Genomic DNA, 57,488 nt, shown 5'->3' with positions numbered 1-57,488 from the left:
GCTCAGGGGTAGCTCCAGGTTTTCCTTGGTAGCTGCCGCGAGCACGAAGTTGAGGTCCTTCAGCTGGTTTTGGGCGCTGCCGCCACCTGTGAAGTCGCCGTCAATCCATCTGTGCCCTTTTTGGCGCAGCACCTCGGAGTCGGCCAGCCCACCCCGGAGCAGTTCAAGCATCACCGATGGATCCAGTCCCCCGCCACGCGCCAAAAGCATGGCTTCGGAAACTGCCGTGACCGTGCCGGCCACCACGATCTGGTTGCAGGCTTTGGCGAGTGCGCCCGAACCTCCCGGGCCCATATGCCTGATGGTGCTGCCCATGAACTGGAACGCCGGGGTGACCGCGTGAAGTGCGTCCTCGTCCCCGCCCACCATGATGCTCAGGGTGCCGTTTTCGGCGCCCACGGTGCCGCCACTGACGGGGGCGTCCAGGACTCGGACGCCGTGTTCGCGAAGCATTCGTTCGCCAAAAGCCGCCACTGCCCCCGGCGAAACCGTCCCGTGCACCACGAGTATCGGCCGGGCAATGCCCCTGGCTGTCCATCCGGCTATTAGGCCATCTTCTCCGGGAAGCAACGATTCGACGTGGCTTAGGTCCGGCAACGCGGTGAGAACGATGTCGGCGGCCGCCTCAAAAGGTGAAGCCGCAACGCTGGCGCCCAGGCCCTCCAAGGCTTCGGCCTTGGAAGCAGTCCGGTTCCAGACTGTCAGCTCGCCGTAGCCCTTCAGCAGCCGGCGCGCCATGGGTTCCCCCATCGGCCCTAATCCCATCAGGGCAAGGGCTGGGTGGTCATGCTCAGGCATTGGGAATCCTGTAGCGATTAGGGCATACAGGACCGGCAATGTAGCTGCTGACGGTTTTCCGGCTGGGGGAACACATGGTTTTCCTATTTCTGTGACGGTTTGGGATAGCGAACTGAGGGCAGGCGTTACTGGTTGGTCAGGAGATCAGACGGCCACAGGATGAGCTGCGGGAAGACGGCCAGCATGACGATGGCAACCACCATGACCACGTAGAGCGGCACAGCGGCCTTCACGATCTTCTCCATCGGCAGCCCGCTGACATAGGACGCCGCGAACAGGCAGACGCCGACAGGCGGCGTGACCAGGCCAACGGCAAGGGCAGCAACGAGGAAGACGACGAAGTGGATGGGGTCCACACCGGAAGACACGGCCGCAGGCATGAGCACTGGTGTGCAGAGCAGGATGGCTGCGACTTTGTCCATCACGGTTCCGATGAGGATCAGGATCAGGCCGATCAGTAGCATGACGATGGTGGGGTTGGTGCTGATGCTCAGCAGCCAGCTGCTGACCTTTGCCGGCAGCCCGTCAATGGTGAAGATGTAAGAAGCGACGCCGGCGATCATGGCGATGAGCAGGATGGTGCCGGTGGTGAGGCCGGCGTCCACGATCATTTTGGGCATCTGGCGCCACTTCATGTCCCGGTAGACGTAGATGCCGACCAGCAGGCTGTAGAAGACGGCGACGGCGGCCGCCTCCGTGGGCGTGACGAGTCCGCTGAACATGCCCACCAGGATGATCACCGGGCCGCCCATGGCCGGGATTCCCCCGAGGACGATCCTAAGGCCCTTCTTGAAAGGCGTCTTTGAGACCTCGCCGTAACCATGGCGTGCCGATAGGAAGAAATTCACAAGCATCAGGACGATGATCAGGACAATGGACGGTCCAAATCCTCCCGCGAGTGCCGCGCCTACCGAGACGTTCGCGGTCGAGGCGGCGATGATCATGAGGATGCTCGGCGGTATCAGTGAGGACAGGGTAGCGGTGACCATGGTCATCGCTGCCGCATAGGGCCTCGGGTACTTATGGTCAGTCATGGCCTTGATCTCGATCTTGCCAAGGCTGACAATGTCGGCAACCGAGGAACCGGAGATGCCGCCGAAGATCGCGCTAGATGCGATGTTCACTTGGCCCAGGCCGCCACGGAAGCGGCCGAAGATGACCTCGGCGCCACGGAAGATGCGGTCCGAGATACCTCCTCCGGCCATGAGGTTGCCGGCCAGGACGAACAAGGGGACAGCAACCAGGAGGAAGCTGTTCATGGAGCTCATCATGGACTGCGGCAACAGGTCGAGGGGGATGTCGAAGATCAGGAGCGTGGCGATGACGCCAATGCCGAGTGAGACTGAGAGCGGAACGCCCAGCAGCAGCAGGAGGAGGAAAATGCCCAGCAGGGTCAGGCTCATGCGATCATCTCTCCTTCGAGGATCCTCTTACGCATATACGGGGAGAAGTAGACGGTGGTGATATGGGCGACGATGGCGAGTGCCGCACTGATCACAAGGGGCAGGGTTACCAGGAACATCTTCAGTCCCAGGGCGGGACTGGACTCTCCGGCGGCATACTGTTGCAGCATCAGTTCCACCGTCTTGTAGAGCAGGACACTGAAGAACACGGTCCCGCAGATGGCGTAGAGATGCATGCTGACGTGTTTGAGCCAGGCTGGTCCCCACGCCACCGCGAAGTTCACCCGCGGGTGCACGGCGGCCCGGAAGCCTGCTGCCATCCCCAGGAAGGTGGTGTCCATGAACAGGAAACGGGTCATTTCCTCGGTCCATGGCAGCGAGGCTCCCATCTGCCGGCTGACCATCTGGGCAGCAAGGCTGAGCAGCATCGCGGTGATTCCGACGAAGAGGAGAGCATCCACGGCCTTCCAGATCAGACCATGAGGTTCCGAGACTTCGTTTACCGGAACCACCTTGATGCTATGTTCGGCCGCCTGGTGCTCGGCCCCCCGGGTTGGGGTTCCATCATCATGCACTGAGCTCGTCTTCTCCACTGGACCCGTCACCTTAGCGTCCGAGGAATTCAAGGCTTGACTGGACGAATTCCTTGCCGACCTTGCCCTCAAGCTCGGGGTAGACCTTCTGCGCTGCCGCCTGGAACTTTTCCCTGGCTTCGGGCGTCAGCTCGTTGATCTTCACGCCTTCGCCCTTCAGCTTCTCGAGGGTTTTGGCGGCTTCGTCGGTGTCGTACTTCGTCTTGAAGTCAGCGGTGTCGTCTGCAGCTTCCTGCAGGACCTTCCGGGTGTCCTCATCGAAGGAGTCCCACTTCTTCTTGCTGAACCCGAGGACGAAGGCGTCGGAGATGTGGCTCGTCAGGGAGAGGTAGTCCTGGACTTCGAAGAACTTGTTGTTGACTGGAACTTCCAGGGGGTTTTCCTGGCCGTCGATAGTACCAAGCTGCAGGGCAGTGTAAACCTCTTTGAAGTCCATCGGCGTCGGGTTGGCGCCCAGTGAGCCAAAGAACTTAACCCAGAGGTCATTCTGCGGTACGCGGAGCTTCAGGTCCTTGAAGTCCTCGGGCTGGGTGATGGGACGCAACGAGTTGGTGGTGTGGCGCGGAGTACGGGTCAGCATGGACACGCCCTTGATGCCCAGCTTGTCCAGTGAGCCCAGCAGTTCCTTGCCCGGCTCTCCTTCGAGGTACTTGGTGACCTCCTCCGTGTCCTTGAAGAGGTAGGGAAGGCTGATGGCATTCATCTTCGGTTCGAAGGATGCGTACACCGAGGTGGACATGATGGTCGAGTCCAGCGTGCCGTTTCCAAGCAGGTTGACGGCGGCGTTCTGGTCCCCGCCGAAGAGGGTGCCGTCGGGGAACGTCTCGACCTTGACCTTGCCGTCGCTCAGCTCGGCGACCTTGTCGGCGAAGTGCTTTGCGCTGACGCCCATGGAAGAGGTTGCGGGGTCTCCGAGGCCGAGGCGGACGGTGGTGCTGGCCGCGCCGGCGCCACCGGCCCCGCCCCCGCCGCAACCGGTGAGGGCAGTAGTAACGGTGAGTGCAACGGCCACAGCTACGGTGGCCAGGATGCGCTTTGGCATCTGATTCTCCTTTGAATACGTGCTGGTTCCTGGCCTATACGGACAGGGGTACTGATGCTTTGACGGCGGTGGTTAAGCGTCCTGGGCTATGGATATTTCGAGTAGGGCCGCTCTTGCTGCTTTCTCGTCCCGATTGCCCAGTGCGTTGCAGACGCGGCCTACAGAACAGGGTGGAAGATTGCGGCTTCAGTGGAACCGGTACACTTTTTTACCACAGGGGGGCGCGGGCTGTAAACCGTTGAGAAGCGGATAGCAGCTTGTTACTTCGAGAACTGCAGCCGGGCGACGCTGGACCGTTCGACCAGTTCGGCGGCTACGCGTATGACGTTGGGTTTTCCCGACGTCTTGCCCTGTGTGTTGGACAAAGCGAGCTGCACTGAGTGCCGGGCGAGCAAATCAATGGGTTGCCTGACGATTGTGAGGGCCGGGGTCATGAGTTCGGTCCAGGGTGAATCGTCGAAGACGATGACGGACAGGGTGCGAGGGATGTCGATCCCGGCGTGGGAGAGGCGCCGCAGAACTTCGGTTACCTGGGCGGTATTTGCCACCACCAAAGCGGTGGGCGGCTCCTCGATATTGAGCAGCGCGGACGCGGCGTCTCCCCCCGCCGGACCGCGGAACGCGGCGTGCCGGATGAGGAGCTCATCCTGCTCCAGGCCCGCTGCTTCCAGGGCTTGCCGGTAGCCCGCGATCCGGTCCCTTCCTGTAGTGGAGGCAGCCGGCCCGGAGATGATCCCGATGCGGCGGTGCCCGTGGGCGGCGAGCAGCGCCGTTGCGGACCGGGCGGACTCAAAGTTGTCAATGCTGACAACGTCTACTTCGGGGAGCGAAGGTATGGATCGGTCGACAAAAACCACCTCAGTGCCCAGGTCCTGGAGCTGCTTCCAGATTGCCAGGTTGTTGCCGGTGGGGGTCGCGATAATCCCGCTGACCCTGCGTTCGATCAGTGTCGCCAGACGCTCTGACTCCAGCTGGTCATCCTCCTGCGTGGTCATCAGCAGCACCTGGATTCCGCGGGCGTGCGCTTCCTGCACTACCTGGTCGGCGAGCCGGGCGAAAAAGGGGTTGGAGACATCGGCGAGCAGCAGCCCCAGCGTAGTAGGCGGGCCATACTTGAGCTCCCTGGCTGCCGTGCGGGGGTGGTAGCCCAGGTTCTTCATGACGTCGTTCACCCTGCTGCGGGTAGCTGCAGCGACTGGACCTGACCCCGGGTTCAGCACCCGGGAGACGACTGCAACGGACACCCCGGCCGCCTGGGCAACATCGCGGATGGTCGGTTGTTTTTGCACGCCTACTCCTTTGTCTGGCACTTCCTGGACATCTGGAACCTTTTTCAGCCTAGGGCTTGACCTTGGGCCTGCCCCTGTGACATAAAAGTGTACCGGTTCCACTTATTTTACCTTAGTTCGGTTGCGCTTGGTCTGCAGCCTCACTACCAATGGCGAAGAGCCGCACGGTGAAAAGTAGAGCCCCACAAGCTGCGGCTGATCCCAGACCAGCCTGCAAACCTTCCGGAACAGCGCCGTCTCCCTTGAAAGGCAACCCATGAATCTGCACCATCTCCTGACCCAGCGCGAAGCCGACGGAAAGCCCATCCGGGTCGGCCTGATCGGCGCCGGACGCTACGGGACCATGTACCTGGCCCAGGCAAACAACATCCCGGGCATCCACGTCGTCGCCATCGCAGACATCAACGTCAAGCGCGCTGAAGGTGCTTTCGATCTCGTTGGATGGCCCAAAGAGCAGATCGCCCCCGACATAGCAACCGCCCTGAGGGACCGCTCCACGGCGATCGTGGCCAACGCGGACGAGCTTTTCGACGTCGACATCGACATCATCGTCGAAGCCACCGGCAACCCCATCGTTGGTGTGAAGCATGCACTGCGTGCCATCGAAACCAAAAAGCACATCATCATGGTCACGGTTGAAGCCGATGCCTTGGCAGGGCCCGCCCTGGCCAAGCGGGCAGAAGCCGCCGGCGTTGTCTACTCCATGGCCTACGGCGACCAGCCGGCCCTCATCATGGAACTCGTCGACTGGGCCCGCACCAGCGGATTCGACGTCGTCTGCGCCGGCAAGGGCGCCAAATTTCTCGAGCACTACCACGAGATGAACCCCGACAACGTGTGGGAGAACTGGGAATTCTCCAAGGAGCTCACCGACTCCGGGCAGCTGAACCCCAACATGCACACCTCCTTCCGCGACGGCACCAAGGCCGCCATCGAAATGGCCGCCGTCGCCAACGGGGCAGGACTGGTCCCCTCTGACACCGGGCTGACCTTCACGCCCGGAGACGTTGAGGAAATCGCCTCAATCTGCCGCCCCGCCGACGTCGGAGGAGCCCTCGCACACGAAGGGACCGTCGACGTCATGTCCAGTGTCAAGCGCGACGGCACCTGGATCCCCCACAACACCCAGGAAGGCGTTTTCGTCGTCGTGAAGGCAACGAACGCCTACGTCTCCGGCTGCTTCAATGAATACCCCTGGCATCCGGACCCCACCGGCCAGTACGCCGCCCTGTACCGCCCGTACCACTACGTCGGCCTTGAGCTGAACGTATCCATCGCCAACGCCGTCCTCCGCGGAATCCCCACGGGTTCACCCATCGGGTTCTTCGGCGACGTTGTCGCCACCGCCAAGAAGGACCTCAAAGCCGGTGAATTCCTCGACGGCGAAGGCGGATACACCGTGTGGGGCCAACTCGTTTCCGCGAAGCACTCCGTCACTACCGGTGCACTGCCGGTCGCACTGGCCCACCACGTGGAACTGCGCAATGACGTAGCCAAGGGCGGGATCGTCCGCTGGGAAGACGTCATCATGGACGACTCGCTCGCCCAGGCCCTCGAACTGCGCCGCGAAACCGAGGCCCTTGCCTTTGAAGCGGTTCCGGCACCCTGATCCACCGGCGCTCATTCCTCTGGGCTGCCGGAGCCACTGAAAGCCCGGCCCCTGGAAACCTCGCCGCTCTCAGCTGAATCCAAGTAAAACCCTGCGGATGTTCGCGCGGACCGACGTGCTATTACCGCCGGTCCGCGCCGCGGCCCCCAGGACCCTCTCACGCCCTCACGGCACCCGTAACACTAGGAGAACCTCACGATGACCATCGTCGTCACTGCAGCTTTTAGCCCTAAGGAAGGCGCCTTCGACAAGGTCGTCGCCGCCCTCTCCCCCGCAATCAGCGAAGTGCACCAGGAACCCGGCTGCCTGCTCTACGCGATCCATGAAGCCCCCAACAACCAGATCCTCATGATTGAGAAATGGGAATCAGCTGCGCTGCTGGACGCCCATGGCGAAGGTGAACCGGTCAAACGCCTGAACGCCTCCCTCGAAGGCCTGCTGGAAAGGCCTGTCGTAGTGACCCGGATGGTTCCGATCCCCGCAGGAACAGCACAGCAGGGAGCGCTGTAGTGCATAGCCCTCTTGTCGTCATGGGCGTGTGTGGTGCAGGCAAGACTGCGGTCGGCGCTGCCCTGGCAGCCCGGCTCGGAGCCACCTTCATGGACGCTGACGACCTGCACCCCTTGCCGAACGTCGAAAAAATGACAGCTGGCATACCGCTCACCGATGAAGACAGATGGCCCTGGCTTCGCCTGGTCGGCGCAGAACTCGCGGCCGAACACCCCCACGGGATCGTGGTTGCCTGTTCAGCACTCAAACGCGCCTACCGTGACGCTATTCGCGCAGCCGCTCCCTCCACCAGGTTCATCCTGTTGAGCGCGGACCCCACAGTGTTGGAAAAACGGCTGGTCCAACGACCGGGCCATTTCATGCCTACATCCCTTCTCGCCTCACAACTGGAAACCCTCGAGCCGCTCGAAGCAAACGAGGCAGGAATAACCCTGACTTCTGAGGCAGGCATTGAAGAAACAATGGAGCGCATCTTGGCAGACTTGGTGCCGGCGCAGTAGCTGTCACCCCTGCGGCCGGCAACTGCACCGCAACCCGACCAGCAAGAGAAAACCGTTCGCCCGGCTGTTGCTGGGCGCCGGGCTCCTCCTGCTCCGCAAGCGCAGGATCTCCTAGCCTGGTAACTCGCCCCTGCTCCTGCCACAGGAGCAGGGGCGAGTTTGCCCGTTCGTGTAACAAGTGACCGGACGGCGGAAGTTTCTTGAACCTCGCCGTCTGGTTCTCGCCACGACGGGAGGCTCGGCGGCTTAGCCAGCGGGGAAACTGACGGCGACGGTGGTTCCGCCTCCCGGAGATTCTGAAAGGGTGAGCTCGCCACCGTGGGCTTTCGCGATAGTGCTGCATGTGGCCAGGCCCAGGCCTGTGCCTGCACCGTCGCCTTCGCGCTGGAGCCGCACCAAGGGTTCCAGGACTTTCGCCCGGTCTTCCGGGGCGATGCCCTTGCCGTTGTCCGCCACGAAGATAGTGGCCCCGTGGTAGTTGGCGGTTCCGCTGATACGGATGTGCAGTTCCCGGTGGGAGCTGCGGTAGTTCATCGCGTTGGACAGCAGGTTCTGCAGCAACGTGCGCAGCTGCCCCCGGTCGGCGTATACGGTCAGATCCTGCACGTCCACCATGTTCTGGTCGGATATGCCAAGGTCCAGCATCACTTCGTTGGCCACCGTCTGGACGTTTAGGTAGGCAGGCTGAATTTTGCCGCCAACACGGGAGTAGTTCAGGACGTCGCTGAGCATGGCGAGCATACGGCGCCCGGACGCGCCGACCTTGTCCAAATCGTCTGCGGCACCGGGGACAGCGCGGATTTCGGGATCGTCCTGCAGCATTTCCAGGTAGCCCAGCATTGTGGTCAACGGGGTGCGCAGGTCGTGGCTGACACGTCCGGCGAACCCGGCGAGCCGGGCGTTGCTTTCCTCCAGCTCAAGGTATGCCCGGTCGAGCTGGGCCGTCCGGTGCTGCAGCTCCAAAAGCTCCACTACCTGTTTAGCGAGGACCTCCAACATGTCCACCTGCCCAGGGCTAAGTTCCTGGGCAGCTTCGGAAAAGACACACAACGTCCCCGGCACAAACCCGGACTCCGTTTCCAGGGGAACCGCGGCGTAGAAACGGACCCTGCCGATCTCACCGGTAACAAACGGGCTGTCCGCAAACCGGGGATCCCGTGAGGCGTCTGGAACTACCGTCTTTTCCCGGGACAGGAAAACTTTGGCGCACATGGAATCCTCACGGGAGCACACCCCGGGGTCCACTCCCCAGGCCCCGATCTGGTGCTGGTGACCTGCACTGATGATGTTCACGACACCGAACGGTGCACCGCACAACTGGGTGGCCAACCGGACCAGGTTCTGCAGCGCATCCATCACGGCTGCGTTGGGCAGCAATGGTGAGTCAAGGGACGGGTCGAGCCCGTACTCCAGCAGTTCAAGGTCACGGCTGATGTCGTTGCTGAAAGCCAGTCGTCCTGCTGCACCTGTCATTAAGAATCCCCCGGCCCGTTCCGATACTCTCGCGATCATATCCGCACGCGTAGAGCTGGCATCAAACCTGAAATTGCAGTCGGAACACAGCCAACCTGCATGCACTGCCGCTGCGCTTCTTCCCTTCACGGAGCGAGGCAACGAATGGCTTCCCCAACTATCTCCGGAGACGGCTCTTAATGTCTGATCCTGCAACGCTTTCCTTCGCGCTGACATACACAGGAACGCTGGCAGTGGCTGCTTCAATCGCCTGGATTTTGACCCTTCCCGTCTACACGCTGATCCGGCGCGCAGACAAGTGACTCCAGGCTTCTGACCTACCCGGGCAATAGGGCTGCGATGGCAGGCGGCAGGCCGGGGCACTGCTGGGCATTGCTGCAGTCGTTCAGGCACCAGGCTGCTGGCCATGTTCACCGAATACAGCCTGCAGAAAAGTCCTCGCATCTCTGCCTTCGCCACCATAGGGATGAGCGCTGGCATTACCTCCAACCTTCCGCCCGCTGCCGTGTCACCAAAGCTCGTTTATAAAGCCGTATTTGCGGGCCTCTCTGCCGGTGCTGATGACTGTCGGGGCAAACCCTTTCGGCGGCAGGGGGCTCCAGGGCTGTATCGGGGGTTGCCGGGGATAGTCGGTCGGCTACTGTGTCATCCGGTAGCCCACGCCGCGTACGGTTTCGATCCAGCGTGGGTGGTTGGAGCTGTCGCCCAGCCTTTTGCGGAGGTTGCCGATGTGGACTTCCACAGCACGCTCCTCACCGGCGCTGACCAGGGAACCGGTATTGAAGGGCTCGTTGCGCAGCCGGCGCACCAGGTCCGCCTTGGTTTGAACCGTCCGCCCGCTTTCCATCAGGAACAGCAGCAGGTCGAACTGGGTGCGGGTAAGGTCTACTGGCACAGCGTTGATGGCTGCCAGACGGGAACCCTCGTGAAGGGTCAAATCTTTGTGAACGAAGTCGTAGGAGCCCGCCTCCGGCACCACGTACTGTTCGGCTTCCGAGGGTTGGATCGGGGCAGGGGTTGGGGCTCGCCTGGAGGAACGTTGTTGGTGTGCGGACCCTACGATGCGGCCTGGGGATGGTGCCCGTTCTGCGGGAGCGATGATCATGGTCCGTGGCCGACGGAGCATGGCGGCAATCCGGGCTCGAAGCTCCCGGGGTCGGAATGGTTTGGTGAGGTAGTCATCGGCCCCGGCCTCGAAGCCCATCAGGGCGTCTGCCTCATCCACGCGGCCCGTGACAATGATGAGGTAGGCGTCCGTGAACGTTCGGATCCGCCGCGATGCTTCTATGCCGTCAAAGTCTGGCAGGCCAACGTCCATGGTGATGATGTCCGGTTTGTGGGCCCGGACTGCTTCGACTCCGTCGCTGCCTGAAGATGTTGAATAAACAGCGAACCCGGACTGCTGCAGCACCTCTGTCAGGGTCGACCTGATATCGTCGTCGTCCTCGACCACCACGGCAATACCGCGCTCCACCATGCATCACCCGCATCTTTTATTTATGTGTACATATCTCATTCGGCGACATTGGCCGGACGGATGGCTTTTCCTTCGGCGCAGCGGAATGCATTATCGAGCCTACCGAATGGGTTGAGCAGAAATTGCCGCCTTTCGTGCACATTGAGCGGGCCTTGAGGTTTGGAAAAATATTGAGCATATCCTGAGGTTTTTTCGGGTGAATACATTTCTGCCTGGACCTATTGCTTTAGGCAGTGGCAGTGGACGAAGATCAAGCTGTGCTCAATGGGGGCGCATGATTGCTCGCTGGGAGCAATACGATAAGGGGCGTTGCATGACTTATTCCCGCTTTGTTGTCTTCCATCCCTTTCGCCGGGCAAAGCCACTGGTCCTCACGGCAGTGATCGCCGTCGCCATGCTGGCCAGTGTGCCGGCGGTCCAGGCAGCCGATACCACCCCTCTTGATCCCAATCCCGGCCCTGCCGGGAGTTTCAGCTGGAAGGGGTTCAACTGGGAAAAACGCTTCTGGGGCGGGGCGCCAATGTACAACAAGGCTTTCGATGCCGCCAACGTCAGCAATCCCGATGCCAACGGACACATCACGATGAACCTGACCAACCCAACGGGTGAGGCCCCGGCCGGGGCAGAATTCCAGTCCACCCGGCAGGGGTTCGGCTACGGGACCTACAGCACCACAATCGAAAAGGACTTGACTACCCTGCAGAAGGAAGTAGTTTGGGGCTGCCTCTTCACATACGACCCCTTGGCTGCGCCCGGGTACAACGAAATTGACCTTTGCGAGGCGTCCGCGTGGGGCGGCGGCGCCGCTTACGGGGAGTCCTGGCCAGTCACGCAGGCCCACGGTTATTGGTTTGACGCCACCAAAGCCCCAGGGGAAGGCAACAACACCATTGTTTTCGACGTAACCTCAAACCCGATCTCCACCCACCGGATGGTCTGGGAGCCCGGCCGGCTCACGTTCGAGACTTTTTCCGGAGAAGGGTTCGCCGGGACGCTGTTGAAGCGCACTGTTCTGGAAGGTGCCACCGTTCCGGTTCCCGCGAAGGAACAGATCCACTTCAACCTTTGGGTTACCGGCGGAGGCGGCGGTGATCCGGCCCACGTAAAGCCCGAAAGTGTGGTTATCAGAGACTTTTCCTTCGTGCCTGCAGCCGGGACAGCCACCCCGGTACCTGCATCGTTCATCAAACTGAGCGCTACTACTACCAAAGCCAAATCCATGAGCACCACTACGCTCAAGTGGTCCGGCGCCACGGGCACCAACGTGACGGTCTGGGTCAACGGCACGCGCCGATCCGTTCCCAACACAGGCAGCTACATCAACACTGTAAAAGGTGGAAGCACTATCTCCTACAAGATCTGTGACACGGCTGGGTGCTCAAATGTGGTCACCGTCGTGACGTGACGGCAGCCGGTCAGTGGGGCAGCAAAGCAGAAACGCAGGGCCTGAACCGGCCCTGCGTTCCTTGTGTTACCGGGCATTCTTTTCTGCGACGGTAGTCAGGACTTGGCGCCCCGCACGGGAATGATCCGCTTGACGGCAAGGCCAAGCGCCAGGAGCGCAAACGCGGCGAGGGCGAACCAAAACAGATCACCGGCGCCGGTCATTGCAAGGGTGCCGGAGCCGGCCCCGGCTGCCGCTGGAATTGCAGGGTTGTTGTACATCGGTTTTCTACCAGGCTTTCTTTCTATTGAAGACTGCATCTGCGTACGCCTTCGCGTGGACCACCTGCAGGAACAGGTCGATCACCAGCTCGTACATGGTTGCGGCGGCGAGCATGTACTTCCATCCTCGGTGCCGCACGGTCACCACCCGTTCGATCACGAAGACACCGGTCACGGCAAGCCAGAAGGGCTGAATCTGCAGCCCTTGCCCCGTGGCCAGTGCAACCGCCATCGTGCTCAGATAAGCCAGAGTCACCACAACGCCCACAACCGTCAGCGCCTGCCGGCCCCAATAAGGTCTGGTGACCGCTGTCCAGCCGTATTGAACGCAGTTCTCCACGGCGCCGCGCTTCCACCGCAGCCGCTGGGCCCACAATTCCCGCCATGTCGGCATGACCTCGGTGACAAGTGTGCAGTCCGCTGGCGACTTGATCCTGTACTTCAGCGTCAACAAGGCGAACGAGAGCTCGTTATCCTCGGTCAGGACAGAGGTGTCGTAGACTCCACCGCGGCCATTGCCCGGCGGCAGGGTTCCATCCAGTCGTGCCGTCACGATATCCCGCAGTGTCCGCGCCCGGAACAGCGCGGCAGTTCCGGTGACAACAAGACACTTTCCGTGCAGCCGCCGCACGTCCCTCGCATAACGCGCATACTCATTGCGCTGCAAGTGGCCTACAAAACCACCGCCACGGCCGCCACGAAAAACACCACCGACGGCTCCCAGCCGCGAGTCCGCCTTCAGATGGGCAGCCGAACGCTCAAGAAAGTCCCGTGAAAGCTGAGAGTCGGCGTCTTGAACCAGGAACATGTCCTCCGGAGCCGCCTCAGACAGCACGTCCGCCAACACAAAGTTAAGGGCTCCCGCCTTTTTATCGGTGTTACCCACTGTTCGAACCACCTCGGCGCCCGCTGCCAGGGCGATCGTTTCCGTAGCATCGGTGCAATTATCGGCAACCACAATCACACGGTCAGGAGTAATTGTCTGGGACCGGAGAGAACTTAAAGTATCGCCAATCCCCACAGCCTCATTGTGAGCCGGAATTATGACCGTGATCACTGTTCAAACCCGACAACGGTGCCGTATTGGCGCCACCGGCTAGTATGCTGCAGCGCAGCAATTCTCTCCATAATGCCCCCGCAAATTCACTAAGTCCTATTGACTTTGAGTGTTTCAACGGGAACTCAAATGACCAGCAGAGAAGCGGCAACAAAACGACAAGCTTCAATCAAGACCACCGCATTCCCCTGAGGCTCAACGGACCGTAAAGCGGCACGCAAGATCAACGCAAGAAGCACACAGCTGAAGCCTCGAAATTCTGCTTGGCTCAGTCGGTCAAGGCGGACCGGATGTAATCGACGGACCGCCAGAGGACTTTTAGGTCTAAACAGCAGGGATCTTTGCCTTCACTAAGGTCCATATGGTCAGCGGCGGTCAGATCGACGTCAGTCCCTGATATCAGGAGATAGCCGCCGCTAATGCAAGCGATTTCCCTGGTCCGCGTGCGTGCAACCAGAGGGCCCTATTCTGACGCCACGCCGATCGTTGCTTCGAGTTTCGCGTGCCAGGTGAGGCTGGCCGATCGGCGGCCGCAAGTGGCCCCGCGCTGTCTGCCAGGCCGTCGAATGCGGCTCTTCGGCGAGGCGATCTCCGAGAACCTGGACGGGTGCTACGGCTTGCTCTTTGTCGGCGCCAATGCCGACGCCTCAGCCGGCAAGCGGCGCCGCAGCACTTTACGGGATCAACCCCGATACGCCCTGTTAGCCTATCTACCGCCCGGTAGGATGGTCAGCGTCGTCCGGATGAGGGTGGCGTAATTGGGGGAGAAGTAATGAAAGTTCCAGTCAGGCGTGGGCTCGGCAGAAAAATCACGACGGCGGCTGCCGCACTTGTGCTGCTGTCCGGCATCAGCGGCTGCAGCCTGTTCCCGTCTCCGCCGCCTCTGCCGGATATAGCTCCGGCGACGCCTGTGTCGGTGCTTCCGCCGGAGTGCCCCTTCGTTGGCCAGAACGACCTAACGCCGGTCCGGATCCCCCTGGGTACCCCGCGCGAGACGATCGGCAGTGTCCTGAACGCTTACAGCGGCTGGTTCAACGCCGGTTCCGAGTTGATCGCCGCCTGGAGTCCAGGCACGGCCGTTCCTGAGAGCTGTGTTGAGCGGCTCGCCGCAAGGAACGCGGAGGCCTACTCGGCCACCCTGTTCACCACGCACAGCGACGTGGCCTGGCAGCAATACTTCACCTCTGTAAAGGTGATGAACCAGCAGAACCTGACATTGGTCCGCTCTGCCGAGCCGGAGGGCAGCGGGCGGGGGAAGTTCGAACTGTTGCAGGAGATCGATTCGAGCGCCACAGACAGCGGAACGTTCGTGAAGTTCGATGCCGTCTACCGCCCCGTAGTGGCCGGCCAGGGCAATTGGGAAGACCTGGACAAGCCGACCCGCTGGTACGTGGAACTGGTCCCGGCGGGAGAGTTCCTGGTCATCAACTACATCGAGACCAAACCCGCCGCCGGTTAGCCGGCACCGTCCAGTACGAAGCACGTGGAGAACTTTCCTGGCAGCCGCTGTACATGTCGGGTGCAGAACGTGCCGCTCGGTACCTTCCTAGGTCCAAACAGTGGGGATCTTGGCCATTACCAAGGTTCGTTTATCGGCAGCGGCTGTCGGATCGACGTCGGCCCCCGATATCAGGAGATAGTTCCCGCTAATGAGAGTGATTTCCCTGGTCCGCGCCGCCTCTAACCAGCGGACAGTTTCCTCGTCCTTTGAGTCGAAACGCTCGGACCACGCCAGATTGTCATCGAACCACACTGAAACACGGCCGTCAGCAGAGGCACGGCACAGCACGCTGCCATCGGCTGGTTGAGCCTTCAAGGCGATGTCCGAATAGTCGCTGTTGCACGCCCGCCTGAACCCACGCCTCAACATATCCTCTGTAAGAGAATTAGGCGCTGACTGCCCGGCCATGTCACTCCCAGACGTTCGGGATGAAGTGGCCAAGGCAAGGAACGCGTACCACAGTGTCCCGAACGATCCGGCTATCCCAACGGTCAGCCGGGACCCGAGGTATTCACCTGACATCAGCAAATCTCCCACAAACATTCCCCCGACGAAACCACGACGTGACCGCCGTGGATCAGCCTAGTCAACCTCACCGCACGCCTGGGCGAAGGCCATGCTCCCCCACGCTCCGCTCGAGGAAAGCTGCTGCCGGCGCTCGACTCTGAGAACGGCAAGGTCGGCGATGAGCTGGCGTACTTCACGTTCACGACGACGAAGCGCAGCTGGAGATGCTGTAGGGGGATTGCTTGGAAAAGCGGGAAGGGACACCCCGCCTGTGGCCGGTGAAGCCGAACCGAGGTCCCTGAACTCCAGCGGATCAAAAAAGAATCACTCGTTCCATTACAGGGCCCCGCAGCCGCGACTGCGTATTCGGTCCCGGTCAACATGATCAAGGCCAGTCCGCGCTTACGAAGTGAACGGAATGTGGAAGAGTCAGCAGGGCATCGCCGGTCCAGTCAGTTGCCCCGTACCCTGTTTCCGCCGGTGCCGGAAGGACCATCTGCTGCAAGGCCGCATGTTCTTTATCAACCAAAAGTGCGTCAGCTTTTACCAAGAAGTCCCCCTCGACGAGCTTGTCTCACCAGAGTAAGAAGCATTGACCGGCGATGGAAGTGAATAATCCAATCGCCGGAGTAATTGCGTGAATCTTGAGCATCCCTTGTGGTTGAGGGCATCTTGGCAGTGCCCACGGCAACCTGCGTTAGGCAAAGCTCGGCGATCGGGACATTCAGTGAAACCCGTTTCTTATCCATTCGGTTTACATTTGGTGAACGGATTTAGAGAAAGCATGGGAGATACAGGTGACGGCGTCTGTTGGGTCGGGTAAAAGTGAAGTGTTCTTGGACGAACACGGGATTCTTCAGCTGACATGGGCGCGCAACGCCGCCATCGGAACCAGCGATGCTGAGGCAGCCATACATGTGGTCAATGAGCTGTGCGGACAAGCTAAACGTCCACTGCTGGTAGACATGGCCACCACGTCCCGGGTGAGTCGCGGGGCACGTGCTGCCTTTGCCCGGCCCTGCCAGGCATCACACGTTGCGCTACTAGGCGCTTCACCCGTAGATAAAGTCATCGCCAACTTCGTTTTGGCCGTGAACAAGACATCGCGTACCAAACGCTTTTTCACGTCACGAACAGAAGCCACCGAGTGGCTCATGAGTGCCACTGCCTGACCTGACTCCCTCTGCCAGGACACTTCAGAGGACTGCTGCCCAATAAACCGTCGGAGGTTGGCCTAAGCGCCCGGGCGGCGAGGTCTTCAAGGCAAATTCCAGGCAAGGCCGAAGCACCAGAACCTTGGGGTCACCGGTGCAAACTCGCCCATGGCCAACCTTATGCTCTCCGTAATGGCCGCCTTTGCCGAATTCGAACGCTCCCTCATCAGGGAACGCCAACGGATGGAACTGCCCCAACCAAGCAGCGCGGCGCGTATCAGGGGCGGAACCCTGACGCCGGAACGGGCAGACGAGCTAGTCCAGCGGGCCAGCAGCGGCATTTTAAAACGTCATTGCCCGCGATTACGGGATTAGCAGGGAGACGGTCTACCAGTACCTGCGCGAATCCAGGCCAGCCGGGAACACTCTCCCCCGCCGAGCCTCCCCTCTTGCCGTAGTTTACTGAATATCCGTTATCGGCAATCGAAAATGGCCGCGTGAGCGTCTTCCGAAAGGATCTGAAGTTGTTCAGCCAGAGGGATCTAAGGGCCCAATTTCCTTCTTGTTACTGGAGACGATGGATTCGATCGATCTGGGAGCAGTTATAGGATCGGCATGGCGGTGGAGAACCTTCCAAGCTCCGTCTTCCAGGTGGAAAATCGTTGTCACCCTGAGGGCTATCGGTACCAGCTCGTCGGACCCAACGATCTTCACCCGCGTCCGTTCAAGTTCAACGACGTAGGCGAGTTCGGTTCCGACAAACTCTGAGATCCGCTCGAACCGGGTTGGCTCGCCCTCGCGGAAATGGGAAATCGCATGGTCCATCGTTTTCTCGACGTTTTCCCAGCCCCTAACAGGCGGGCCGAGCGGATTGGCTAGCGTGACGTCATCCCGCCTGGAAATCAGCTCTTTCATTGGTGCGGAGTTACCGGAGACCACGGCGTCAAGGGCGCGATGGTACTGCTTCAGGATCAGTTCGACTGCCCCTGACATTGTCCCTCCAATATCCGGCTAGGCCATTTCGCCGAGCGGCGACCGCCTCTGCGGCCATAGTGGCACCGCGGTCCCGGGAAGTCCAGCGGCTTTCCTTGGCCCAACATATGGCTGGTTATCGGTGTTACGACATTGGGCTGGGGAGTAGCTTTTGGAGCAAGGAAACCTCCTCGCCGCTCACAGAGAGGAACAGCCGGCGGGACCTCCGGCTGTTCCTGTCTCTGTTGTAACTCTTAGTGGTGCTGGAGCCTTAAGGGCGCTGCTTGGTCATCCTTTCGGTGTGACGTGGAGGCGGTCGAAGGAGACCTGTATGCCGTCCTTGTTCAGGACCACCACGTCGTCGCGGCCGTTCTGGACATCTGTCGGAAGGATGAATTCGACGGTGTCATCGGTGGTAGGGAAGATCCAGCCGATGCGGTAGCTGTGCTTGTTGAGGTAGATGTAGTACCACTGCCCGTACTTGAGGCCGTGCAAAACGACTTTTTGTCCGTTGCGGTACTTGTCGCTGGTTCCCAAGTCGGATGGTACGGTTTGCCCGTCGAGTTCCTGAATGGTCAGGGCGGGATCTGTTTCAGGCTGTGCGGGCTGGACGTTCAGATCTGTCCCGCCGCCGGTCACGGTAGTTGTGGCTTCCCTGGATCCGTTGGTTCCGGTGGCCTGAAACGTCACGGTGCCAAGCCTGCCCGCGGCGATGTCCGCAGCTGTCAGGACGTGGTCGCGGGTGGCCGTGATGCTGTCGCCAGCAGTTAGGCGCTCTTGGCTGATGCCGGCCGCCGGGGCGCTGATACCGGTCAGCAGGACGTTGCCGGCGTTACCGAGGGTGTAGGTGTACGTGACGGTGTCCCCTGCGGAGGCGTACTTGTCGCCGTCGGTGTCTTTCCATTCGGCGGCAACGGTGCCTTCAAGTTTTGCGTCGCGGACCTTCAGGTCCACTTCGCCGCCGTCCACCGCGTACGTGCGGGTGGTTTGGCCGGTGGCGCTGACTTCCCAAGTGGTGTTGGGGACGAAGAAGCCCTGCTCGGCTTCGTCGGCAGTGACGGTGTGGCGGGGCGTGGCGCAGGTGTAGGCCTGTCCGGCCGGCAGGGCGCTGTAGCGGCAGTTACCGGGCCCATCGGGGACGAACGGGCTGAAGTTCCCGGCCGTGGGAACGACCTTTTCTGTTAACGGGCTGGTGTTGGTGACATCGAACTTGTAGGGGAACGCCTCGCCCGCAACGTACGGCTGGACGGCCAGGTCCCGGCCGCTGTCATTGCGGCTGCCCTTGATGTCTGCGGAGAGCAACCCGTCCCGCAGCGCCACGGCAGGGCCGGTGAACGCCACTGCTTTGGTGAGCGTGGGCGTCGCGCTGGCTGTCACGGAGAACACGGCTTCGGGGAGGAAGTAGCCCCGGGTCATGTCTTCTCCCGTGATGGTGTGCTTGGCGGTGGTGCACGTGTAGCTGGCACCGGCAGCCAGATTGTTGTACCGGCAGTTCGGGGCGGTCGGGGGCAGGAAGCCGGCGTCAAAGGAGCCGGAGACCGGTACCGAGTTCGCGATGACGTTCGCGGTGCTTCTGACGTTGAACGTGTAGGTCAGCACGTCGCCGGCTTTGTAGGGGTTGGCTGCGACGTCGCGCGCAGGTGCGGATCCCGTGATGTTCAAGCCCACCTGGGGCGCGACCGGCACCGTAGCGGTGAAGGTGTACTGGGATACGCGGCGGTCCCCCGTGGTGAAGGCGGCGTTAAGGTCTTGCGGGCCGCTGGCGTTGGCCGGTGCGGTGAGGGCCACGTTTACGGTGACCGAGGCGCCGGGTGCGACGTCGGGCACCGGCACCGTGGTGGCGGACCAGCCCGTTGGCGTGTAGACGGTTGCGGTGGCGCCGGACAGCGTCCCGGCTTCCTGGTTGGTTACTGTCACGGGCACTTGTTGGGTGGCGCCAGGTGAGGTGGTGACGGCGGGTACGGACAGCGGGGCGCAGGCGTAGTTGAGCCAGGCGTCGTCGAACGCCGCGAACTGCATGTTGTCGGTGTAGTTGGCCTCATACAGGACGCCGAATTTGCCGTCTTCCAGCCGGGTCACTGTGGAGTAGGCGGAAAAGCCGGGGCGGATGGTCCGCACACCGGGCCAGGTGGCGCCGTCGTCACAGGAAATCCGGGCAGAGACGTTTTCCCGGGCTGTCTTTGAGTTCGAGTTGGTGAAGATGAGCTTCTTCGCTTCGGCGGATCCTTGGGCGGCGGACGGGTACATCCGGGCAATGGCGCCGTTGTTGGCCGGGTCCGGCAGCTCGATGTCCCGGGTAACCGGGCCATAGGTGGCACCGCCGTCGGTGGAGTACGCGATCTTTCGGTAGCCCTGGTTGGCGTTGTCCCGCGAGTTCAGCAGCACCCGCCCGTCGGAGAGTTCCACGGTTTTGTTTTCGTCCATCCGGTCGCCCACGTTGGCGCCCTTGTGCCACGTTGCACCATGGTCATCGGAGTAGACGCTGTAGGCCTGGATCCTGTTGGTGCCGTCCGCCTGGCGGATGTCCCCTGCGTACTGCTGAATCAGCCGGCCCTTGTGTGGGCCGTATTTGAGCTGGATGCCTTCACCTGAGGAGGCGAAGTTGGAGCGGACATCACCGGCCACCGGGTTGGTTTTGCTGGTGCCGGGCTTGGTGACGTCAGTGATGAGCCGGGGTTGGCTCCAGGTGAGGCCACCGTCCGTGGATTCAATGACGGCGGACGAAATAACGTTACGGTCGGCATCGTTGTTGCCGAACTGGCTTCCGCCGAAACCCTGGTCCTTGGAGTAGACGAAGACGGCGAAGACCTTGCCGGTCTCGGCGTCGTGAATGTAGGACGGGTCGCTGTAGCCGTACTTCGGGCCGGCCGCATCAGCCACGTGCCCGGCAGCGATAACCTGCACCGGGCCCCAGGTCTGGCCGCCGTCGGTGCTGCGCCGCTGGACAATGGAGTTGGGGTTAGGGGCGTCGGCGGCGCTGCCGGGCCTGCCGTCCCACGCGGCCAAGACCACCCCGTTGCCCAGGTACGTCAGGGCTGGGATGCGGTAAAAGAAGTTGTCCGCTGTCCTATCCGCTGCCAGGTTTACTTCCTGGAAAGATCCGGGAGAGGCGGTTGGACTGTTGGACGGGATGGGGGCCGCCTGGGCGGCAATCCCGCTTCCGGCCAGCAGAGCCAGCGCCAGCACACCGGCTCCCGCTGCCCGGCCCATCGACCGTTGTCGCTTGCATCTTGTCATATCTCGCAAATCCATTGCCCTTTCTGGACGCCGCTGCGCGGCCCTACATGGAGACGTCGGCGCAGGTCATGGAGCATTCCCGTTGCTCCTTCTACATACGACGTCCTACAAACCATAGGGTGTCCGTTGTCACAAAGCCATAGCTGGCTACACTAAAGATGTGACATCCTATGTACCGGGTTCGCTTGTGCCCGCCCACCCGTCCATCCAGCAGGTCCTGGCCGTTCGGGGGTACGGCGGCTACCGGCAGTACCGCATTCCCGCCTTGGCGGTCACCGTTCAAGGGACGCTGCTGGCGGCATACGACGGGCGGCCAAACCTTGATGATCTGCCCAGCCCCATCGATCTGCTGGTCCGCCGGAGCGTGGACAACGGGAAGTCCTGGGGTCCCCAGCAGGTGGTGCGTACCGGGTCGGGTTTAGATGGGTATGGGGATCCAAGCCTGTTGGTGGATGCCGAAACGGGTCGGATCTTCCTCTTCCACGCCGCGGGCACACGGGCCGGCTTTTTTGAATCCACTACCGGGCTGGACCCGGACGATGAGTTACTTCAGCACTGCGATCTCAGCTTTTCCGACGACGACGGTGTGACCTGGCAGCACCGGCGTATCACGGACCAGTTGAAGGGCAGCAGTTCCGCCCGGGAGGTTACCGGCATTTTCGCGTCCGCGGGGCACGGCATTCAGATCCACACCGGACCGTACCGGGGCCGTCTCGTCCAGCAGTTCGTTGTTCTCCGCGGCGACAGGATCATGGCGGCCTCGGCCTACAGCGACGACCACGGAGACAACTGGACCCTGGGAGAACTTATTGATGCGGCGCCCGGAGGCACTGGCCCCAATGAGAACAAGGTGGCCGCGCTGGCTGACGGTCGACTCCTCCTGCACAGCCGCGCCACTCCACGCCGGCTTGCCGCGTTCTCGAACGCCGGCGGCCACAGCTGGAGCTCCTTGGTTCCCGTCGGGGACCTGCCGGACCCGAGCGACAACGGCTCCCTTGCCCGCTTCGACGGACAGCCCGGGCTCAACCTGGCCTCTGTAGCAACGGACCAGTGGCTGCTGGCGACCAACAACCACGACACCAACCTGCGCCGGAACACCGTATTGAGCCTCTCTCCCGACAATGGGGCGACATGGCCGGCGAAGCTTGTCCTGTGTGCGGGGAGTTCCGCGTATTCGACGGCGACGCGCCTGCCCGACGGCAATATCGGCGTGCTGTACGAGCGCCAGGGCTACCGGGAGATCGTTTTTGTCTCCGTCCCTCCGGGTCAGTTGACCGATCAGCTTGCCGCGCGGACACCGGCGGCAGCGGGTGATGGAGCGCCTCCGGCCGGCCCGGGCCTTTCCTTTGACATGGAGTTGCGCTCCATCACGCCGGGCCTGCCCGAAGTGTGGCAGGACGCCGGGGAATCCCATGTTTTGGCTACGGACGGGAGCGGCTGGGGCGCCGGGACCTGGAAGGAGATCGGTCAGGGCTATTCACCGGACCAGGTCCAGGTCCTTGGCACCCGCGAGGCGCAGGACCTGAACTACGGTCCTGTCGTACCAGGGTACAAAGCCGGGGACATCATCGCCTTCACCGGGCGGGCAAGGAACGACGGGACCGAGGGCGCTTACGGGGTGCGGTTGACCGGCCCGGGCTCCGACGCTTTCCCCGCAACCGACCTTTCCCCGGGTGAGCAGACACTTTACTTCACCCCTGCCTACACAGTCACCGAAGAGGACGCAGAGCAACCGACATTCGACGTCATCTACACGGTCGAGGCACTGCAGAACCGATCCCGTCACCAATGGTCCCGGGCCTTCCGCTTCGACGTCGCCACCGGAGAGGTCAGCGTCGAGGATACGTCCTCAACATAACTGGACGAGGGATGGCCAAACCGGGCGGGCAGAGGCTGCGGTGACAGAGCTCCGGCAGCGCCGGCCGCCGGTGCTTATTCGATCAGGTCGCACATCTGCTGCAGCCGGGCGACACGCTCCTCGGCAGACAGCCCGTGCTTGGGAAGCCCAATCTTAAAGCCGGTCAGGGAAACCGGGCCGGCCGCGTGGAGGCAGCGCTGGATTTCGCCGGCGTTCAGCAGCGAGCTCGGCGGGGCGCCGGGCACCTCGACGGCGGGAAGATGGGCGTCAACCCAGGGGTAACCAAATTCGGTTTCGATGGGTGAGCAGCCGGAGAACATCAGTCCGGCCAGGGTGCCGGCTTCCCGGGCCTGGGACAGGTGTTCCACGGCAGTGCCAGGGTTCTCCGTTTCAATGACGGACCGGGCCCAGTTCACGACGATTCCCGTATGGTCCCACCCCTGCTCCCGGAGGGAGGCGATGACATCCACTTCCTCGTTGAAGGTCAGGAACCCCTTTTCCGGCTTGCTTCCGGGACGGGGGGCATCGCAATGCTCGATCAGCAGACGAGTATTGCCCCAATCCCAGCCGAGCAGTTCCTTGAAGGACTCCTCGAGGGCCTTGGCGGAGGATGACCGTGGAGGGGCGGAGTGCACTTCCACTGCCTCCACAGGGTGCCCTTCCCCCGCTAGTTGAAGGACATAATCCCGCAGTCCCGACACAAACTCCAGCGCCTGCAACCGGCCGTGGCTGTCGGTGGAGGCCAGGCCGAAGGTCTTGTCCTGGCCCAGGCGTTGCATGGTGCCGGGAATGGCGGTCACCACCGCGGACCAGTTGCCCGGCGCCCCGACTGGCCAGGGACTGCCGCCGGTCTGTCTGTAAGGGAGCTCCAGCCCCCGGATGGACCGAACACGTCCGAGCCCTTGGTAAAACTCCTGCTGCTGCGGCGCTTCCGGCACGGCGGGATACGCACCCACAATCAGGGACATGTCGAACTCCTTTGACGACGGCTGGCGAAGGCACATACCGGGGGATGGAACCGTGGCACCAAGCTGGCGCTTCCTCAGCGCCCCTTGGCGAAGAACCGGCACTTGACCCCCGGCTGTGATGGGACTTACAGTTTTACCACGAGCTCGGATGTCCTACATCCGATAAACCTTCTGGAATGGCGAGGCTTTTATGAACATCTCCTCCAAGAACCTGCCGCTGGTCAAAGATGCCAGCCGCCGGAACTTCCTCAAACTGACTGGCGCCATGGGTGTCGCCGCAGCATTCACCACCACCCTTGCTGCCTGCGGCGGCCCGGCCACCACGACTTCCGGCGCTACGACGAACACCTCGCCGATCAACAAGGACCTCACTATCGAGGCCGGCATCTCCTATGCCCTTTCCACCGGCTTCGACCCGATCTCCTCCTCCGGCGCCACTCCCATGGCGGCGAACCTGCATATCTTCGAGGGCCTGATCGAGCTTCACCCGGCTACCCGTGAGCCGTACAACGCCTTGGCCGCCGCGGACCCGAAGATGGTCAATGACACCACCTACCAGGTGGCCATCCGCGACGGCGCCGTCTTCCACGACGGCACCCCGGTGACCGCCGAGGACGTTGTCTTCTCCTTCACCCGGGTGATGGACCCGGCCAATAAGTCGCTGTTCTCGCAGTTCATCCCGTTCATCCAGGACGTCAAGGCGCTGGATGCCAAGACCGTCGAGTTCAGCCTCAAGTACGCGTTCCCCGGTTTCGGACCCCGCATCTCCGTGGTCAAGGTCGTTCCCAAGGCCCTGACCAACTTCCCGGCCGGCTCTGAACAGCTGAAGTCCTTCGACGCAAAGCCTGTCGGCACCGGCCCCTACAAGCTCATCTCCGCCGTCAAGGATGACAAGATCATCTTCGAGGCCAACGACGCCTACACCGGCCCGATGCCTGCCCTGGCCAAGGGCATGACGTGGCTGCTGCTCTCCGATGCCGCGGCCCGCGTCACCGCCATGCAGTCCGGCCGCGTCCAGGCCATCGAGGATGTCCCCTATCTCGACATGGAGGGCCTGAAGTCCAAGGCCACCGTTGAATCCGTACAGTCCTTCGGGCTGCTCTTCATGATGTTCAACTGCAACGCAGCACCCTTTAACAACAAGCTGGTCCGCCAGGCCCTGCATTACGGCCTGGACAAGGACTCCATCATCAAGAAGGCCCTCTTCGGCAACGCCAAACCGGCCAGCTCCTACTTCCAGGAGGGCCACCCGGATTACGTCAAGGCCAAGAACGTCTACGGCTACGATGCGAAGAAGGCCGAGGAACTGCTCAAGGAAGCCGGCGTCACCAGCCTGGAGTTCGAACTGCTCACCACGGACACGGCCTGGGTCAAGGACGTGGCACCGCTGATGCTTGAATCCTGGAACAAAATCCCGGGCGTGAAAGTGACCCTGAAGAATCTCCAGTCCGGTGCCCTGTACACAGACCGCGTAGCCAAGGGTGACTACACCGTGGTCGCAGCACCCGGTGACCCGTCGGTGTTCGGCAACGACGCAGACCTGCTGCTGAGCTGGTTCTACGCCGGCGACACCTGGATGAAGAACCGTGCCTTCTGGGGCGAAACACCCGAACGTGCCCAGCTCGTGGACCTGATGTCCAAGGCCGGCCAGGCCTCGAAGGACGACGCCAAGAAGCTCACCGGCGAAATCGTGGACCTGGTCTCCGACGAGGTCCCGCTGTACCCGCTGTTCCACCGCCAGCTTCCCAGCGCCTGGGATTCCGAAAAGCTCAGCGGCTTCAAGCCCCTGCCCACCACCGGAGTTTCCTTCGTTGGTGTGGGCCGCACCTCCTAGCCCTAGCAACCGGAGAATACATTGACCACGATATTGCGCCTGCTGGGCCGACGGCTCGCTGCCTTGCCGCTGATGATCCTGGGCATCACACTGCTCGTGTTCCTCGTCCTGCAGGCCGCCCCCGGCGACCAGGCAAGCAGCGCCCTGGGCGAAGGGGCAAGCGAGGAAGCAAAAGAGCAGTACCGCCAGGCCAACGGCCTGAACGATCCGATCCTGCTCCAGTACGTCCGCTTCCTTGGTAGGCTCCTGCAGTTCGACCTGGGTGTCACCACTCCCCCGGCCAAGTCCGTGGCCAGCATGATCGGCTCGGCTTTTCCGCTCACCCTGCAGCTGACGTTCCTGGGCGTGATCATCGCCGTGGTGGTCTCCCTGGTCTTTGGCATCATGGGCGCCCTGTACCGGGACAAGTGGCAGGACCAGCTGGTCCGTGTATTCTCCATCGCCGCGGTGGCGACGCCGTCGTTCTGGCTGGGCATCCTGCTGATCCAGTGGTTCGCCCTGGGGTCTAATCCGCTGTTCCCCTCTGGCGGTATCGCCACTCCCGAGTCGGGCTTCGGCGGCTGGCTCAACTCGATGGCGCTGCCCGCCCTTGCCCTCGGCATCCCGGTCTCAGCCTCCCTCATCCGGGTGGTCCGCACCTCCATGGTGGAGGAGCTGGACCGGGACTACGTCCGGACTGCCATCGGCAACGGCGTCCCCTACCGCGAAGTGGTCTCCAAAAACGTGCTCCGCAACGCCCTGGTCACCCCGGTGACCGTGCTGGGGCTGCGGATCGGCTACCTGCTCGGCGGCGCCGTCGTGATTGAAATGATCTTTGCCCTGCCCGGAATGGGCCAGTTGATCCTCAACGGCATCACCAACCTGGACGTCAACCTGGTGCAGGGCGTGGTCCTCACCATCTCCGTGACCTTTGTCCTGGTGAATATCGCTGTGGACCTTCTCTACCTGCTCATCAACCCCCGAATCAGGACCGTGTGACCATGCGCAGCAAACTCGCTGAACGTCTGAGCGCCCCGGGACTCCGCTTCAAGGCCCTGCCCTGGAGTTCCCGCCTGGCCCTCGCCTTCCTCGTGGTGATCGCCACTGCCGCCATCTTCGCTCCGGTCCTGGCACCACACGACCCGCTAGAAACGTTTATTCCGGCCACGCCTCCGGGGGCCGAGCACTTCTTCGGCACCGACAGGCTGGGCCGGGATATCTTCTCCCGCCTGCTCTACGGATCGCAGTCCTCCCTCCTGATCGGCCTCGGCGCAGTCGGGCTGGCCGTATTGGTGGGCGCATTCCTGGGCTCGCTCTCTGCGACATCGAGCAAAGCCGTCAACGAACTCATTATGCGGGTCATGGATATCCTGATGGCCTTCCCCGGGATCGCCCTGGCGGCCGTCCTGCTGGCGGCCTTCGGAAACTCGGTGCCCACCATCATCATTGCGATCGCCATCATCTACACCCCGCAACTCGCCCGGGTTGTCCGCGCCAATGTCCTGGCCCAGTACGGCGAAGACTACGTCCGGGCAGAGCGCGTCATCGGCGCCGGCCGCTTCTACATCCTGACCAAGCACATCGTCCGCAACACCGCGGCCCCGGTCCTGGTCTTCGCCACCGTCATGGTTGCCGACGCCATCATCCTGGAAGCGTCACTGTCCTTCCTGGGCGCCGGCGTCCAGGACCCCGCACCTTCCTGGGGCAACATCATCTCCTACGGCCGTAACCTGGTCCTGTCCGGCGGCTGGTGGGCCACCACCTTCGCCGGCCTCACCATCCTGCTCACCGTGCTGGCGCTGAACATCCTCGCCGAAGGCCTCACCGACGCCATGGTCAACCCCAAACTGCGCAAGGCCCCCGTGGTGAAAGACGACGACGGATCGGCAGCTGCCGTTGCCGGCGCAGCCGTGGACACCGAAGTTGCAACCTCTGTTGCCCAACCATCGGTCATCGAAGAGCACGAGCTCGACGGCGTCCGTACCGCTTCCGGGGGAATCTTCGACGAGGAGAACTACAACAGGTCCGCGCTACTCACGGACGTGAAGGTGGCCGCGGCCAACCCGCACCTCCTGCTCGACCGCGAGCTAGAACTGTTGGCAGCCGTAGAAGCCACCCGGACGGACCGTTTGCCGCAGGTCCCCGCAGACGCAAGGACAGTCCTGGAAGTGAATAACCTTTCCATCCGGTTCCCCGGCAGGTTTGGTGACACCGCCATCGTGGACAACGTCTCCTTTAGTGTCCGTGAGGGCGAGACCATGGGCCTGGTGGGCGAATCCGGCTGCGGCAAGTCCATCACCTCCCTCGCCGTGATGGGCCTGTTGCCCAAGACGGCACGGATCAGCGGCTCCATCAAGTTCGACGGCAAGGAACTGCTGGACCCGCAAACCAGCCACAGCAATCCCAAGGCCTACCAAGGGCTCCGCGGGGAACAGATCGCCATGGTCTATCAAGACGCGCTCAGCTCGCTGAACCCGTCCATGAAGATCAAGGACCAGATGACCCAGCTGACCCGCCGCGGCGGGCGAAAGACCCCTGCCGAGCTGCTGGAAATGGTCAAACTCGACCCGGTACGCACCCTGGCCAGCTACCCCCACGAGCTCTCCGGCGGCCAGCGCCAGCGCGTCCTCATCGCCATGGCACTCTCCCGTTCCCCCAAGATCGTGGTGGCAGATGAGCCAACCACCGCCCTGGACGTCACCGTCCAGAAACAGGTGGTGGACCTGCTCAACGAACTGCGCGAACAGCTCGGTTTCGCCATGGTGTTCGTCAGCCACGACCTTGCCCTGGTCGCCTCCCTGGCCCACCGCATCACCGTTATGTACGCCGGCCAGGTTGTCGAATCAGCCCAGGCGTCCGAGCTCCTGCAGAACCCCAAGCACGAATACACCCGCGGCCTGCTCGGCGCCGTGCTCTCCATCGAGGCCGACGCCGCCCGCCTCCACCAGATCCCCGGCACCGTGCCGTCACCACAGGACTTCGCCCCCGGTGACCGCTTCGCACCGCGCTCCCAGCGCCGGGACGCCGATCCGAACCAGCAGCTGGTCCTCACCGCCGTAGGCGGGGACTCCGACCACTACTGGGCCAGCCACCGAAAGGAGGACGCCAAGTGAGCGTTTCCACCGGCAAACCCGTCATTGAACTCAAGGACGTCAAAGTCCACCACCGCGCAAGGACAGGCGGCCTTTTCCGCCCCAACATCGTCAAGGCCGTCAACGGTGTGGACTTCACCATCAGCCGCGGCGAAACCGTGGGCATCGTGGGTGAATCCGGCTGCGGCAAGTCGACGCTGGCCTCCGTGCTCGTGGGCCTTCAGGCACCCACGTCCGGACAGGTCCTCTTCCACGGCAAACCGGCCATCAAACGGAACGCGGCCATGCGCAAGGAATTCGGCCGGGCCGTATCGGTGGTGTTCCAGGACCCCGCCACGGCCCTGAATCCGCGCATGACCATCCAGGACATCCTCACGGACCCGCTCCAGGTGCATGGAATCGGCAACGCCGCCTCCCGGGCGGCCAAGGTCCGGGAACTCCTTGCGCTGGTGGGCCTGCCGGCCTCCGCGGCGGAAGTGACGCCGTCGCAGGTGTCCGGGGGCCAGCGGCAGCGCGTGGCCATCGCCAGGGCACTGGCCCTGGATCCGGACATCATCGTCGCCGATGAACCGACGTCGGCCCTGGACGTCTCGGTCCGGGCGCAGGTCCTGAACCTGCTCTCGGACCTGAAGACCCAGCTGAACCTGGGAATGGTGTTCATCTCCCACGACATCCAAACCGTCCGCTACGTCTCCGACCGCATCTGCGTGATGTACTTCGGCGAAATCGTCGAGGAAGGGCCCGCCGCCCAGGTCTTCGACACCCCCCGGAACGACTACACCAAAAAGCTCCTCGGAGCAGCCCCCAGCCTGCTGCACACCTAAATTTTCAAACCCCACTTTTACAACCACGCATTGGAGTTTTTCCGTGTCTTCCCAGTTCTCCGGCGTCATCCCGCCCGTCGTTACCCCCCGCCACGCGGACGGCAGCATCGACACCGCCTCACTGCAGAACCTCACCAAGCACCTGCTCGACGGCGGTGTGTCCGGACTTTTCGTCCTGGGCTCCTCCGCGGAGGTGCCCTACATGACCAACGCCGAGCGCGAGCTGGTGGTCAGCACCATTGCGGCGGCCAACGCGTCTGCTGGTGCTAAAGCAGTACCCCTTATCGTGGGCGCCAACGAACAGACCACCAACCGCGTCATCGAGGAAGCCAAACGCGTCATCGACCTCGGCGCTGACGCCATCGTGGTCACCTCGATGTACTACGCCATCGGCAACGCAGCGGAAACCGAGACCCACTTCCGCAACATTCACGAAGCCGTCGACAGCCCGATCTTTGCCTACGACGTTCCGGTCCGGACCCACTTCAAGCTCCCCACGGACCTGCTGGTCCGGCTGGGCCGCGACGGCGTCATCGCCGGCGTCAAAGACTCCTCCGGCGACGACGTCTCCTTCCGTCAACTGCTGCTCGCAGCCAAGGACATCGACAACTTCGACATCTTCACGGGTCACGAAGTCGTGGTCGACGGCGCCCTCCTCGGCGGCGCGCAGGGCGTGGTTCCCGGCCTGGGCAACGTGGACCCCCGCGGCTACCGCAACCTCGTTGACGCCGCCATTGCCGGAGACTGGGCCGAGGCCGCCGCGGAACAGGACCGCCTGGCCGACCTCTTCGAGATCGTCTACACACCCAACGGACGCGTCTCCGGCGGAGCAGCCGGCCTGGGCGCCTTCAAGACCGCCCTGCAGATCATGGGCATCATCGAATCCAACACCATGAGCATCCCCATGCCCGCGCTGAACGAAGAGGAAACCACCGCGATCAAGGTCATCCTCGAACGCAACAGCCTGGTCTAGGGACGGGCGCTGAAGCTGATGCACGCCATTGGTGTTGACCTCGGTGGCACTAAGACTGCTGCCGGGGTCGTCTCAGACACGGGTAAAGTGCTGTTTTCCGAGACCATTCCCACCCTCAACCGTGATGGCGGCGAGGCAATTCTCAACGCCACTGCCAGTCTGGTTGCCGGACTCATGGAACGCGCTGCTGCTGCCGGAATTGCCGTCGATCATGTCGGCGTCGGTTCGGCCGGTGTCATTGATACCCATAAGGGCGAAGTGGTGTCAGCAACCGATGCGATCCTCGGCTGGGCCGGAACAGCCATCAGCACCGGCCTGGCAGCGCGCCTGGACCTGCCGCCGTCGTCCATTCAGGCAGTAAACGACGTCCACGCCCACGCGCTTGGCGAAGCTTGGACCGGTGCCGCCGCCGGGACCGCCAGTTCACTCCTGGTGGCCTTCGGCACCGGCGTCGGCGGCAGTTACGTTCTTGAAGGCACACCGGTTCTGGGGCACCACTATGTGGGCGGACACGTTGGCCACTTCGCCTCGCCGTACGCCTTCCACGACGGCCAGCCGCTGCCCTGTGTCTGCGGCGGAGCAGGGCATGTTGAAGCCATTGCCTCCGGGCCTGCCATCCCGGAAGCCTACCGGCGGTTGGGGGGAAATGCGGGTACACCGGATACACGCAGTGTCTTCGCCCTCGCCGCCAATGGAGATGCCATCGCCATCAGAACCATCGGCACCGCCGCCGCTGCGGCCGGGCAGGCCGTGGGCGGGCTGGCCAACATACTGGACCCCGAAGTCGTGGTGGTCTCGGGCGGGCTCTCGGACGCAGGAGCCCCCTGGTGGTCGCCGATGGAACGGGCCGTCCGGGCCGAACTCCTCCCAGCCCTGGCAAACGTTCAAGTGCTGCCCGCCTCACTGGGCAACGCTGCCGCCATCGTGGGCGCAGCCCGCCTCGTCCTCACCCCAGCAACGATTCTCCAAAGGAACTGACCATGATCCTCTCCCCTGACCGGCTTGAATCCTTGCGGGGAAGGCTCATCGTGTCCTGCCAGGCGTACCCGGGCGAGCCCATGCGCGATCCCCGCACCACCGCACAGGTCGCCGCTTCCGCGGTCATCGGCGGGGCCGCTGCAGTCCGGGTGCAGGGCCTGGCGGACGTCCAGCACACCCGCGCAGCAGTGGAAGTCCCGGTCATCGGACTCTGGAAGGACGGGCACGACGGGGTCTTCATCACCCCCACCCTCCGGCACGCTCTTGCGGTAGCCAACGCCGGCGCCCACATCGTGGCCATCGACGGGACCCGCCGCGCACGCCCCGATCGCCTCACCCTCGCCCAGACCGTAGCCGGAATCCACACCGAATCCCACGCTCTGGTCATGGCCGACTGCGGCTCCCTCCAGGACACAGCGGCCGCCGTCGAGGCCGGCGCAGACCTCATCGGCACCACGTTGGCCGGCTATTCCGGTGAACGCCCCAAAATCCACGGCCCCGACCTTGAACTGCTGGAACAAATTGCGGCGGCAGACTTCGGTGTACCGCTCATCGCCGAAGGCCGGCTGCACACCCCCGCCCAGGCGAGGCAAGCACTTGATGCCGGGGCCTTCGCTGTGGTGGTCGGAACAGCCATCACCCACCCGGCCACCATCACCGGCTGGTTCGCGGACGCCCTGAAATGACCTCCCAGACGCCTCCCGCCTTCCTGCTGCCCGGCACCATCGTCAACGACGGAACTATCCTAGAGGACGCGGTGGTCGCCGTTTCCGGGGAACGCATCGCCTATGCCGGCCCAAGGGCAGGCTTCGATGGCCACTCTCTTCCAGGGTTGGAGGAAGTGGAGCTGCCGCCCGGAACCCTGCTCCTGCCCGGCCTGGTGGACCTGCACTGCCACGGCGCGGCAGGCGGGGACTTTCCCGGGGGTGATCTCCCGTCAGCCCGCTCAGCGGTGAAATTCCTCCACGCCAGCGGTACCACCACACTCCTGGCGAGTCTGGTAACCGCTCCCCGGGAGGACCTGATGCGCGTTGCCGAAACCCTGCGCCCCCTCTCTGGTGCACGCGATGGTTGGTTTCGGCGTCACGCCGTCCCTGGGACACACCAACGCCGATGCCCCAACGACGGCAGCCTCCCTCACCGAGGCAGCGAACCTGCTCGCCTCCACGCTGGGCAGCAACGCCCGGCCCACGGTCACCCACCTGTTCAACGGCATGCCGTCCCTGCACCACCGCGACCCCGGGCCCGTAGCAGCCTGCCTGCGACTGGCAGCAGCAGGCACCATTGCGGTGGAACTTGTTGCCGACGGCGTCCACCTCCACCCGGACACCGTCCGTATGGTCTTCGAACTTGTTGGCGGTGACAACGTCATCCTGGTGACCGACTCCATGGCCGCGACGGGACTGCCGGACGGCGACTACGACCTTGGCCCGGCAGGGGTCTGCGTCAGCGGCGGGGAGGCCCGACTACGCAGCAATGGTGCCCTCGCCGGCGGAACCGCAACACTGCTGGACGTTGTACGGCGGACGGTCGAAGCAGGGGTGGACGCGGCAAGCGCCGTGGTGTCAGCCACGGCCGTTCCGGCAAGGATCCTTGGCCTCCAGAAAGAAGTAGGAAGCCTCCGGCCGGGGCTGAGAGCCGACGTCCTGGCGGTGGACCGCGACTTCCGCCCCATCGAGGTGTTCCGTCGCGGCCTTCCTGTCCCCCGGCAGGCTGCAGCCATCACCGCTGCCCCCGCGACTGCTTCCTAAGGCTTCGCCCCAGTTCAGGCGCTCGGTTCAGGCCCTCGGCGTCGCGACCCGGACGGCCACCTGCCCGAGACCGGCACCAAGGAGGGCAGCCGCGGCTTCATCTGCCACCACGGTCACGTGCGGGTGCAGTTGCAGGACCGAAGCGGGACACTCAGCTGACACCGGCCCGTGCAGCGCTGCGGCCAGAACTTCAGCCTTATCCGCCCCGTTGACCACCATCAGCAGGTGCCGGGCTTCACGAATGGTACCGAGGCCCTGGGTAATGCACCGAGTCGGCACGTCGTCAATAGACCGGAAGTAGCGCGCGTTGGCTTTGCGGGTACGCTCGGCCAAAAATTCCACCCGCGTCCGGGAATCCAGCCCGGAACCCGGTTCATTGAAGGCAATGTGGCCGTTGTGGCCGATCCCCAGAATCTGCACGTCCACGCCGCCGGCGGCGCGGATGGCGGCGTCATACAGGGCTGCTGCGTGGTGAGGATCTTCGGCGCCGCCGTCGGGAACTGAAACCAGGGCCGGGTCCAAACCTAAACGTTCGGTTACTTCACGGCGGACTACCTCGGCGTAGCTTTGCGGGTGCCCAGCCGGCAGGCCAACATACTCATCGAGGGCAAACGCTTGGACCCCGGACATGTCCAAAGTGTGCTCCGCCAGTGCCGCGTAGACAGGCAGTGGGGAGCTGCCCGTAGCGACACCAAGGACCAGGTCAGGCTTGCTCCGGATGACGGCGGCAAGAATCCCGGCGGCAACAGCTCCGGTACCCGAGGCGTCGGGCACAACAAAAATCTCCATGGCAAAAAGGGGGTACTCTCTCGCACGGTGTGTAACCGCCGCCAATCCTGGCGGCGCGAACTATGGGACGGACGGGATGTTCAGCGTGAGGCAAAGGGGCAGTTGGTCTTCCGCACCCTCGGCTGTGACATTAGGCGGACGCGACGTCCTTCAACTTGCGGCGGATACCGTCGAAGTGGCGCTGAAGGCGCTCAGAAGCCAAGGCTTTGTCCCTGTCTGCCACTGCGTCGTAGATGTCCCAGTGGATCTGGACCTGTTCTTCAAGGTTGACCGGCCCGGAGCCCAACGCCTCATGAATCTGGCGGTAAACCTGCCAGAAGACGTCCATGAGGTTGATAAGCAGGTCGTTATTGAGTGGCGCGTAGAGACGGCGGTGAAACTCTGCGTCGTGCTGTACGAGGAGTTCACCCTTTCCGGCGGCGTCCTGCATCGCTTCCATCGTGGTACGCAACTCAGCCAGATGCTCGTCGGTCAAAAGGTCAATCGCCGACCCGATAAGGCCGGACTCAAGAGCCTGCCGCACATCGATAAGCTCCATCGCTTCCTCGCCCTTATGGCGGAGCGAGAGCCTGCCTCGAAAGGTCAGCCCGGACACGAGTGCGCTGAAATTATTGGGGGCAACGAACATGCCGAACCCGTGCCGGATCTCAATGACGCCCAGAGCCTGCAGGACTTTCAGGGATTCCCGGACAGTATTACGCCCCACACCCAGCTCAGTGGACAATTCACTCTCAGTGGGAAGGGCGTCACCAACGTCCAGGCCACGTTCCAGGATGAGCTCCATAATCCGAGTCTGCAGGGCCTGGGAGCGGATTTGCGCGCTGAACCTGGCCGGCGAAACCGAGGCGGGTGCTACTGTCACGTCATCTCCTTTGGCCGCCGTCCGGTGGCGGCCGCTCGTCTAAACTAATGGTACAGGAGATGGGACATCCTCTGTCCTGTTTCGCCATTCTTATTTTTAGAATCCTATAATCCGGCCTCACCGGCAGGTGGGATCCCCTTAGACCCAGATGATGGAGAGCCAGTATGCCTACCGTTGACATGCCTCTGGAGCAGTTGAGCACTTATGCGTCCGTAGCGACTGAGCCGGAGGACTTTGATGTGTTTTGGGATGCAACCCTGGCGGAGGCCCGCGCGCTCCCGTTGATGCCGACAGTCACTCCGGTCGACAATCTACTGCCACTCATCGACAGCTTCGATGTTTCCTTTGCCGGTTATGGCGGGGCCCCGGTCCGGGGCTGGCTCCACCTTCCGGCATACCGGTCCCCCGGCCACCGCCTGCCAGCAGTTGTGCAGTACATCGGATACTCAGGCGGCCGCGGTTTGGTCCAGGAGGACACCAAATGGGCACAGGCTGGGTACGCCCACTTCATCATGGACACCCGAGGCCAAGGCTACGGCGGGATCACCGGCGACACGGCGGACCCACACCCATCAGCAGGAGAGGTGGCCCACCCGGGCCTCATGACACGCGGTCTGACTTCGAAGGAGGACTACTACTACCGCCGGCTGTATGTGGACGCATTCAGGGCGATCGAGACGGTCCAAAGCTTTCCGGAGGTCGACGGTGACAACGTCGTCCTTGCCGGGATAAGCCAGGGTGGAGGCCTGGCCCTCGCAGCCGCCGGGCTTGCTGCCAGGAGACTGGACGGAATTCGAACTGTTCTAGCGGACGTACCCTTCCTTCAGGACTTTCCCCGTGCAATCAATCTGGCCCAACGAGGCCCCTACCCCGAAATCGCCGCGTTCCTCTCCCGGCACCGGGACCGCCATGAGCACACATTAGAGGTCCTGAACTACTTCGACGGGGTCCACCTCAGCCGCAGGGCAACCGCCCCCGCACTGTTTTCCGTGGCCCTGTTCGATGACGTGTGCCCGCCGTCAACCGTCTTCGCTTCCTACAACAGCTATGGAACCGGAAGCTCACGACGCTCGGAACAAGGGCCCACCAAATCTATCGAGGTCTACCATTTCAACGGCCACGAGGGAGGGCAGGAACACCACTGGGTCCGTCAGCTCGCGTACCTGAACGAAAGCCGCAACGGCTAGCAGCCGATACCCATCCGAACCAGATGTTGTCGCACACCCATTGCGGGTCTGTACACCGCTGCTCAGGAGTTAACCCGACGGAATATCCATTATCGGCGAACGAAAACGGACGGGGAAGTGCCTGCAAAAGGTCTGTTTCCGCCCGTCGTTCGTGGCGTTTTTCCCCCGGAGTACCGGGGATCAGACTGCTGAACCAGCGCTCAGTTAACGGCGGGGATGTCTAGGAAGGGCGGGTCAAAAGGCGCATCGGAACCGGTTTATGTCCGCCATTATCAACGTCCGGGAATCCGGGTCTCGACGCCAGACGGTTATGGGAGGCTGCTATATCGCGCTCGACTCTCCGCTGGAGCCTGACGAGGTGTACCAGGCCCACACGCCGTCCTCGTTGATACGTCCTCTCATGGCACCGAACATCCAGGGAGTGATGCCGGTAGGATCACCGCCAGCCCTCACAAAATCGGCACGCTTCTTACGGGCGGCTCTGAAATGCTCGGATAGGTACAAACCCAGTCCAAGGGCGCATCCGAGCACGAAGAACAGAATCGACAGGATGCCGTAGGGGCGCCCGACGATCAGGTTGCTCAGGAAAACGTATCCAACCGTAAACCCAACCCCACAGAAGAGAGTCCAAAAGACGGTCCAGTATCCAGACCAGAAGCGGAGACTTCTGTTACTGGGTCGCTGGTTGGGATCGTTGTTGCGCTGTAGGCCAGCAGGCTTTCCCATGGAACCCGAGTCGTTAGTCCTCTTCACAGGAGCATTCTAAGCGGGCGAGCAAAGCCTGAAGAACCAGGAAGATGTGTGGGCGCGTGTGTTCAACCGCGACAGTACGGTGGGAGAGATAGCAACGGGGTCAAAAGCTATCACCCCTGGCAGAGCCCCGGGTGACACCTCAGTCAGTTCTAGGTCTCCTTGGGAAAGCGTGAAATACCGCGCCAGGCCAGGCGGTAAACGAGCTCACTGGCAGCGTCCAGGCTAAGGGCAGCGCTGCCTTGTTCAGCAGTGTCCCCTGCCCAATAACGTGCGCTTGCTTGAGCCAAACCCATCAAAGCCCTACCCAGCAGTTCCGCTTCGACAAACGGCAAATGAGCGTCCTCGCTGATGATTCGGGCGATTGCGCCGGCGAATCCACTTCTGAATGCCTCCCGCCTCACGCGGACGTCAGGATCGTTGCTCAAACCGGATTCGAAGGCGAGGCGATATGCACCATCGTCACGGGCAATGTAGCCAAAATAAGCCCGGATAGCATCATGCACCCGTTCTTTATTGAGCTTCGTGGACCGGACGGACTCCTGCAATACATCGCCTAGTGCCTTGAGGTTGATGTCCAGCAGCTCGAGGTACAGCTCACGCTTGGATGGGAAATACTCGTACAGAACCGGTTTGCTCACATAGGCCGCTTGGGCAATATCGTCCATGTTGGCACCCTGGTAACCACTGGCTACAAAAACTTCCTGGGCTGCCTGCAGAAGCTGCAGTCGCCGCTCATCGCGTGCCACTGCATTCGGTGTCTGCTCAGCCGCTTGCGGGACTGTCTCACGCTTCACCCGTCTCTGGTCAACCACCAGGTACCCGCCTTTCTCCTGGACGGTCCACTGTACCCGGAGCGACTTAGGACCCGTCCCACCTTGCGAGCCTTGCGCCTTGTAGGTGCGGCTGGTGTCGCTTCTTGGAAATAGCTCATTCGTGTCGTGACTTCCACCGCCCCTGACTCGGTCTGCTCGGCCGGGACCGAAGACTTAGTGGGAAGGAGTCGGCGACTGCCGCCATGGGCGGATCCGAGCGCTGCCAGTTCCCGCCGCGCGATCATCAGGCACGGGTCTGCCCAGGCCGAGGCTGGTTGACGGGAAATACATTATGCATTTGTGAATGGGAGGGGGAGCTCCCTTGAAATGAACGCGCTTTGCACCCGGCGAGGGTCCTGTCAGCTGATGGTGCGGTGTAGTGGCACCTCCGACTTCGTCAGGTAATGCGGGGATCCCAGAACGTCATGCGTCGCGCAACTGGCCATGGACCCGCCGGGAAGCAGCGCCCATAGTTGAAGTGTGGAGACTCCCGATCCGGACCCGAAGGTCTTGCGGCAGCGCGCGGCCAGTAACTGGTTGAGCGGGGCGGCTTCGAGGAACTCGCCACCGGGGAATCCGGGTTGCGGAACGCTGTGCCGGCGCAGCGTGAAGGAAGATGACGGCGGCACTGAGGGCGTGAGAAGCCCATGAGTGAAGTCGTTGACCGGCTAATAACCGCTCTGAATGCCCACGACCTCGAAGCGGCAGCGGCGCTCATGCACGAGGACTACCAAAGCGAACAACCCGCCCACCCCGGCAGAGCCTTTGTCGGCCGCGCGCAGATGCACGCTAATTGGAAAGCCATTCTGGAGGGCATCCCTGACTTCCACGCTGAACTGATCCGCTCCGTCGACGACGGTGACACCACCTGGAGTGAGTGGTCCTGGTCCGGGCACCGGGTTGAGGGCCAGGACGTCCAAGTCCGCGGGGTGACACTTTTCAAGGTCAGGGACGGCAAAATTGCTTCGGGCCGGCTTTACATGGAGGACGTGGAGCGCTCCAGCAGTATCGGGGAGGATGTAGAGAGCATGTCGGGACAGCGCCCGGACGATCTCTAGTCTCGCGAGGGTGCTTGGTCCCCATGACCGTTAGCTTTACGGAATCTCCATTATCGGCGTTTGAAAGAGCAGGGGAAACCTCTTGCCGAAAGCCTGTGGAAGGAGCAGTTTAGGATGAACCTGCCTTGGCCGTCGGCCCGAGGTCCATATCCCCGGTCGGTTGATTAAATTTGCTTCGTCGCTTGATATCTGCCTATGGCCGCTTGGAGCTCTTCTAACTGCTCATATGACATCGTCCAAATCCGGGATACGTGGGGGTCCTTTCGGAACGAGACTTTAATCTCCTCGGCAGAAAATAATGGGTTTTGATTGTCCTCGATAACGAAGTGGGAAAAGTGCATTCCGTTTGTCCTTGGGAAGTGGCCGGGCATAGCTATTTGCCTCGCCCATTGTCATCAGATTGAGGATGGATGAATTAGATGGTCACAGGATCGACTGGGCTTGGACACAGCTGCGGCAGTCTGGTCATCCACCCGTGCGAGGGAGCCGCTGTAACAGCTAAGGACGGCGGTTGATCTCGTCCATGTTGGCACCCTGGTAACCACTGGCTACAAAAACTTCCTGGGTTGCCTGCAGAACCTGCAGCCGCCGCTCATCGCGTGCCTCTGTATTCGGTGTCTGCTCAGCCGCTTGCGGGACTGTCTCACGCTTCACCCGTCTCTGGTCAACCACCAGGTACCCGCCTTCCTCATGGACGGTCCACTGTACCCGGAGCGACTCGAGACCCGTCCCGCCCTGGAAACAGGTAGATGGGGTACGAGCGGGCGCTGTCTGGAGTAGCGGAGGCGGCAATAGACATTGCTGCCGGTGTAATCAGGATTTGGGCGAATGCACCGCGGTAATTTTTCCGGAAGGCTCGCGCCGCGCGTTCGGACGCCGCTCTCGGCCCTCTGGTGCGTCAACTGAGTTCCTCGAAAATCGAAATTGCGCTCAGGGCGAGCTGTACTCCTTATTTGAAACTCTAGTGCCACGGCGGCGAGGTCTAAACAGCAGCTTCAAGTACGACGGCGGGGCCGCACCCAGGAACTCAAGGTAGATTCTTAAGGGGCGGCTCCGGCGTGTTCTCGTTATGGTGGTGGTGCCTTGCCCCAGGACTTTTCGAAGGAATTAGGGTCAAGTCTCGTCTTAGGCTCAGAATGACATCTGCTGCCTGGTTGGCTGCAGAGAGCAAGGAGCGGGGACCTGGCTCCCCGCTCCCGAGTGTGTTGTCTAATTTGCTGATGTTTGTCGGCGGGCGGCCGGTGCTCCTGATTCAGCGCTCAGCAAGAGCGCTAGCTTCGGCACGTAGGTGGCCAGTGCTTCGAACGCTGCGTGCTCCGTGTGTGGGGTAGTGGCTGCTGCAACGTAGCGGTCGGGCCGTACCACAATGGTCATACCGCTGCCTGCGGCAGCCGCGAAGGCGCCGCTGGTGTCGGTGACGGCGGTTACGCGGGTCAGCGCGGGGTGGCGGCCGCCGTCGTCGTTCTTGGCCGCCCCGTTAGTATCAGTGCCCAGCCGCTTGACCTCAATGGGGGCGCGGCGATCGTGGGGGAAGTGCAGCAGTGCCCAGCCCGAACCGAGGACGGTATCCAGTGGGACGGCGTCGCCGGTGGACAGCATGACCTGCGGCTGAGACAGAGAACGGCCTACCAGCACGGCTGCCCACTTCGGGACTTCAGAGCCTGGTGGCACCACGCAGCCATCGGCGAAGTACGGCTGTTTTAGGAACTTCATCCCTGCCAGCCATGCTTTGGCGGCGGGAACGATGCCTGATGCGGTAATGGCCGCATCACGCACGGCGGTGAGCGCCGGGTTAACGTTCATCACCACTTTGCCGATCCTGTGGGACAGGCGCACCATGTCCACCGCGTGCGGGCGCCGCTCCGCCTGGTAGGTGTCCACCAGGGCGTCCGTGCCGGTCCCGCGGACGTGCGCGGCGATCTTCCACGCGAGGTTTGCCGCGTCGCGGATGCCAGCGTTGAGGGCCTGGCCGGCGAACGGGGGCATCATGTGGGCCGAATCACCTGCGAGGAGCACGTGCCCCACCCGGTAGCTCAGGGCAACGCGCTGGTGGGCAACGTAGACGGCTGCGCGACGGATGTCCGCGGCGCCAATGTTCTGGAACGGCGCGATGAGCCTGATTATGGTTTCCGGAGACGTCATCTCCGCCGCCTCCTCGCCGGGCAGGAGCATGAACTCGTAGCGGCGGCGGCCATGGACTCCGGGGACCACCACAACGGGACGTACCCCGTTGCAGTGGAACTCCGAGAACCGTTCCGGATCACCCGGGGTGTTGATGATATCCACCACGATCCACTTCTGGACCTGGGTGGAACCTTCCATCGCGATCCCGAGCTGGGAGCGCACCGGGCTGCGCCCGCCGTCGCACGCCACCACCCATTTCGACCGGACGGTGTGCCTGCCTTCGGCGTCGATCAGCACCGTGTCCGCATGGCCCGGGCCGTCCGTGATGCGGAACGCTTCGGTGCTAAAACGGACGTCGATCGACGGGCGGTCCTGGGCAGCTTCGAGGAGCAGGGATTCCATCACCGGCTGGTCAAACTGGGACTTGCCGGGCTGGCCCAGCCGCGGGGCGGCCGGGTAGACCTCCGCCAGCAGCTGTTCCCTCCGGCCGTAGTAACGGGCACCGGTGTCCATCAACATTTCAGGTGCCAGCCGGTCCAGAATCCCGATCTGCTGCATAACGCGGAGGGTCTCGTCCGTGACGCTGATGGCCCGCGGTTCGTCACTGGTACCAGCGTGGCGTTCGACGAGCATTACGTTAACGCCCTGGTCCGCCAGCAGGTTCGCCGTGGCCAGGCCGATGGGGCCTGCCCCGATGACGAGTACGTCGGTTTCAATGATTGTGTCCATGCCGGTTTGGGGTTCCGTTCCTGTAGGAATGCTGTCGAGACGGGAGCAGGGCAGGTTAGGGGACGAGCTCCACCGTGTTTCTGAGGGTGCCCAGACCGGTGATTTCCACTTCCACCACGTCACCTTCCGAGAGGAGCCCGGACGGTTCCATGAACAGGCCCACACCGCCAGGTGTGCCGGTGACGATCACATCTCCGGGCGAGAGCCTGGTGAAGCCGGTGACGTAGGCGATCAGCTGCGGAATGGTGAAGTACAGGTCGGCCACGGAGGCCTTCTGGCGAATGTCGCCGTTGACCCGGGTTTCCAGAGTGAGCCCGTTGACGTCGCCCAGCTCGGCGGCCGGGACAAGGTAGGGGCCAAAGCCGCCGGTGCCGGGGAAGTTCTTGCCGGGAATCCACTGGGAGGCCGCGAGCTGCCAGTCGCGGACGCTGAGGTCGTTGTAGGCGGCATATCCGGCAATGTAATCAAAGGCGTCCTCCTCGGCGACATGGAATGCCTCCTTGCCGATGACCAGGGCCATCTCGCCTTCATAGTCGAACTTCGTGGTGCTGGCAGGCATTTGGGCAGGCTGCAGGTGGCCCATCTGAGAGTCAGCGAAGCGGGTGAAGATGGTGGGTGCCTTCTGTTCCGTCTTGCCGGATTCCTCCTGATGACTGCGGTAGTTCACGCCGATGCAGAGGATCTTGCCGGGATCCGTGATGGCCGGGAGGAACTCGATCTCTGCTTCCGGGCGGGACGGGGCGCTGCGGAACTCCTCGCCAACAGTGCCGAAGATGCCCTGCTCGACGGCGGCGCGGAGCGTGCGGGCAAGGTTGGCTCCGCTGGGGCCAAGATCGTACGCCTGTCCGTTGTCGATGATGCCCCAGGTGGGGGACCCGTCTGCGGATACGAAGGTTGCGTAGTTCATTTGTGGGTTCCTTTCACGGCCGCCTGAGCGTCCCGGGAGGTGATGTTGATCTTCTTTGGCGGCACGCCGCCGGGGGAAAAGTACATCGTTGACGACAATACATTATCGCGTTTTTAGGCATTATGGCTATAGTTATCGATTGTTTGGGTCATGCGGCCACCATGTACTCAGCGCCTTCCGGGTGACAAAAGTGGAGAGACCTCCTCGGGAAACCGAGCACTTTGGGACTACCGCCTCATGCAGCCCGCCTGCGAATGGTTTCCTTTTTCTTAATGGTGGGCAGCCGAGGAGGCGGGATTGGTCAAGACTTTGGCACTAGTGCCCGCCCCTCGAGAGCACGTAGTAAAGGAGAGGAACATGGGCGCCATCAATGCATCCCTAGGCATCAGGGTTCCTTCTGGTGCCGCATCTGACATTCCCCTGAATCACAGGGTCGTCGCCGCCGTCGTCCAATGGCGGGGCAGGATTGCCCTGTTTAGAAGAAGCCGCCGCCCTAGCCACGACAGCGGCCTTTGGCACTGCATCACAGGATTTCTGGAAGCCGGGGCAACACCGGAACAGCAAGCTCTTGCAGAACTGTACGAAGAAGCGGGGCTGCGGGCCGAAGACCTCCAGGCGCTCCGCCAAGGACCGGACATCGTGGTCACCGACGGCTTTGGAACCCCCTGGCTCGTCCACACATTCACCGCCTTGACATCCCGAAGGCGGCTGAAAATCAACTGGGAGCACGACTCCTACCGGTGGACCGATCCGCGCAAGGCGAAGCGCTTTACAAATCGCGTGACCTGGCTAGACAGCGTGCTCGATGCAACCGGACACGGCGTCGCAACAGTCCCGGGCCCCTGAACCCGGGGTAGCTCCTAAACTCGAAGCTAGGCCAGCGAGCGAGTAAATGAACGGAACCAAAGTCGGAGCACCCTCCGTGCCCGTTCTTGGCAAGCCCGCCGACGCCTGAGCTCGATTCAGCGGCGCGGTCCGGCCCAGTACAGGGCCGCTTTGCACATCCACTGTGGTCACAGCGTGCATTCCTTGGCAGGGGTATCATCCCCGGCAAAAACTGTTCTTGCATCCACGGGTCCGGCTGCTGAGCTGCACCCGGAGCTGGAGCTTCTGCTGAATGCCTTCGAATCCACCGGTAGCTCAACCTTGTACGCCTGTCGGCCGAATCCGACGGTAAAGATCATGTGAACCTGAATGGTCGCGGCAACCAAGACTAGGTCTTCTCGACCGTCCTCTTTTCGTCTCGTGAACTATGCCCTGCGGTTTGCCCCTTTCCTGCGCGGACCCGACCCTGAGCTCCTGGGCCGAACCCTTGACACCGGTGCCTACAAAGAATCACGCTGGGACGATGGTTCGCCGTGAAAGCATATGACATGATCCCGCTCAAGCGCAGGCATAACTCGGTTCTGACCGGCGGCCACTTCAGCTGCCGAGCCGCTGGCTGAGGGCTAGAACCTTCAATGACCACGTCTGGTGGCTGGCTGGCGGCCGGTCGGTCGGGAGTTCATTCCGGGCTGCTTTCAAACTCATTGCCGCAGGACCTGCTAAGAGATCTGATCCAGTCAGATTCGGCGGGAAACAAGCTGTCGCCGCAGCTGCTCAATGAGCTGAAGATGCTGGCACGCACCCCGTACCTGCTGGTGGCCTGCAACTATGGCGGGACACTTTCTGCCGACGAGGGGACCTCCAAAGTGTCCATGCAGGTGAGCAATGCCTCGATTGCCCTGCGTGCCCTGGCCTCACTGCCCAACACGCACGCGGCGGTAATCTCAGGCCGTTCCTTGCGCGATTTGGCTGCGGTGTCTCGGCTGCCGGCCGAAGTCCATCTTGTGGGTTCGCACGGTGCCGAATTTGACATGGATTTTGTCTATGACCAGCCTGCAACCACAACGCCAATCCTTGAAGAAGTTACCGACGCCCTGGCGGAAGTAGTAAGGACCGAAAAGGACTTCAGGATCGAAAGGATTCATCGGAAACCCGCAGGGGTGTCAGTGCGCCTGATCGGGAAACCATCGGACGTCGCTGCCCGGGTGACCGCGAAAGCGGAACGGATTGCCCGGGACCGCGGGATGTATTTCATCGTGGACGGCTCCGTCCTGGATTTGTCGCTGGTGGAGCCAGCCAAGGGCCGAGCCCTCGAACGCCTGCGATCGCAGCTGGGCATCAGCGCCACGCTCTATGCCGGGGATGGACCCAGCGACGAGGACGCCCTCGCCACACTGCGCGGTCCCGACCTGGGCCTGCGGGTCGGACCCGGGCCCAGGAACGGACACCGGCTGCCGGATCCGGATGCTTTTGCGATGGTCCTGGCCGTGCTGTTCGAATTGCGCCGGGCCTGGCTTTTCGGCGAGGACGCTGTAGGCCTGGAACGGCATTCGCTACTGGGGAGCGGTTCCTCCACCGCACTGGTAACGCCGGACGCGAAAATCTGCTGGATGACCCATCCGCTGCCGGATTCCGGCTCCGTGTTCGCGCACATTCTTGGCGGCGACGCGGCCGGGCATTTCAGCGTTGAGCCCGTGCAGGCATCACGGGTGCTCGGGCAACGCTATGTGGACAGCACGATGATCGTCGAGACCCGCTGGGCGGATATAACCGTTACGGACTACCTGGAACCCTCTCCGGATGGTCTGACCAGCTTGGTGCGGGTGCTTGCCGGTACGGGCGCGGCCAGGATCGTCTTTGCGCCACGACCGGATTACACGAACGCACCCTTCACCTTGGAGGTCCGCGGTACTGACCTACACGTGCTCGGCACCGCCGATCCCATAGTCCTGCACGCCCCTGGAGTCAATTTCACGGTCAGGACCGATAACCGCCATGCAACCGCCACTGCCGACGTGGAGCTACAGAATGGGCCGGTTGTCCTTAACCTGCGCTGCGGGGACACAGGGACTTTTGTGCTCGATACCGCCGGCGAGCCAGCGCGCCGGGCCGGTGTTGCGGCAGGTTCCCAGGCCTGGGTCCGCAAGCTGAAGCTTCCTGCGGTCAAACCCTCGCTGGTTAAGCGTTCCGCGCTGGTGCTCCGAGCCATGGTGCACGAGCCCACCGGTGGAGTGTTGGCGGCGCCCACCACCTCGCTGCCCGAGGGAATCGGCGGAATCCGCAATTGGGACTACCGGTACTGCTGGCTGCGTGACGGTTCCATGACCGTTAAGGCACTCGTGGATATTGGTTCCACCGACGAGGCCGATGGGTTTCTGCGATGGCTAGGCCGAATTTTGGACCAGGCTCCAGGCCCGGAGTGGCTACACCCGCTCTACTCGGTAACTGGGAACTCGATGGCCAGCGAGGCAACCATCGAAAGCTTGCCAGGCTATGCCGGGTCACGCCCGGTACGGATTGGCAATGCTGCGGACCACCAGGTGCAACTGGACGTTTTTGGCCCAATTGCTGAGCTGATTCATAGTCTCAGTGAATACCACGGTCTTTTGACCGATTTCCAATGGCAACTGCTGGAGCAAATGGCCACGGCGGTCCTGGCCCGCTGGCGCGAACCAGACCACGGAATCTGGGAAGCCCGGCGCCCACCGCGCCACCACGTTTACACCAAGGTGATGTGCTGGGTTACCTTGGACCGCGTCGTACGCACCGCCGAGCGTCATGGAAGGGTACTTGATCCGCTCTGGCGCACCGCCGCTGCCACCATCCGAACCGAAGTCCTCCAACAAGGCTGGAACGAGGAAGCCGCTTCGTACACCGTGGCCTACGACAGCCCCGACCTGGACGCAGCAGTCCTGCATATTGGCCTCTCCGGCCTGCTAGACGTAACCGATGAACGGTTCCTGAAAACAGTTAATGCCGTCGAACGTGTGCTGCGAGTAGGCCCCACCGTTTTTCGGTACCGCTACGACGATGGGCTGCCCGGGTTGGAGGGCGGCTTCCACATCTGCACGACCTGGCTGATCGAGGCCTACCTCGCTGTAGGCCGCACTGATGACGCCGAAGTACTGTTCGGCCAGCTTGTTAATCTCATGGGCCCCACGGGGCTGTTGCCCGAAGAATATGACCCTACAACCGAAACGCATCTGGGCAACCACCCTCAGGCATACTCGCACCTGGGTCTGATCCGCTGCGCCCAGCTACTAGACCGGCACCAAGGCAAGGAGAGCTGAACCTACCCCGCAAACCCTTGGCGCATCGCCCCTCGACGAACAGCGACTCATGCGCCGTAACCTGCGAGAGGGGCGGGTGGTTGAATCATATGTAGTTCTTTAGGGAACTAGATTGCACCCGCCAAACTTTCCTCTGTCAGGCCTCGGGGTCTGCTTCATACCAGCCCACCCAGGCGGACGAAGTCAACCTGATGGTGGGTGCTGCCAGTTCGGCTTCCCACAGGGCCACGTCCTGCTTGTAGCTGAGGTGGGACAACAGTCGCAGGTGATGTGCCAGAAAAATCATGGGTTATTTCCCTTCCAAGCGGAGTTCACCGGCCGTTCCAGGTCCGCAGCGGCGATGCTGCGGGGATTCGACGGCGGCATGTGGGGCATAAAGAGATTCACGGCTTCGGGTATCTGGTCCATGAGTTTGGCGGCCACGGCGGATGCCTATGGTTTCCAGGCTGCTGCTTCCGGGGCCGGCGGCTTCCTATCTTGCGCCATCATGACGGAACCTAGCCTCTGGCCCCGACGGCGATCCGGTCATCGGAGGGCGCGTCAGGCGCGCCCTCCGGCGCAGCGGGGGCACCGTCGATTTCCGCGAACATGGCATCGTAGGCACCGCTCTCCCCCGCTGCCTGGGCCTTGCGGTGGTCCAAACCGCGGGCGCGGCTGATGCTACCTAGGTAGAAACGTTCGTAAAGTTCGATCCGGCTCCCCAGTGCCGAGCCGGCGAAGTCCCAGGCGGTGCGCATAATGCGGGCGCGTTCCTGGGCGCTGATGCCGTTGGCGCCGGGGAGGTACTTTTCGAGCAGCGGGCCCAGCCGGGGATCGTGGAACGCACCGCCCGTGGGTGTCGCCAGCAGGTTGTGCGAGCCCATGGACTTGATGATGTCGTTGATCCGGATCATCCAGCCCGGCATGATGGCCCGCAGGGAGCTGATGTCGTCGTGGCAGAAGTACGCTCCGCCGCCCCAGTCCGAGGCCCGAAGTTCCGCCGAATGGATGGCCGCCCGGGTGAGCCGCAGGTAGGTGTAGATTTCACCGAGCATCGCGGCGACGTCAGGCTTGCCCTCAGTCCCGGTCACCTTGGCAATCTGCGTGCACAGATCGTAGGCGAACTCCAGCTTCACGGCTGCGCGGATGGCCGTCTGCTGCTGCGTGTTGCCGGAAGCGGTGCCTGCGTTGATGGAGTTGTAGACGTCCAGATTGCCGTCAATGAACACGCGGTCCCAAGGCACCAGGACGTCGTCGAAGATTATGACAGCGTCCTGTTCGTCGAAGCGTGAGGAGAACGGCTTGTCCTCCAGGGCCGCGTCCACGCCGTAGTGGTCCCGACAGATGGCGACGACGCCGGGAGTGGCCACGGGGATCGCGAAGGAGATTGCGTATTCCTCAAAGCCTTTTTGGATGGGCACTGCCGGGTAGACGTACAGCTCGTCGGCGATGGGACCGAGGGTGGCGAGCATCTTTGCGCCTTTGACGATGAGGCCCTGCTCGGTCCGTTCCACCACGCGCAGGGTGAGTTCCTCGTTCATGCCCTGAAGCTCGCCGACACTCTTATCGATGGCGGCGTGCACGATCGTGTGTGTCAGTGCAAGGTCCCTTTTGATGACTTCAAGCTGGTATGCCGCGAGACGCTGGTGGTACACCGGGTCCCCGGAGCGGTCAAAGATGTCCTTGCGGGACACGTGCCCGGCCAAGACCACGTTGACGTAGTCTGGCGTGCGGCCAAGCATGCCATTGGAGTACCGGGCCAGACGGTCGAAGGCGCGGTGGCGGCGGTCGATGTCTTCCGTGTTCCTGGGCAGCGAGTGGCTGACGTTCATGGCCTCCCCGGTCTCCGGGTGGGTGCCCAGGCAGTCCGCCGCGTACTTGTGCTGGTAGTCGAAGTAGCCGGCCATCCCTTCCACCGAGCCCTTGAAGGCCGGGTGCTCAAGGACGGAGATGCGCTCCGACCCGAGCCACACCTCGCGGCCGTCGTCCAGGCCCCGCTTGTACTGTGCTCCGGTGCGTGCTGTCACTTCGAACTCCTTCTCGGCTGGCGCCGGGGATGGTAGGTGGTCTGAAACATTATCACTCGCGAAATGCATTCTGGGGTAATTTTATATAAAAAATGCGCAACTGACAATGCCTTGCCCCAGCTCTCGCCACACTGCGGGGCACTCTGATTCGACTCTTGGAACCGTTAAGCGTCATTGATTTCATCGAGCAGAATCTCTTGGTCGATCTAATCGTCGGGGTTCAGGCCGCCCTGCAGGTACAGCTCGGGGCAGAGGATATATCCCGGCGGATGTTGCTGTGTCCCATATACACGCCCGCCGCGCCGCTGCGAGGCAATTAGGAGTAGATCACGTCCACCTCCGGGACGAACCCCGGGGTATGCCGATAAGTAGGCGCCGCCGCCCACCCGTGTCATCTCGATGGCCTCCTTTCCTTCCCGGATCGAGAGCCGTGGCAAGCGCCTGCCGGCCTCCTGCGCGGCAAACCTGAAGCGCGTCTCACCCGAGCTCGGCGGCAACTCCCGGTGGTCATCTATCGGGATGCGGACCTTGAGCGAGCCATTGACGGCGCTTCAGCGACTAATTGCAGGAATTTCGCAACGGGCGGCGGAGAGGGTGAGGCGTCCCAGATTGGCCCGGTGATTTCCGGGCAGCAGCGAGCGGGTCCTCGGTTATTTTCAGAGGACGCGAACAGGACGCGGAGGTGGTTACCGGCGGCGCCGCCGTCCCCGGCGACGGCTTTTTCATCCAGCCGACCGTCCTCCGCAACACGAACCCTGAGTTTTGAAGGTGGTCCGCAAGGATTTTTGGGCCGGTGCTTTTTGCGGCAACTTTCCGCGACTCGGACAGCGTGGCGGAAATAGTGGGGCGGCCAGTGACACCGTTTACGGGTCTTCCTCCACGATCTGGACGAAAGACGCATTCCGGGTCCACCGATTCCTACGCAGAATCAAGGCCCGCGGTTTAAGCGGTTCGGCTGGGGCAAGGAGGGCGGCCGGGAGGGCGGAAGGCGTACATTCAGGTCAGGCCCGTAGCGGTCCTGGGCCGGACGGGGGTTTGCTTCATTAGCGTCCGGCCCCTTCTCTGTGCTGGCTTCCGTCGCCGCAACTTGTCGGTAGCTGTTTAAGACTGGCGTCTTAAAGCGGGACAGCCGATTCGGCGACGCCGTCCGGGGCCTCCGCGCCGACCTCGCGATACCGCCGGGGCCAGACCCCCTGCTTTCCGGGCGCCAGGATGCCGTTGGGATCCAGCACGTCCTTCAGTTTCTCCTGGAGCCGTCGGATGGCGTTGTTGTTGTAGTCGAAGCCGTCGGCGATGACATCCATGTAGTCCACATGGCTGCGGTAAGGCGCGTACCCGTGGCTGCGGGCCGCTGCCAGCAACGCTGAGTACAGAGCCCGGGCGCGCGCCAACTGCTCCTGGTTATCGTTTTCGAAGAAGATCATGGTCACGTGCACCATATGGCGCGGGTAGAGGTGGTAGCCGATGTACAGGTCAAAGCCGAACCGGCGGTACAGCTCTTTGGCTTCGCGATAGAACGCCCACACTTCCTCCCCTCGGGCGGGAATGATGGGGGCGGCGTCGATATGCCCGCCGTTTTCCGCCGCCCATGCCACCGTGGACAAGGGCTTCAGGGTGGGCACTCCGGCCATTTGGGTGCGGTCCATATCCGCAATGTCGTCATAGGCGACCTGTACGCCTTCAGCTCCTTCATAAAGCCTGGCTTTTACGGTGAACCCTTCAAGCCCGGCGAAACGTTCCCGAATGATCTCGAGCCTGCGTTGGGCGAGTCCTTTGTCGCCGTAGATCGCGAACTTGGCGTTCCACTGGCCAATGCCCATTTCCTGGCGCATTTCCTCGAGGCGGTCGTCCGGAATGGACCCTTCCCCCTGGTACCAGCGTGACCGCGGACCGTTCATGGTGGCCGCCCGAATCACGTTGCCGCAGAGGGCGTTGTTCTGAATGACGTCCTCGCGCCGGAGTTGGGTCAGGATGTCCACCAGCTTGGGCATGTCCTCCTCGCGCTCCACCACAACGTCGCCGTTGATGTACACGTCCGGCCAGGGCATCAGCCAAAGGCCGATCTTGGTGACGATGCCGAGATTTGATTGGGTGAAGATACCGTCCAGCGTGGGGCCGAATCCGCCTTTGAAGATGGGCCCGAGTTCCGTTCCGTCCATGGCCCACATTCCTGTACGCACCAGCTCACCGTCCGGCAGGATCACCTCCATACCGCAAATGGATTGCACATGGTCGCCCATCGGGGTCATGCCGTAGCCGCGGTCCAGGGCGTTGCCAAGGATGGATCCCCAGCCGAGGGCGGGAACGGACATCCAGAGCTTCAGCCCGTTTTCCTGGATGTGTTCGAAGAGGTCAAAGAAACTGACACCGGGCTCGATGACGGCGTAGTTAAGATGGTCATTCACTTCGATGATCCTGTTGAGGCGGCTCAGGTCCAGCGCTACCATGCCGCGGCTGCGCGGTTCCGGTCCCCCATAGCCCAGGTTCTTGCCCTTTGAGAAGGACCACAGTGGAACGCCGGTGTCGTTGGCGAGCCGGACCACGGCCTGCACCTCCTCCACGCTCCCGGGACGCACGCCAGGCCACTTGGCCCGCCCGGGATTTAAGGGATACGGGTCGATATAGCCGTCTTTGGGCGTGGCACGGACAACATTGCCGGGGCCGACAATTGCTTCTGCCTGGTCGAGAAAGGTGGCTTGGGCGTCCATTTACGTTACGTCACTTTCGGGGAAGGGTTCTGCCGCTGCGGCGATGGCGGGGACGCCGTCGCCGGCGCCGTCTCTCTTATAATGGCAAGCTGAACTGCTCAAGTAAATCGTCTATTTCCGCTCTTCATGGTCAGTAAAATTGACATATGAACATCACTCTGAACCCATCGATTACGCTCCGCCAGGTCCTGCACTTTGTGGTCGCGGCCGAAACCGGAACGATGAGCGAGGCAGCACGCCGGCTGCACATGGCGCCGTCAGCTATTTCCATGTCCATCGCGGAACTTGAGCGGATTGTCGGGGCCCAGCTGTGCATCAAGCGCAAGTCCAAGGGGCTCACCCTGACATCGACGGGCATCGTGGTCTTCCGGCAGGCGCGCCAACTGCTTGACCTCGCGGATGAGATCGCGTCGCTGTCCAAACGCGCCAGGACTGACATCCGTGGCCCGCTGACCGTCGGGTGCTTCATGCCGCTGGGACCCACCATCATTCCCCCGATGCTGGCCGACTTCGCGGAACAGTGCCCGCACGTGGAGGTCGATTTCATTGAGGGGTACCACGAGGATCTGCAGGAGCGGCTGCTCAACGGTTCCATCGACGCCGCCTTCGTATACGATATGGACATTTCCCCTGCCCTCAAGACGGCGCCGCTGCTGTCCCTGGAGCCGTACATCCTGCTTCCGGCGGACCATCCACTGCGTGAGACGGAGGTGGTTTCGCTCAAAGATGTGGCAGCAAACCCGCTTATCTTCTTCGACGCCCCGCCCATTTCCACCCGCATCCTGGACATGTACCGCGATGCCGGTCTGACCGCGGACATCCGGCACCGCTCCCGCAGCTACGCCACCGTCCGGTCCCTGGTGGCGAGTGGCCGTGGTGTTGCTGTGATCTTCCAGCAGCCAATGCTGGACGCACCATATGAAGAGTTGAAGGTTGTGCTCAAGCGGGTTGCCGAGCCACGTGTCCACACCCGCTCCCAGGCCACCGTTTCGCTGGTCTGGACGCGGAGCATGCGGTTGAATGCCCGCGCCCAGGCGTGGGTGGATGTCGCCGTCGAACGCTTTGGTTCTGCCGCTTCCTGAGCGGAGGACCCTTTACTGCGCCCGCCTACGCTGACGGGCGCGAGAGCCCGAGGTTGTCACGCAGGGTGGTGCCCTCATACTCGGACCGGAAGTAGCCGCGGTCCTGGAGCTCCGGAACGAGCTTGTCGCAGATGAGCTTGAACCCGCCCGGGTTGAAGGGAGCGTTGAGGTTAAAACCGTCGCAGGCCTTCGACTCGAACCAGTCCACCATGCGGTCCGCCACCTGAGAGGGAGTGCCCGCCATCCACTGGTGCCCGGTGGAGCGGGCCAGGTCCACGATCAGTTCGCGCAGCGTCATGCCCATGTCAACGCTCTTCTTGCGGTAGATCTGGTAGCGGCTCCCCATCCGGGGGTCGTCGGAAAACCACTCCGCGGGGATTGTTTCATCGAACTCCAGCTCGGAAAGGTCCATCTTAAGGTCGGCGCCCACCTGCTTGCGGCCGTTGCCGAGGTGGACGTAGCCCGCCAGCTCGTTGGCCAGGTCCTGCGCTTCCTTCTCGGTGTCGCCGAGGATCGGCAGGATGCCCGGAATGATCTTGACATCGTCGGGGTTCCGGCCCTTCTCGGCCACCATGTTCTTGAACTTGGTGTAGAACTCCATGGACGGTTCCTTGAACGGCTGGGCGGTGTAGATCCCGTCGGCCACCGAGGAACCAAGGTCCATGCCGGGGCCTGAGGATCCCGCCTGGACCAGCACGGGGCGCCCCTGCGGCGACCGCGGCATGTTGATGGGCCCTTCAACTTCGAAGAACTCGCCCTTGTGCCGGATGGCTTTGAGCTTGCTCCGGTCCACGTACTCGCCGGAGTCCCTGTCCACGATGATCGCGTCATCGGACCAGCTGTCCCAGAGGCGCTGCACCACGTCCACGAACTCGTTGGCCCGCCGGTAACGCACCGCCGGGCCCGGAACATCCTCCACCCCGTAGTTGCTGAAACCGTCCGACGACGTAACGATGTTCCAGCCGGCCCTGCCGTTGGACATGTGGTCCAGGCCGCACAACTGCCGCGCCAGATTGTACGGCTCGGAAAATGAGGTGGACATGGTCCCGATCAGGCCGATGTTCTTCGTTCTGGCAGCCAGCGCCGCCAGCACGGTCATGGGTTCATAGAACCCGTTCATCTTGATGTCGCCCCGCATCACCGTGTTGGCGTGGGCGATGTCACCAAAGAAGACGGCGTCGAGCTTTGCGGCCTCGGCCATCGCGGTAAGGTCTGCCACGAACTCCAGGTTGCCCAGCTCTTCGGCCCGGCTTCCTTCCATGCGCCAGCTGTCCTTGTGGTAGCCCGCCGGCAGCATGAAGGTGGTGAGTACCATGTGATTCTTAGGCTTCATTGCCTGGTTCCTTTCGTCGTTATGCGCGTCGGTCCGCACGCCGCCTCGCTTGTCTCCAGCATGGCGGTCAGCAGTACCAACGTAAATACAGAAGATTTAGCATTATGAATTCAAGAAAACTGACAATGCTCGTAGCCATGGGGCGGGAAGCACTCTCGGCATTACGTTCACACCTTGAAGCCGTTCTTGCGTATGTTTTAGACGGCGTCGAGTTTGAGGCGCGAGCCCTCACGCGTGAGGCGCACCGCGGCGAGGCCTGCGGCCAAGATCACGATCCAGAATACGGCTACCATCCACACGCTGCCGCCGGCTGCGAGAACCAGGCCCGTGGCGATCATGGGAGTGAAACCGGCGCCGATCATTGAGGCACCTTGGTAGGACAGGGACGCGCCGGTATAGCGGACACCGGTGGGGAACTGCTCCGAGATGTAGGCGCCGATTGGTCCGGCGAGGGCCCCCTGAACCAGGCCGTTGCCGACCACGACTGCCACGGCAAAGCCCCACATGGTCCCGTTCGTAAGCAGCATAATGAGGGGGAAGGCCAGGACGATGGCCGCCACGCCCGCGCCGGTAAGGACAGTGCGTCGGCCAATCCGGTCACTGAGGCGTGCCGAGTAAAAGCAGACCGCCACCGTCACCACGGCGGCGACTCCCTTCCAGTTCAGGACGCCGGAGCGGTCCACGCCGCTTCCGACAGCCATGGAGACGCCCCACACGGTCAGCAGCCCCTGGCAGGCGTAGAATCCCAGCGTTGCCACGAGGGTGACCACGACGAGACGCGGATGATGACGGAGCACCTCCAGCAGAGGCGGGTGCTTGACTTTGGCAGCTTCGGCGTCGAGCTTCTGGAAGACCGGTGTCTCTGCCACCCGAAGTCGGATGATCATGCCGATCAGGATCAGGAGGGCACTGAGGAGGAAGGGTATCCGCCAGCCCCAGACCAGGAACTGGTCTCCGGTAAGGGCGGAAACGGCGGAAACCACTAGCGTGGCCAGCAGTCCACCGGCCGGTCCGCCGGCGTTGGCGAATGCTGCGGCGAGGCCGCGTTTTTTCGCCGGTGCGTGCTCGAGGGCCATGAGGGTGGCGCCTCCCCACTCCCCACCAACGGAAATGCCCTGGATGACGCGCAGGAGGACCAGTATGATCGGCGCCGCAACGCCGATCTGCGCCGTGGTGGGCAGGAGCCCGATAAGGACGGTCGCGCCGCCCATCATGAGCATCGACAGCACCAGCATCTTTTTGCGGCCGAGGCGATCGCCGAAGTGGCCGAAGACGATGCCGCCCAGAGGCCGGGCAACGTATCCGGCCGCAAGGGTCGCAAAGGAGGCAAACAAGGATAGGCCCGGGCCCAGGTTGGCAAAGAAGACCCGGTCAAATACCAGGGACGCAGCCGTGGCGTAAAGGATGAAGTCGTAGTACTCGATGATGCTGCCGATGAGGCTGGAACCAAGGATGCGGCGCATGTCCTTAGTGTTCAGTGAGCCGTCGGCGGGTACCTTCCTGCCTGAGGACACGTCCACCGGCATCTGGCTTTTCCGGGTGGTTTTCGGGTTCAACATGATCTCTTTTCGAAAGCTGTGAGAGTTCGTTCCGACGGCATTGTTGGTTACGTCCCGAAGCAACCTTCGTCCGCTCCCGTAAGCACTGACGCAGACGACGGGGTGAGGCTACTCAAAAAGCATAACCCCGACGAAAGTGCTTAATCGGGCTGTGAGGACGAGCTGGAATGGCCGGAATGGCGAAATACTCAGCGGTGGAAGGTGCTGAGGAACCGGGGATCCACGGGGGCGAGGCCGAAGTTGCGGAAGTCCATGGGGCGGTATGCACTCCACATGTTGTACCAGTTCTCGTCCTCGCCCCATACGACTGGGGGGCGGGAGTCGTCGTAGATCTGTTCCAGGTCCGTGTAAAGCTCGACGACGGCCCCGGAGGTCTCCACGTAGTATGCGGCGATGTTGTGGCCGGCACCGTGTCGTACCGGGCCCCAAATCAGCTCCCGGCCCAGTTTGTTCAGCCGGTCACCGAGCTTTCCAAGATCGGAAATGCTTTGCGTCTGCCACGCGTGGTGGTGCAGAGTTCCCTCGCCGCGGACCAAGGCAATGCCGTGGTGGTCAGGGTTGCAGCGCATGAAATAGGCAAAGTCGTCACCTATGACGTCCGAAAGACGGAAATCCAGCACCCTATGCAGGAAGCGCATCATGCCGCCGACGTCCCGAGGGTGGAAGTTGAAGTGGCCGTAACGGTCCGGGCCAAAGGACTGCTGGAGGGCGATATTTTCCTGCATGCCTACATAGATTTCGAACACGACGCCCTCAGGCCCGATGAAGGAAAACCCGTCCTCAATGCCAACACCGCGGGGCTTGTTGCTGAGGATTGTCAAGTTCTCGTTTTCCACGCGCCGCCGGATCTCCCGCAGCGCGTCGCCATTGGCCGCGACCAGGCCGAAACCATCAACGCCGTTGACATCGGACTCGACATAGACCAGTTCGTGGTGGACATTACCGGCAGCGAGGTACACGGCATCGGAAGTCCGTTCCGTTTCACGGAGTCCAAGGATCTGGGTCGCATCAAATACCGAGTTACTGAGGTCCGTTGTCTGAATGCTTACGTGGCCCATGGCGCTTATTAATCCCCAAGACATCCTTGTCTCCTACTCCTTGCTCGGCTCTAACGGATGTGATATCCGCTACATCTCAGATAAAACAGTATCGCAGTTAGAATAGATTATCTACCGATAAGGCAATAAACAGCGAATCTGCAGCATCCTTTGACTTTGAGTGCCATGTCCTGCATAGTTCGTATACGATTTCGTACTCGACGAGGAGTAGCACCTTGGAACAGGTCACCGACGACACATTGGCTGCGGCGCGGAAGGTTATCGCCGTGCATATCAACTACCCAAGCCGGGCTGCGCAGCGGGGACGCACCCCGGCGCAGCCGTCCTACTTCCTGAAGCCATCGTCGTCGCTCTCCCTCAGCGGCAGCGGTGTGGAACGCCCCGCGGGCTGTGAACTGCTCGGCTACGAGGGCGAGATCGCGCTGGTCATTGGCAAGGCCGCCCGCCGGGTTGGAGTCGAGGACGCGTGGAGCCACGTGGCCGCGGTGACCGCCAGTAACGACCTGGGCGTCTACGACCTGCGCTACGCGGACAAGGGTTCCAACCTTCGGTCCAAGGGCGGGGACGGCTTCACTCCGGTGGGTCCGGCACTAATCCCGGCAGACGCCGTCGACCCTGCCAAATTGCGCATCCGCACCTGGCACAACGGCGAACTGGTCCAGGACGACACCACGGAGGACCTGCTCTTCCCGTTCGCCCGGCTGGTGGCCGACCTGTCCCAGCTGCTCACCCTGGAGGAGGGCGACATCATCCTTACCGGCACCCCGGCCGGCGCCTCCGTAGCCAAACCGGGTGACGTGCTCGAGGTGGAGGTCTCTGCCGGGGACCTCACCACAGGCCGCCTGGTTACCCGGGTGGAGGAAGGCACGACGCCGTTCGCGGATTTTGGTGCCGGGCCAAAGGTTGATGACCTGCAGCGGGAGGAAGCGTACGGATCCCGCGAAGCCGCAGGGCTGCCCGCATCCGCGGCCACCCTCTCCCCCGGGTTGAAGGCCAAGCTGGAGTCCGTGGCCACCGCCACCCTGTCTTCGCAGATGCGCAAGCGCGGACTGAACAACGTCAGCATCGACGGGCTGCAGGCCACCCGGCCGGACCGGCGCGTGGTGGGCCTGGCCCGGACCCTGCGCTATGTTCCCAACCGCGAGGACCTGTTCAAGACCCACGGCGGCGGGTTCAACGCACAAAAGCGCGCCATCGACTCGGTCAACGAGGGTGAAATCCTGGTGATGGAAGCCCGCGGCGAAAAAGGCACCGGCACCGTGGGTGACATCCTGGCCCTGCGCGCCCAGGTGCGCGGCGCCGCGGCGATCATCACCGACGGCGGCGTCCGCGACTACACCGCCGTGGCAGGCCTGGAGATGC

51 protein-coding genes (1 of these 51 running past the window's edge) are annotated in these 57,488 nt (G+C 62.5%); 24 read left to right on the top strand and 27 right to left on the bottom strand.

The features are described 5' to 3' along the window. The 5 genes from AC5RV1_RS12640 to AC5RV1_RS12620 form a co-directional block, all read right to left on the bottom strand. Nucleotides 1-798 carry the 5' portion of an NAD(P)-dependent oxidoreductase gene (locus tag AC5RV1_RS12640; protein WP_493994797.1) on the bottom strand. Its footprint begins 114 nt before the window's first position, so the window shows 798 of its 912 coding nt (coding positions 1-798); its start codon is at nt 796-798; its stop codon lies off the left edge, out of view. Nucleotides 799-923: 125 nt separating this feature from the next. Continuing rightward, complete coding sequence (locus tag AC5RV1_RS12635; protein ID WP_493945902.1) at nt 924-2,201, bottom strand: TRAP transporter large permease; 1,278 nt, start codon at nt 2,199-2,201, stop codon at nt 924-926. Continuing rightward, entirely contained in the window at nt 2,198-2,662 is a 465-nt protein-coding gene (locus AC5RV1_RS12630; RefSeq protein ID WP_493945901.1) for a TRAP transporter small permease, read from the bottom strand. Before AC5RV1_RS12630 ends, AC5RV1_RS12635 begins: the two co-directional genes overlap by 4 nt. Nucleotides 2,663-2,807: 145 nt before the next feature. Further along, on the bottom strand, nt 2,808-3,836 hold the full coding sequence (locus AC5RV1_RS12625; RefSeq protein ID WP_493994796.1) for a DctP family TRAP transporter solute-binding subunit: 1,029 nt from the start codon (nt 3,834-3,836) through the stop codon (nt 2,808-2,810). 260 nt (nt 3,837-4,096) lie between these two features. Beyond that, on the bottom strand, nt 4,097-5,125 hold the full coding sequence (locus AC5RV1_RS12620) for a LacI family DNA-binding transcriptional regulator (protein ID WP_493994795.1): 1,029 nt from the start codon (nt 5,123-5,125) through the stop codon (nt 4,097-4,099). A 256-nt stretch (nt 5,126-5,381) separates the two neighbouring features. Between AC5RV1_RS12620 and AC5RV1_RS12615 the strand changes: the two genes are divergently transcribed. The 3 genes from AC5RV1_RS12615 (at nt 5,382) to AC5RV1_RS12605 (ending at nt 7,744) form a co-directional block, all read left to right on the top strand. Further along, the gene (locus tag AC5RV1_RS12615) at nt 5,382-6,734 is read left to right on the top strand and encodes an NAD(P)H-dependent oxidoreductase (protein WP_493945898.1); all 1,353 of its coding nucleotides are present in this window, start codon (nt 5,382-5,384) and stop codon (nt 6,732-6,734) included. Between the two features lie 198 nt (nt 6,735-6,932). Further along, a complete protein-coding gene (locus tag AC5RV1_RS12610; protein WP_493994794.1) occupies nt 6,933-7,244 on the top strand; it encodes a putative quinol monooxygenase in 312 nt (103 codons plus the stop codon). Then, on the top strand, nt 7,244-7,744 hold the full coding sequence (locus tag AC5RV1_RS12605) for a gluconokinase (protein ID WP_493945896.1): 501 nt from the start codon (nt 7,244-7,246) through the stop codon (nt 7,742-7,744). The genes AC5RV1_RS12610 and AC5RV1_RS12605 overlap by 1 nt, the downstream gene beginning before the upstream one ends. A 246-nt stretch (nt 7,745-7,990) precedes the next feature. Here the strand turns inward: AC5RV1_RS12605 and AC5RV1_RS12600 are convergent, their stop codons facing one another. Then, nucleotides 7,991-9,217, bottom strand: coding sequence for a sensor histidine kinase (locus tag AC5RV1_RS12600; protein ID WP_493994793.1), 1,227 nt, complete (start codon nt 9,215-9,217; stop codon nt 7,991-7,993). Between the two features lie 179 nt (nt 9,218-9,396). Between AC5RV1_RS12600 and AC5RV1_RS12595 the strand changes: the two genes are divergently transcribed. After that, entirely contained in the window at nt 9,397-9,519 is a 123-nt protein-coding gene (locus tag AC5RV1_RS12595; protein WP_493994792.1) for a hypothetical protein, read from the top strand. A 335-nt stretch (nt 9,520-9,854) separates the two neighbouring features. On the opposite strand, the gene AC5RV1_RS12590 is transcribed toward AC5RV1_RS12595, so the two are convergent. Continuing rightward, nucleotides 9,855-10,694 carry a response regulator transcription factor gene (locus tag AC5RV1_RS12590; RefSeq protein ID WP_493994791.1) on the bottom strand — a complete coding sequence of 280 codons (840 nt, stop codon included), beginning with the start codon at nt 10,692-10,694 and terminating at the stop codon, nt 9,855-9,857. A gap of 313 nt (nt 10,695-11,007) precedes the next feature. On the opposite strand from AC5RV1_RS12590, the gene AC5RV1_RS12585 reads away from it, so the two are divergent. Then, complete coding sequence (locus tag AC5RV1_RS12585; RefSeq protein WP_493994790.1) at nt 11,008-12,099, top strand: LamG domain-containing protein; 1,092 nt, start codon at nt 11,008-11,010, stop codon at nt 12,097-12,099. 95 nt (nt 12,100-12,194) lie between these two features. On the opposite strand, the gene AC5RV1_RS12580 is transcribed toward AC5RV1_RS12585, so the two are convergent. Next, nucleotides 12,195-12,359, bottom strand: coding sequence for a hypothetical protein (locus AC5RV1_RS12580; RefSeq protein WP_493994789.1), 165 nt, complete (start codon nt 12,357-12,359; stop codon nt 12,195-12,197). A gap of 7 nt (nt 12,360-12,366) precedes the next feature. Beyond that, on the bottom strand, nt 12,367-13,416 hold the full coding sequence (locus AC5RV1_RS12575) for a glycosyltransferase family 2 protein (protein ID WP_493945886.1): 1,050 nt from the start codon (nt 13,414-13,416) through the stop codon (nt 12,367-12,369). Nucleotides 13,417-14,188: 772 nt separating this feature from the next. Between AC5RV1_RS12575 and AC5RV1_RS12570 the strand changes: the two genes are divergently transcribed. Continuing rightward, nucleotides 14,189-14,875: a hypothetical protein gene (locus tag AC5RV1_RS12570; protein ID WP_493994788.1), complete on the top strand. Its 687-nt coding sequence runs from the start codon at nt 14,189-14,191 to the stop codon at nt 14,873-14,875. Between the two features lie 87 nt (nt 14,876-14,962). Here the strand turns inward: AC5RV1_RS12570 and AC5RV1_RS12565 are convergent, their stop codons facing one another. Next, nucleotides 14,963-15,232 (bottom strand): hypothetical protein, encoded by a 270-nt coding sequence (locus AC5RV1_RS12565; protein WP_493994787.1) that lies wholly within the window; start codon nt 15,230-15,232, stop codon nt 14,963-14,965. 989 nt (nt 15,233-16,221) lie between these two features. Between AC5RV1_RS12565 and AC5RV1_RS12560 the strand changes: the two genes are divergently transcribed. The 3 genes from AC5RV1_RS12560 to AC5RV1_RS12550 all read left to right on the top strand — a co-directional run bounded on the left by AC5RV1_RS12560 (nt 16,222) and on the right by AC5RV1_RS12550 (nt 17,044). Further along, the gene (locus tag AC5RV1_RS12560; protein WP_493945884.1) at nt 16,222-16,596 is read left to right on the top strand and encodes a DUF7793 family protein; all 375 of its coding nucleotides are present in this window, start codon (nt 16,222-16,224) and stop codon (nt 16,594-16,596) included. A gap of 150 nt (nt 16,597-16,746) precedes the next feature. Further along, nucleotides 16,747-16,953: a hypothetical protein gene (locus tag AC5RV1_RS12555; protein WP_493994786.1), complete on the top strand. Its 207-nt coding sequence runs from the start codon at nt 16,747-16,749 to the stop codon at nt 16,951-16,953. After that, the gene (locus tag AC5RV1_RS12550; RefSeq protein ID WP_493946383.1) at nt 16,931-17,044 is read left to right on the top strand and encodes a hypothetical protein; all 114 of its coding nucleotides are present in this window, start codon (nt 16,931-16,933) and stop codon (nt 17,042-17,044) included. Before AC5RV1_RS12555 ends, AC5RV1_RS12550 begins: the two co-directional genes overlap by 23 nt. Before the next feature lie 62 nt (nt 17,045-17,106). Here AC5RV1_RS12550 and AC5RV1_RS12545 read toward each other — a convergent pair whose 3' ends face one another. Then, entirely contained in the window at nt 17,107-17,571 is a 465-nt protein-coding gene (locus tag AC5RV1_RS12545) for a YybH family protein (protein WP_493994785.1), read from the bottom strand. 267 nt (nt 17,572-17,838) lie between these two features. Beyond that, a complete protein-coding gene (locus AC5RV1_RS12540) occupies nt 17,839-20,787 on the bottom strand; it encodes an exo-alpha-sialidase (protein WP_493994784.1) in 2,949 nt (982 codons plus the stop codon). 160 nt (nt 20,788-20,947) lie between these two features. Between AC5RV1_RS12540 and AC5RV1_RS12535 the strand changes: the two genes are divergently transcribed. Continuing rightward, complete coding sequence (locus AC5RV1_RS12535; protein ID WP_493994783.1) at nt 20,948-22,645, top strand: sialidase family protein; 1,698 nt, start codon at nt 20,948-20,950, stop codon at nt 22,643-22,645. Nucleotides 22,646-22,719: 74 nt separating this feature from the next. On the opposite strand, the gene AC5RV1_RS12530 is transcribed toward AC5RV1_RS12535, so the two are convergent. Beyond that, nucleotides 22,720-23,613, bottom strand: a complete 894-nt coding sequence (locus AC5RV1_RS12530) for a DUF4862 family protein (protein WP_493994782.1) — start codon at nt 23,611-23,613, stop codon at nt 22,720-22,722. Between the two features lie 190 nt (nt 23,614-23,803). Between AC5RV1_RS12530 and AC5RV1_RS12525 the strand changes: the two genes are divergently transcribed. From AC5RV1_RS12525 to AC5RV1_RS12490, 8 genes are all read left to right on the top strand, one after another. After that, complete coding sequence (locus tag AC5RV1_RS12525) at nt 23,804-25,447, top strand: ABC transporter substrate-binding protein (RefSeq protein ID WP_493994781.1); 1,644 nt, start codon at nt 23,804-23,806, stop codon at nt 25,445-25,447. Between the two features lie 21 nt (nt 25,448-25,468). Beyond that, complete coding sequence (locus AC5RV1_RS12520; RefSeq protein WP_141001176.1) at nt 25,469-26,425, top strand: ABC transporter permease; 957 nt, start codon at nt 25,469-25,471, stop codon at nt 26,423-26,425. A gap of 2 nt (nt 26,426-26,427) precedes the next feature. After that, nucleotides 26,428-28,539 carry a dipeptide/oligopeptide/nickel ABC transporter permease/ATP-binding protein gene (locus tag AC5RV1_RS12515; protein ID WP_493994780.1) on the top strand — a complete coding sequence of 704 codons (2,112 nt, stop codon included), beginning with the start codon at nt 26,428-26,430 and terminating at the stop codon, nt 28,537-28,539. Next, nucleotides 28,536-29,342, top strand: coding sequence for an ATP-binding cassette domain-containing protein (locus AC5RV1_RS12510; RefSeq protein ID WP_493945875.1), 807 nt, complete (start codon nt 28,536-28,538; stop codon nt 29,340-29,342). Before AC5RV1_RS12515 ends, AC5RV1_RS12510 begins: the two co-directional genes overlap by 4 nt. Before the next feature lie 43 nt (nt 29,343-29,385). Then, the gene (locus AC5RV1_RS12505) at nt 29,386-30,315 is read left to right on the top strand and encodes a dihydrodipicolinate synthase family protein (protein ID WP_493994779.1); all 930 of its coding nucleotides are present in this window, start codon (nt 29,386-29,388) and stop codon (nt 30,313-30,315) included. Between the two features lie 18 nt (nt 30,316-30,333). Then, nucleotides 30,334-31,293, top strand: a complete 960-nt coding sequence (locus AC5RV1_RS12500; RefSeq protein ID WP_493994778.1) for an ROK family protein — start codon at nt 30,334-30,336, stop codon at nt 31,291-31,293. Between the two features lie 2 nt (nt 31,294-31,295). Next, a complete protein-coding gene (locus AC5RV1_RS12495; RefSeq protein WP_493994777.1) occupies nt 31,296-31,979 on the top strand; it encodes an N-acetylmannosamine-6-phosphate 2-epimerase in 684 nt (227 codons plus the stop codon). A gap of 381 nt (nt 31,980-32,360) precedes the next feature. Continuing rightward, nucleotides 32,361-33,044: an amidohydrolase family protein gene (locus AC5RV1_RS12490; protein ID WP_493994815.1), complete on the top strand. Its 684-nt coding sequence runs from the start codon at nt 32,361-32,363 to the stop codon at nt 33,042-33,044. Nucleotides 33,045-33,071: 27 nt separating this feature from the next. Here the strand turns inward: AC5RV1_RS12490 and AC5RV1_RS12485 are convergent, their stop codons facing one another. Both AC5RV1_RS12485 and AC5RV1_RS12480 read right to left on the bottom strand, forming a co-directional pair. Continuing rightward, nucleotides 33,072-33,833 carry a glucosamine-6-phosphate deaminase gene (locus AC5RV1_RS12485; protein WP_493994776.1) on the bottom strand — a complete coding sequence of 254 codons (762 nt, stop codon included), beginning with the start codon at nt 33,831-33,833 and terminating at the stop codon, nt 33,072-33,074. Nucleotides 33,834-33,963: 130 nt separating this feature from the next. Then, entirely contained in the window at nt 33,964-34,695 is a 732-nt protein-coding gene (locus AC5RV1_RS12480) for a FadR/GntR family transcriptional regulator (RefSeq protein WP_493994775.1), read from the bottom strand. A gap of 164 nt (nt 34,696-34,859) precedes the next feature. Here AC5RV1_RS12480 and AC5RV1_RS12475 point away from each other — a divergent pair, with 164 nt between their 5' ends. After that, a complete protein-coding gene (locus tag AC5RV1_RS12475) occupies nt 34,860-35,882 on the top strand; it encodes an acetylxylan esterase (RefSeq protein WP_493994774.1) in 1,023 nt (340 codons plus the stop codon). A gap of 321 nt (nt 35,883-36,203) precedes the next feature. Here the strand turns inward: AC5RV1_RS12475 and AC5RV1_RS12470 are convergent, their stop codons facing one another. Together AC5RV1_RS12470 and AC5RV1_RS12465 are read right to left on the bottom strand one after the other, a co-directional pair. Further along, complete coding sequence (locus tag AC5RV1_RS12470; protein ID WP_493945867.1) at nt 36,204-36,635, bottom strand: hypothetical protein; 432 nt, start codon at nt 36,633-36,635, stop codon at nt 36,204-36,206. Nucleotides 36,636-36,784: 149 nt separating this feature from the next. After that, complete coding sequence (locus AC5RV1_RS12465) at nt 36,785-37,447, bottom strand: TetR/AcrR family transcriptional regulator (RefSeq protein ID WP_493994773.1); 663 nt, start codon at nt 37,445-37,447, stop codon at nt 36,785-36,787. Between the two features lie 647 nt (nt 37,448-38,094). Between AC5RV1_RS12465 and AC5RV1_RS12460 the strand changes: the two genes are divergently transcribed. After that, the gene (locus tag AC5RV1_RS12460; RefSeq protein WP_493994772.1) at nt 38,095-38,505 is read left to right on the top strand and encodes a nuclear transport factor 2 family protein; all 411 of its coding nucleotides are present in this window, start codon (nt 38,095-38,097) and stop codon (nt 38,503-38,505) included. A 498-nt stretch (nt 38,506-39,003) separates the two neighbouring features. Here the strand turns inward: AC5RV1_RS12460 and AC5RV1_RS12455 are convergent, their stop codons facing one another. From AC5RV1_RS12455 to AC5RV1_RS12445, 3 genes are all read right to left on the bottom strand, one after another. Next, nucleotides 39,004-39,177, bottom strand: a complete 174-nt coding sequence (locus AC5RV1_RS12455; RefSeq protein ID WP_493994771.1) for a hypothetical protein — start codon at nt 39,175-39,177, stop codon at nt 39,004-39,006. Nucleotides 39,178-39,714: 537 nt separating this feature from the next. Next, nucleotides 39,715-41,358 (bottom strand): FAD-dependent monooxygenase, encoded by a 1,644-nt coding sequence (locus AC5RV1_RS12450; protein WP_493994770.1) that lies wholly within the window; start codon nt 41,356-41,358, stop codon nt 39,715-39,717. Nucleotides 41,359-41,413: 55 nt separating this feature from the next. After that, the gene (locus tag AC5RV1_RS12445) at nt 41,414-42,265 is read right to left on the bottom strand and encodes a fumarylacetoacetate hydrolase family protein (RefSeq protein ID WP_493994769.1); all 852 of its coding nucleotides are present in this window, start codon (nt 42,263-42,265) and stop codon (nt 41,414-41,416) included. Nucleotides 42,266-42,622: 357 nt separating this feature from the next. Here AC5RV1_RS12445 and AC5RV1_RS12440 point away from each other — a divergent pair, with 357 nt between their 5' ends. Then, nucleotides 42,623-43,111: an NUDIX domain-containing protein gene (locus AC5RV1_RS12440; RefSeq protein WP_493994768.1), complete on the top strand. Its 489-nt coding sequence runs from the start codon at nt 42,623-42,625 to the stop codon at nt 43,109-43,111. A 614-nt stretch (nt 43,112-43,725) separates the two neighbouring features. Next, entirely contained in the window at nt 43,726-46,380 is a 2,655-nt protein-coding gene (locus AC5RV1_RS12435; RefSeq protein WP_493994767.1) for a trehalase-like domain-containing protein, read from the top strand. 136 nt (nt 46,381-46,516) lie between these two features. Here the strand turns inward: AC5RV1_RS12435 and AC5RV1_RS12430 are convergent, their stop codons facing one another. The 4 genes from AC5RV1_RS12430 to AC5RV1_RS12415 all read right to left on the bottom strand — a co-directional run bounded on the left by AC5RV1_RS12430 (nt 46,517) and on the right by AC5RV1_RS12415 (nt 51,094). Further along, complete coding sequence (locus AC5RV1_RS12430) at nt 46,517-46,666, bottom strand: hypothetical protein (protein WP_493994766.1); 150 nt, start codon at nt 46,664-46,666, stop codon at nt 46,517-46,519. Continuing rightward, nucleotides 46,663-46,803 (bottom strand): hypothetical protein, encoded by a 141-nt coding sequence (locus AC5RV1_RS12425; RefSeq protein WP_493994765.1) that lies wholly within the window; start codon nt 46,801-46,803, stop codon nt 46,663-46,665. Before AC5RV1_RS12425 ends, AC5RV1_RS12430 begins: the two co-directional genes overlap by 4 nt. Before the next feature lie 74 nt (nt 46,804-46,877). Beyond that, nucleotides 46,878-48,386, bottom strand: a complete 1,509-nt coding sequence (locus tag AC5RV1_RS12420) for a 4-hydroxyphenylacetate 3-hydroxylase N-terminal domain-containing protein (protein WP_493994764.1) — start codon at nt 48,384-48,386, stop codon at nt 46,878-46,880. A 1,115-nt stretch (nt 48,387-49,501) separates the two neighbouring features. Further along, nucleotides 49,502-51,094, bottom strand: a complete 1,593-nt coding sequence (locus AC5RV1_RS12415) for an FAD-binding oxidoreductase (protein ID WP_493994763.1) — start codon at nt 51,092-51,094, stop codon at nt 49,502-49,504. A gap of 146 nt (nt 51,095-51,240) precedes the next feature. Between AC5RV1_RS12415 and AC5RV1_RS12410 the strand changes: the two genes are divergently transcribed. Continuing rightward, nucleotides 51,241-52,176 carry a LysR family transcriptional regulator gene (locus AC5RV1_RS12410; protein WP_493994762.1) on the top strand — a complete coding sequence of 312 codons (936 nt, stop codon included), beginning with the start codon at nt 51,241-51,243 and terminating at the stop codon, nt 52,174-52,176. 25 nt (nt 52,177-52,201) lie between these two features. Here AC5RV1_RS12410 and AC5RV1_RS12405 read toward each other — a convergent pair whose 3' ends face one another. The 3 genes from AC5RV1_RS12405 to AC5RV1_RS12395 form a co-directional block, all read right to left on the bottom strand. Next, nucleotides 52,202-53,509 (bottom strand): NtaA/DmoA family FMN-dependent monooxygenase, encoded by a 1,308-nt coding sequence (locus AC5RV1_RS12405; protein ID WP_493994761.1) that lies wholly within the window; start codon nt 53,507-53,509, stop codon nt 52,202-52,204. A gap of 197 nt (nt 53,510-53,706) precedes the next feature. Next, nucleotides 53,707-54,972: an MFS transporter gene (locus tag AC5RV1_RS12400; protein WP_493994760.1), complete on the bottom strand. Its 1,266-nt coding sequence runs from the start codon at nt 54,970-54,972 to the stop codon at nt 53,707-53,709. A 284-nt stretch (nt 54,973-55,256) separates the two neighbouring features. Further along, nucleotides 55,257-56,126 (bottom strand): VOC family protein, encoded by an 870-nt coding sequence (locus tag AC5RV1_RS12395; protein ID WP_493994759.1) that lies wholly within the window; start codon nt 56,124-56,126, stop codon nt 55,257-55,259. Between the two features lie 215 nt (nt 56,127-56,341). On the opposite strand from AC5RV1_RS12395, the gene AC5RV1_RS12390 reads away from it, so the two are divergent. Continuing rightward, nucleotides 56,342-57,488, top strand: a 1,147-nt coding sequence (locus AC5RV1_RS12390; RefSeq protein WP_493994758.1) for a fumarylacetoacetate hydrolase family protein, incomplete at its 3' end; no start/stop codon positions are given.

This window comes from Arthrobacter sp. Hb9-2 (genome assembly GCF_059091165.1).
The sequence above is the reverse complement of the archived record's forward strand: the minus strand, read 5'-3'. Positions and strand labels throughout refer to the sequence as shown.

Excerpts from the sequence above, each read along its gene's own strand:
- AC5RV1_RS12545 (WP_493994785.1), bottom strand. The coding sequence starts at position 17,571 with ATGTCAGGGGCAGTCGAACTGATCCTGAAGCAGTACCATCGCGCCCTT.
- AC5RV1_RS12475 (WP_493994774.1), top strand. The coding sequence starts at position 34,860 with ATGCCTACCGTTGACATGCCTCTGGAGCAGTTGAGCACTTATGCGTCC.
- AC5RV1_RS12415 (WP_493994763.1), bottom strand. The coding sequence starts at position 51,094 with ATGGACGCCCAAGCCACCTTTCTCGACCAGGCAGAAGCAATTGTCGGC.
- AC5RV1_RS12490 (WP_493994815.1), top strand. The coding sequence starts at position 32,361 with ATGGTTGGTTTCGGCGTCACGCCGTCCCTGGGACACACCAACGCCGAT.
- AC5RV1_RS12580 (WP_493994789.1), bottom strand. The coding sequence starts at position 12,359 with ATGTACAACAACCCTGCAATTCCAGCGGCAGCCGGGGCCGGCTCCGGC.
- AC5RV1_RS12555 (WP_493994786.1), top strand. The coding sequence starts at position 16,747 with ATGGCCAACCTTATGCTCTCCGTAATGGCCGCCTTTGCCGAATTCGAA.
- AC5RV1_RS12410 (WP_493994762.1), top strand. The coding sequence starts at position 51,241 with ATGAACATCACTCTGAACCCATCGATTACGCTCCGCCAGGTCCTGCAC.
- AC5RV1_RS12570 (WP_493994788.1), top strand. The coding sequence starts at position 14,189 with ATGAAAGTTCCAGTCAGGCGTGGGCTCGGCAGAAAAATCACGACGGCG.
- AC5RV1_RS12405 (WP_493994761.1), bottom strand. The coding sequence starts at position 53,509 with ATGAAGCCTAAGAATCACATGGTACTCACCACCTTCATGCTGCCGGCG.
- AC5RV1_RS12440 (WP_493994768.1), top strand. The coding sequence starts at position 42,623 with ATGGGCGCCATCAATGCATCCCTAGGCATCAGGGTTCCTTCTGGTGCC.
- AC5RV1_RS12635 (WP_493945902.1), bottom strand. The coding sequence starts at position 2,201 with ATGAGCCTGACCCTGCTGGGCATTTTCCTCCTCCTGCTGCTGCTGGGC.
- AC5RV1_RS12445 (WP_493994769.1), bottom strand. The coding sequence starts at position 42,265 with ATGAACTACGCAACCTTCGTATCCGCAGACGGGTCCCCCACCTGGGGC.
- AC5RV1_RS12435 (WP_493994767.1), top strand. The coding sequence starts at position 43,726 with ATGACCACGTCTGGTGGCTGGCTGGCGGCCGGTCGGTCGGGAGTTCAT.
- AC5RV1_RS12515 (WP_493994780.1), top strand. The coding sequence starts at position 26,428 with ATGCGCAGCAAACTCGCTGAACGTCTGAGCGCCCCGGGACTCCGCTTC.
- AC5RV1_RS12525 (WP_493994781.1), top strand. The coding sequence starts at position 23,804 with ATGAACATCTCCTCCAAGAACCTGCCGCTGGTCAAAGATGCCAGCCGC.
- AC5RV1_RS12450 (WP_493994770.1), bottom strand. The coding sequence starts at position 41,358 with ATGGACACAATCATTGAAACCGACGTACTCGTCATCGGGGCAGGCCCC.
- AC5RV1_RS12495 (WP_493994777.1), top strand. The coding sequence starts at position 31,296 with ATGATCCTCTCCCCTGACCGGCTTGAATCCTTGCGGGGAAGGCTCATC.
- AC5RV1_RS12610 (WP_493994794.1), top strand. The coding sequence starts at position 6,933 with ATGACCATCGTCGTCACTGCAGCTTTTAGCCCTAAGGAAGGCGCCTTC.
- AC5RV1_RS12395 (WP_493994759.1), bottom strand. The coding sequence starts at position 56,126 with ATGGGCCACGTAAGCATTCAGACAACGGACCTCAGTAACTCGGTATTT.
- AC5RV1_RS12595 (WP_493994792.1), top strand. The coding sequence starts at position 9,397 with ATGTCTGATCCTGCAACGCTTTCCTTCGCGCTGACATACACAGGAACG.
- AC5RV1_RS12500 (WP_493994778.1), top strand. The coding sequence starts at position 30,334 with ATGCACGCCATTGGTGTTGACCTCGGTGGCACTAAGACTGCTGCCGGG.
- AC5RV1_RS12400 (WP_493994760.1), bottom strand. The coding sequence starts at position 54,972 with ATGCGCCGCATCCTTGGTTCCAGCCTCATCGGCAGCATCATCGAGTAC.
- AC5RV1_RS12590 (WP_493994791.1), bottom strand. The coding sequence starts at position 10,694 with ATGGTGGAGCGCGGTATTGCCGTGGTGGTCGAGGACGACGACGATATC.
- AC5RV1_RS12430 (WP_493994766.1), bottom strand. The coding sequence starts at position 46,666 with ATGATTTTTCTGGCACATCACCTGCGACTGTTGTCCCACCTCAGCTAC.
- AC5RV1_RS12530 (WP_493994782.1), bottom strand. The coding sequence starts at position 23,613 with ATGTCCCTGATTGTGGGTGCGTATCCCGCCGTGCCGGAAGCGCCGCAG.
- AC5RV1_RS12585 (WP_493994790.1), top strand. The coding sequence starts at position 11,008 with ATGACTTATTCCCGCTTTGTTGTCTTCCATCCCTTTCGCCGGGCAAAG.
- AC5RV1_RS12615 (WP_493945898.1), top strand. The coding sequence starts at position 5,382 with ATGAATCTGCACCATCTCCTGACCCAGCGCGAAGCCGACGGAAAGCCC.
- AC5RV1_RS12540 (WP_493994784.1), bottom strand. The coding sequence starts at position 20,787 with ATGACAAGATGCAAGCGACAACGGTCGATGGGCCGGGCAGCGGGAGCC.
- AC5RV1_RS12625 (WP_493994796.1), bottom strand. The coding sequence starts at position 3,836 with ATGCCAAAGCGCATCCTGGCCACCGTAGCTGTGGCCGTTGCACTCACC.
- AC5RV1_RS12460 (WP_493994772.1), top strand. The coding sequence starts at position 38,095 with ATGAGTGAAGTCGTTGACCGGCTAATAACCGCTCTGAATGCCCACGAC.
- AC5RV1_RS12485 (WP_493994776.1), bottom strand. The coding sequence starts at position 33,833 with ATGGAGATTTTTGTTGTGCCCGACGCCTCGGGTACCGGAGCTGTTGCC.
- AC5RV1_RS12600 (WP_493994793.1), bottom strand. The coding sequence starts at position 9,217 with ATGACAGGTGCAGCAGGACGACTGGCTTTCAGCAACGACATCAGCCGT.